We start from the raw sequence: 55949 nt of genomic DNA on the forward strand, positions 1-55949 counted from the left end.
CGCAAAACCCCTATCTGCGCGAGCAGGTAGGGGTTTTGTCTTTGTGCCCGGAAAATGCTGTGGAGCCGGCTTGCCGGCGATGCGCCGCGTCAGCGGCGCTCTCTATGGCAGATTGGCTTCATCGCAGACATCCCTGCGTTCACCGCAAATATCCTTTGCTAGTCGGCTACCTCACACCGCCTCGTCACAGGTGCGACAATATTGCCGTCACATTAAGTGACTTCCCCGCACCTACCCTGCGTCAAGGCTTAGGTTCGGGGCAATCCTGGCACCCGGACCGAGCGATGCCAGCGTACCGTGCTGCGCATTTCTGGACTTTCACCGTCCTATTACTTGAGGTTAGAAGCAAGATGGCCAAGGCCGCCGATGTCGTTGTGCAATGCCTGGAAAACGAAGGTGTCGAGTATGTGTTCGGCATTCCTGGTGAGGAAAACCTCGACCTGCTCGAGTCCCTGCGCAAGTCGAAGATCAAGCTGGTACTGACCCGCCACGAACAATCCGCGGGCTTCATGGCCGCCACCTATGGCCGCCTGACCGGCAAGACCGGCGTCAGCCTGTCGACCCTCGGCCCTGGCGCGACCAACCTGGTGACCGCCAGCGCCTACGCCTACCTGGGCGGCATGCCGATGATGATGATCACCGGCCAGAAGCCGATCAAGAAGTCCAAGCAAGGCCGCTTCCAGATCATCGACGTGTGCGGCATGATGGACCCCATCACCAAGTACACCCACCAGTTCGCTTCGGCCGACAACATCCCTGCGCGCATGCGTGAAGCCTTCCGCCTGGCTGAAGAAGAGAAGCCGGGCGCCGTGCACCTGGAACTGCCGGAAGACATCGCCGCCGAGCAGACCGACGCCCTGCCGATCCCGCGCAGCCTGCACCGTCGCCCGCTGGCCGAGCACGTGGCCATCGAAGCCGCCGTGCAGAAACTGCAGAACGCCCGTAACCCGATCCTGGTGATCGGCGCCGGCGCCAACCGCAAGATGACCGCAAAGGTCCTCAAGCAACTGATCGACAAGACCGGCATCCCGTTCATCACCACCCAGATGGGCAAAGGTGTGGTCGACGAGCGCCACCCGCGCTTCCTGGGCAACGCCGCGCTGTCCTCCGGCGATTTTGTACATCGTGCGGTTGAAGCCGCCGACCTGATCGTCAACATCGGCCACGACGTGATCGAGAAGCCACCGTTCTTCATGGTCCGTGGCGGTACCGAAGTGATCCACGTGAGCTTCCGTTCGGCCGAGGTGGATGCCGTGTACTTCCCGCAGGTGGAAGTGATCGGCGACATCGCCAACGCCGTGTGGCAGATCAGCGAAGCGCTGACCGACACCAGCCACTGGGACTTCACCCGCCTGATGGCCATCCGCGAAGCCAACGAAGCGCAGATCGCCGAAGGCGCCGACGACAACCGCTTCCCGGTCTACCCGCAGCGCATGGTTGCTGACATCCGTCGCGCCCTGCCGTCCGAAGGCATCGTCGCCCTGGACAACGGCATCTACAAGATCTGGTTCGCCCGCAACTACAAGGCGCACAAGCCCAACACCGTGCTGCTGGACAACGCCCTGGCGACCATGGGCGCCGGCCTGCCATCGGCCATGGCCTCGCACCTGGTCTACCCGGACCGCCCGGTGATCTCGGTCTGCGGCGACGGCGGCTTCATGATGAACAGCCAGGAGCTGGAAACGGCAGTTCGCTTAGGCATGCACATCACCGTGGTGATCCTGCGTGACGACGGCTACGGCATGATCCGCTGGAAGCAGGCCAACATGGGCTTCACCGATTTCGGCCTGGACTACGGCAACCCGGACTTCGTCAAATACGCCGAAGCCTACGGTGCCAATGGCCACCGCGTGGAGAGCGCCGAAGGCTTCCTGCCGCTGCTCGAACACTGCATCAAGACCCCTGGCGTGCACGTGATCGACTGCCCGGTCGACTACAGCGAGAACGACCGCATCCTCAACAGCGAGCTGCGTGAGCGCGCGCTGGCGGTCTAAACCGTAGCACCCTCATCGCGGGGCAAGCCCGCTCCCACGTTGTGCAAGAACAACGTGGGAGCGGGCTTGCCCCGCGATCGTTTTATTGGCGCGGTGAATGCCTGCGCCGCTTTTCCCATGTGTTAGGGTGCACCCATATTTTGTTTCCTCAGGACTCCTACCCCATGCTCCCCGCGCTCAGCGAAAAAGAACTCGACCGCCTCGAAGACCTGCTGATCACCTACGGCAACGATTATTCGGTACTCAACCTCGCCGAGCTCAACGGTTTCTTCACTGCTCTGGCCAGCTCCCCCAGCAAGGTCAACCCTGAGCAGTGGCTGCCTTCTGTCGCCGGTGGCAAGGTGCCCAAGTTCAAGAAGCCTGCCCATGAAGAAGCGTATACCGCGCTGATGCTGCGTTATGCCAGCCAGGTGGCCGAAGAGTTGGCCACCGACCTCGAGGGCTTCGAACCGATGTTCGAAGAGGGCGAGAGTGAAGACGGCCCGGCGATCATTCTTGAGGAGTGGTGCTTCGGCTACATGCGCGGCACGCAAGTGGCCGAGTGGAGCGAGCTGCCGCCAGAGCAGGATCGTCTGCTCAAGGCCATTTCGTTGCATGGTTTGGAAGACAACTTCGAGCTGCTTGACTCGATGAGCTTCGATGAGCGCCAGGCCTGTGTACCGCTGGTGGTCGAGGCGGCGCGGGGGTTGTACCAGTACCAGAAACAGCACCAGCATTGAGATCGTAACCGCGGGTGCGTGGGAGCGGCGATGCGGCGACCCGACCTGCTCCCCGATCGTGATTATTCCACTTGCCGAAATACTGGATTGCTCCCAGCACTGATTCTGCTGCCGGTCGATCCAGTGCAGCATGTCCTCCAGCAGCGCCACTCCCGGCGCTGACCTGGAGCCCCGCACATGCCAAGCCCGATCAAGCTCTACAACTTCCCCAAGTCCGGCCACGCCCACCGTATCGAGCTGATGTTGTCACTGCTCGAACTGCCTACCGAGCTGGTGTTCGTCGACCTGGCCAAGGGTGAACACAAGCAGCCCGAGTTCCTGGCCATCAACCCCTTCGGCCAGGTGCCGGTGATCGATGACAACGGCATCGTCATCGCTGACTCCAACGCCATCCTCGTTTATCTGGCCAAGGCTTATGGCGGCGAGCGCTGGTTGCCCGAAGATCCGCTCGGCGCCGCCCGTGTGCAGCGCTGGTTGTCGGTGGCCGCAGGCCCGCTGGCCTTCGGCCCGGCCGCCGCACGCCTGGTGACTGTATTCGGCGCCTCGTTCAACACCGACGAAGTGATTGGCCGCGCCCATACCCTGCTCAAGGTGATCGACGCCGAACTGGCCAAGGGCCCGTTCCTGGTCGGTGACCAGGCGACCATCGCCGATATCGCCAACTACTCGTACATCGCCCACGCCCCCGAGGGCAATGTATCGCTGGAGCCGTACGCCAATGTGCGCGCCTGGTTGGCCCGGATCGAGGCGCTGCCGGGCTTCGTGCCGATGCCACGCACCGTCATCGGTTTGCAGACCACGCTCTGAACCCAGAGGAATGCCGCCATGCGATCGCCCTGGCATGCAGGTGAAAAACGGCTGCAGGAGCAAGTCGGTGTTGCAGAGCGCATGGAGGTGTTCGGCCAGAAGGTCATCCGCGACTTCATGCCCGACCAGCATCGCGCGTTCTACCAGCAGTTGCCGTTCCTGGTGGCCGCTGCCGTGGATGCCGCTGGCACCCCTTGGGCGACGCTGCTCGAAGGCGCGGAAGGGTTCGTCAGCTCGCCCGATCCCCGGCAACTGCTGATCGGCACCGCGCCTGCCGCTGATGACCCGGCCACGCCGGGCCTGGTGGATGGCGGTGCCATTGGCTTGCTGGGGATCGAGCTGCATACCCGGCGACGCAACCGGCTCAATGGCCTGATCCGTCGGGCAGGCGCCGGTCAGTTGGAGGTGGTGGTCGAGCAGTCGTTCGGCAACTGCCCCCAGTACATCCAGCTGCGCGAATACACCCGCGTCGATGAACCGCCGCAGGCGCGTCGGGATTCATCGGCACTCGATGCCGCGTCCCGCGCCATGATCGAAAACGCCGACACCTTCTTTGTTGCCAGTTACGTCGAGCAGGAAAACGGCCAACGTGCCGTGGACGTATCCCACCGGGGTGGCCGGCCCGGTTTCGTCAGGGTCGAAGGCAATCGCCTGACCATCCCCGACTATGCCGGCAACCTGCATTTCAACACCCTCGGCAACCTGCTGGTCAACCCGGTTGCCGGTCTGTTGTTCGTCGACTTCACCACGGGCGATGTGCTGCAGGTTTCAGGGCGAACCGAGGTGATTCTCGACAGCCCGCTGATCAGCGCTTTCGAGGGGGCCGAGCGGATCTGGACCCTCGACATTGAGCAGGTGGTGGTCCGCCCGGCTGCGGTGTCGTTGCGCTGGGCCTTCCAGGAGTACGCCCCCACCAGCCTGATGACCGGCACCTGGAGTGAAGCGCAAGAGCGCCTGCAACAGCGTGAGCGCCAGCGCCAATGGCTGACCTGGCGCGTGCTGCGTATCGAGCAGGAAAGCCGTGATATCCGTTCGTTCTACCTGCAACCCGAGGAGGGTACGGCGGTGGCCTTCGCGCCCGGCCAGCATATTCCCGTGCGCTTGCAGGTTGATGGAGAGGCACCGCTGATCCGCACCTACAGCCTGTCCAGCGCACCGTCCGATGGCCACCTGCGCATCAGCGTCAAGGCGCAGGGGCCTGCCTCACACTACCTGCACCAACAACTGAAGGTGGGCGACCCTTTGCAGGTGCGCCTGCCCATGGGCAGCTTCACCCTCGATCACACCAGCGACCGGCCTCTTGTGCTGGTCGGGGCGGGCGTCGGCATCACGCCGTTGATCGCCATGCTGCGCGAACAATTGGCCTTGGGGCTGGGGCGACGCATCTACCTGTTCCACGGTGGCCGCACGCTGGCCGACCTGCCGTTCCAGCACGAGCTTGCCGAACTCCAGCAACACGCCGGTGGCCTGCTGAGCATTCACCGCGCCCTGAGCCTGCCCGAACCCCAAGCCGTGCAGGGCCGCGACTATGCGTTCGCCAGCCGCCTGGGCATCGAGCAGATCAAGGCCACGCTGCCATTGGACGACTACGACTTCTACCTGTGTGGCCCGGCCAGCTTCACCCAGGATCTCTACGAGGGGCTGCGCACGGTGCATGTCCCCGATGCCCGCATCCATGCCGAAGCCTTCGGCCCTTCGACCCTGCGCCGCCATACCGACGACAACCAGCCCACGCTGCAACAACCGCCGCCCGCCAGCGAGCCGGTGCCGGTGTACTTCGCCAGCTCCGCCAAGGAGGCACGCTGGGCGCCCGGTGGCGGCACCTTACTGGAACTGGCGGAGAGCCGTGGCCTGTCGCCGGACTTCAGTTGCCGCGGTGGCTCCTGCGGCACCTGCAAGACCAAGCTGGTCAGCGGCCAGGTCCACTACCCGAACCCGCCCGCCGAACTGCCCGAAGCCGGTAGCGTGCTGATCTGTTGCGCGATTCCGGCCCAGGCCGAGGACGGCGCGCAAGCTGTGGTGCTGGAGCTCTAGCGTGCGCACAGGGATAATCGCCCCACGACAACGTGTGGGGCGCGGCATGGACCAGATTCACCTGATGAAAGTGTTCGTGGCCGTCGGCGAGCTGGAAAGCTTCGCCGCCGCCGCCCGCCGTCTGGCCATCTCGCCAGCGGCGGTGACTCGCGCCGTCAGCGCCCTGGAGGAGCAGCTCGGGGTCAAGCTGCTGCTGCGCACTACCCGCAGCGTGCGCCTGACCGAGGCCGGCGGGCGCTATCTGGAAGACACCCGGCATATCCTCGCCAGCATTATCGAAGCCAACGAAGCCGCCGCCGGCATCAATGCCGCGCCCAAGGGCGACCTGGCGGTGACCGCGCCGATCCTGTTCGGCAAGAAGTTCGTCATGCCCTGCATCGTGCGCTACCTGCAGCAGTACCCCGAGGTGGACGTCTCGGCGTTCTTCCTCGACCGTGTGGTGAACCTGGTGGAGGAGGGCATGGACGTGGCCGTGCGCATCGGCCAGTTGCCCGACTCGGGCCTGAAGGCGCTACGGGTGGGCAAGATGCGCCGGCTGCTGTGCGCCTCGCCCGAATACCTGGAGCGTCATGGCACGCCGCGGCATCCCTCGGAGTTGCAGAAGCACGAGGTCATTGCCGCCGGGACGCTGTCACCTCGCACGGACTGGCGTTTCGGCGCCATCGACGACCCGACGCTGATCCGCATGAAGCCGCGCCTGACCGTGACCAGCAACGACGCCGCCATCGCCGCGGCCAGTGCCGGGCTCGGGATCGCCCGGCTGCTGTCGTACCAGGTGGCGGATGAGGTCGCGGCCGGGCGCTTGCAGGTGATCCTGGCCGAGTACGAGGAAGCGCCCTGGCCGATCCATATCCTGCATCGCGAGAGCAAGTACGGGTCGACCAAGGTGCGTACCTTCATCGACATGCTGGCCGAGCATCTGCGCAGCCATGCGCACCTGAGCTGAGCGAGTGGCCTGTCGGCTCAGCTCAGGCAAGGCACCTGCGCCTGTCGCGCACACGCCGCCAGTACCTTCAAGCCGCCCATCACTTCCGGCGTAATCACCCGCCCAAGGCATACCCGCAGCCCCGTGCCACAATCGCCATCGGCAAAGAACATCCCGCTGTCGCCGACCTTGCATCCGCGCTCGGCGGCCAGCCCTCGCAACACCGCCATATCCGTCCCTTCCGGCAATTCGAGCCAGTGGATGAATCCTCCAGCAGGCGCCACATACCGCGTCCCCGGCGCAAACTCCGAACGCACCAGCGCCTCCATCACCTCGGCCTGCGCCGCCAGCCGCCCACGCAGCTTCGTGCAATGTGCCTCCATGTACCCGCGCCCGATGAACTCGTCCAGCACGCGCTGGGCCAGGCTCGACACCGCCAGGTTGCGCGAGAACAGCTGGGCCAGGATCGCGTCCCGATAACGCCCGGCCACGCACCAGCCCAACCGGTAGCCCGGCGCCACTGTCTTGGAGAACGACGAGCAGTAGATCGTCTGCCCGGTCGCGTCGTAGTGCTTGATCGCCTTCGGGCGCTGCGCCTCGTCCACCAGGTCGAAGAAGATGTCGTCCTCGATGATCGATACATCCGCCGCCTGCGCCAGGCGCGAAAGCTCGGCCCGCGCGGCGTCGGGCATGATGAAGCCGCGAGGGTTCTGCAGCGTCGGGTTGAGGAAGACCACATCGACCTTCTTGCGTTTCAGCGCCCATGCCAGGTGGTCGAGGTCCATGCCGCTACCTGCGTGGGTGCGCATGGGCAGGGCGCGCATCCCCAGGCGTTCGATGGTCTGCAGGATGCCGTAGTAGGTGGGGGTCTCGATGGCCACCGTGGCGCCCGGCCGGGCCACGGCCTCGAGGGCAAGCTCCAAGGCCACGGTGTCGCCCGAGGTCACCAGGATTTCATCCGGGCCGCAGGCCACGCCGCGCTGCAGCATCAGCCCGGCGATACGTCGGCGCAGCGAGGGCAGGCCAGGCGGGGCGATCAAGCCGGCCAGCGGCTGATCGGCCTTGCTGGCCAGGGTCGTCAGGCATTTGTTCAGCAGCACCTGGGGCGTGAGTTCGTCGTGCAGTACCGCCGAGCTCAACGACAACCCACCGTTGCTGGCAGCCTGGGCGAGCATGGCGACCACCGCGTGATTGACGTTGACGCTGACACTGGCCAGGTCAAAGCCCTGCACCTGGGCCGCGCCCTTGGCGACGAAGTACCCTACCCGGGGCGTGGCCTGCACATAGGCATTGGCCTCCAACTCCGCCAAGGCCCGTTGCACCGTGGCCAGGCTGCTGTCGAACAGCCGCGCCAGCTCGCGCACCGAGGGCAGTTGCGTGCCGGTGGGCCATTCGCCGCTGTCGATCTGGCGCAGCAGCCAGGTGTTGACGGTGTGCCAGCGTTTGTCGGGCTTGGGGGTGCTGTCCATGGGGGCCTTGTGTCGTGTCAGGCGGGGGCTCCGGAAAGGTAGAGCAAAACCACGCCGGTTGCAGCCACGATGACGATGTTCAGCAGCACCAGGGCAAAGCCGAAGCGGATCAGCCCGTGCTCTTCCTCGCGGTTGGCCCCGGCCAGCCCGATGATCAGCGACAGGATCGACAGCGAACCCAGCGCGCCATGCCCGGCGGCGCTGTTGACCATCGCCGCCAGCCACGGGCCGTGGACCGTGGACAGCACCGCGATGGAGGGCATCACCAAGGTGTTGCCGCCGACATTGGAGCCGGTGACATAGCCGGCCAACCCCGCCAGCAGCGACACAGTCGAGGCCAGCGACACCCCGGACAGCGCCTGCAACGCCCGTTGCGCCTCGACCAGGAAGCCGGCCTTGACCATCACCTGGGACAGCAACAGGAACAGGAAGATCGTCGCCACCGGGAACCGCGCCCGAGTGGCCAGCGCCTGCCACGGGAAGCCCGTGCCCTGGCGGCCAACCATCATCAGCACCACCAGCAGCAAGGCCAGCCCCGGCGAAGCCAGCGGCTTCCACGACACGTTGGCGCCGTGTACCACCCACAGCCCGTCCCAGCCCGACAACAGGAACAACGCCCGCGACGCGATGATCACTGCCAACAGGGCCAGGTAAGGCCACGCAGCCTGCGGCCAGCGCACCAGTGCCCCGCGCCGCGCCCAAGAGATACCCAGGCCGACCGCGGCCACTGCCAGCCCGGCCAGCACACCCGAGGCTTCCGGCCCGATCCAGCGGTTGACTGCATACAGCACCGCGCTGAACAGCAGCGAGATCAATCCCAGCCCGAGCCATGCCCGTACACTGCGAACACCCGCCAGGCCCAATGCCACGGCGGCCAGGCAGAGGAACACCGGAGCGCTCACCAACGCCGAATGGCTGCCCAGCTCCTGCGCCGACACATGCGCGAGCAACGCGCCGATCACCGTCGCCAGCCCGAGCGTGCCCCAAGGCATCACCACCATGCCGGCCAGCGCCATCTTCATGCCCACCTGGCGCGAGAACAGCCCCATCAGCAGCGGCACGGTAGCAATCAGCGATACGCCGAACCCGGTCATCGCCTCCAGCAGCGGCGCCAGGCCCAGCACGATGAAGATCACCTGCATCGGCGGCGTCCAGCCCAGCTCGCGCACCCAGGCGCCAATTGCCTGCGGTGCGTTGGCGCGTTCGACCAGGATGACGAAGGCCAGGCCCGGGACGATCACGCAGGCGGTACTGAGAAACAGGATCAGCGTGTCTTGCAGGATCGCCCCGGACACCGCCGTCGACAGCGGCTGCGCGGCGCCCAGGCCCCACAGCAGCAAGACACCGGCCACGCCGGCCAGCGCGGCCTGTACGGGCGGGCGGCGCAGCAGCAGGATCAGGGCGATCACCAGGCCTATGGGGGACATTTGCAGCAGCAGGGCAGCCATGATGCGGGTTCCTTTAGCCATCCGGGGAGTGTGGGAGGGATGGTGGAGGGAAGGGAAAGATGGCAATAGATACAGGGGGTGGGGGGTTTTCAATACAGCCTCGGGTCTTGTGGCGTTGAAGCCACCTGTTTGCACCTCCCTCACGCCAATGCCTGGATTTCTAGGCACTGACTGCGATATTGGCCGTTAATGCCTGCAATCCGAGGCGTTATCTGGCCAAACCTGCCAGCACCTTCTCCAGTTTCACCACCGCCTCCCTCATCTCAGCGGGCGTCAGTGGCGCAAACCCCATCAGCAAGCCGGCATCGTTCCTCGGCACCGCGTACAAGCTGCCCAGCCCCAACAGATCGATTCCCGCTCCGCGTGCCGCCCTGACCACTGCGTCTTCCGCCAAGTTTTGAACGAAGTGGCAGGGCATCTGCAGCCCACCTACCGGCACTTGCGGGCGCAGGAACGCCCCCAGGTGCCGCTGCACCAGATCCGCCAGCACGTCGCGCCGCTCGGCATAGAGGCTGCGCATGGCCCGTACATGGGCGTTGAAGTGCCCGTCTTCCATGAACCGGGCCAGGGTCAGCTGGGCGATGGATGCGTTGTGGCCATCCTGCAGCGTTCGTGCGGCGGTCATCGGTGCGACAAGCTGGGGTGGCAGCAGCAGGTAGCCGATGCGCAGCCCGGCGCCCAGCGACTTGGTGAAGGTGCCGATGTACAGCGTGCGCGAGTGCGAATCCAGGCCCTGCACGCAGGCGGTGGGGCGGCCGGCGTAGTGGAACTCGCTGTCGTAGTCGTCCTCGATGATCCACGCTTGCTGCTGGCGCGCCCATTCGATGGCACTCAGGCGCCGGTCCAGCGAAAGGGTGGCACCGGTCGGGTATTGGTGCGAAGGCGTGAGGAACAGCGCCCGGGCATCCGGCGCTAGCTGGGCCATGCCGTCCACCTGCAGGCCGTGCGCGTCCACCGGCACCGGCACGCCTTGCAGCCCGGCGGCGCTGATGGCCTTGCGGGTGCCCTGGTACAGCGGGTCCTCGACCAGCACCCGGTCGCCTGCGTCCATGAGTACCTGGGCGCACAGGCCCAGGGCCTGCTGCGAGCTGGTGAGGATCAGGATGCGGTCGGCGGATGCCTGCGCGCCGCGTTCGAGGTTGAGGTAGTCGGCGATTGCACTGCGCAAGGCGAGCATGCCCTGTGGCTCGCTGTGTTCCAGGGCACGGGTGCCGTATTCCTTGTACACCTGCCGCTCCAGCTTCTCCCAGATGGCCAACGGAAAGTGGCGGGTTTCGGCGACGCCCGGGGCGAAGGGGCGGGGTGATTGGAAGTTGTGGACGCCACCGCTGTGCAATAGCGCTTCACCTCGGCGGCTCAACTGCACCGGGGCCTCGCTGTGTGACGGCCGCTGGCGCTTGCGCGACGGCAGGCAGCGGGCCCGTTGTGACACGAAGCTGCCGCTGCCCACGCGCCGCTCGATAAAGCCTTCGGCGTGCAACTGGCTGTAGGCCGACTCCACGGTGTCCCGCGAGACGCCCAGCGAACTGGCCAGCGACCGCGACGCCGGCAGTGGCTTGCCGACCGGCAGGGCACCCTCAAGGATCAATTGGCGGATGGCCCGCTGGATGCGCACATGCCGCGCCAGTGCGCCATGGGTGGGATCCGTTAGCCAGGCTTTTACCGATTCCAGCTGGGCGTGTTTGAACATTGGCCTGGTCCTTGGCGCGTGGATTTGAAAGGTGCCTGCCTATCATGGGACGGATCGCGCCCGTGAAAATGGTCTGGTAACTACAGAATAATTGGCAGGTAAAAACCAGCCATTTATCCGCTATAAAACCCAGGTCCGCAAGCAATCACCAAGGAAGGCAAGCGCTACGGGCAGGCCGGCCCCCTCACTCATTCAGCTGTGTTGTCCAAAAGGGGTTTGAACAATGACCACCACCCAACTGCCCGTTTTCGTACGCGAAGTGAAGCAAGCCGACCTGCAGCCATGGTCCGACTACTGGGCGCAATACCAGGCCTTCTACCAAGTGGACCTGGGCCAAACCATCACCGAGCGCACCTGGGCGCGCTTCTTCGACCCGGCCGAGCCCATGCACTGCGCCGTGGCCACGGACGGCGAGCAAGTCTTCGGCTTCGTTCACTATGTGTTCCACCGCTCGACCTGGGGGCGTAATGATTTCTGTTATCTGGAAGACCTGTACGTTTGCCCGAATGCGCGGGGGAGGATGATCGGCAAGCGGCTGATCGAGTTCGTCCAGGACCAGGCCGGTCAGCAGCGGTGCGACCGGTTGTACTGGCATACCCAGGAGACCAACAAGACTGCGCAGCGGTTGTATGACTGGATTGCCGAGAAGCCGGGGGTGATCGAGTACCGGATGCCGTTGGAGGTTGCTCACTAGGTCCATAGTGAGCAGATGAGGGCGTGGGAGCGGGCTGGTCCCGAGAAGGGTGGCACCGGCTTCGCGGTGTAGGTCCCTGTGGCACACAGCCGCCCCCATGCCCCAATCATCAGAAATTCCCATTCGAAATCTGCCCGAGTCTTACGGTGCTGTCAGACCATTCAGAAAGATGAATCCCTCCCTGGCTGAGCAATACTTAATCCAATATTTTGTGCCTTAACTACTATTTATTGAGATAACACACATGAATTTGGATTTAAGTCTTACCAAACCCAGTGAACTCATGAGGGCGCTGTGCGAGCGCTTGCGCACCGAGCGGCTCGCTCAACAGATGTCGCAAGCGGAAGTGGCTGCTCGGGCTGGCATCGGCACCAATACTGTGTCCAACCTTGAAACGGGACGTAATGTCGGTTTTGAGAACCTGATTCGAGTGGTGATGGTTCTAGGCCGAAGAAAGGAGCTTGAGGCGCTGTTTTTGCCGAGGGTGGAGTGCATAGCCGACATTGCTCGCTACGAGCTCGGTGCCAAGCGCCAGCGCATCCGGAAGAAGTCAGGGCAGGGTTGAACAGGGCTGCATGGCAGCCCTTTCACTGGATCGCAGGGTTCAATCGCCAACCCCATGTAACCGCAACGCCCGCTGCGCACATTCCTTCCAGCTCAGCTTGCGCCGCTCGGGCACCACCACGGGCAACTCCGCCGCCATCACCAACGGCATATCCCGCATTCGTACCCAAGGCTCACTCTGCCAATACAACAGACTCGCCGTATGCCCACCCGGCCAGCACATCCTGCCCAGGCGCGGCAGGTCTTCCAGCGCCGAGTCCTGCCCATCGCGCAGCACCGCCACCACCTCATGGGTCAGCCAGTGGCGCAGGTGGCGGTTTTCCGGAATGTGATGATGGGCCAGCAGGGTATAGGCCCCGGACTCGCTGACCATGGTGGTTTCGCCGTACTGGCCGTAGCGCAGCAGCTGCAGGGTGCGGTGCTGGTCCGGGTCGAGCTTGCGAATGCAGTGTTCGTCGAAGAAGCGCCCGGTCATCCGGCCGAGTTCGTGGGCGCAGAACCAAGCTTGGGATTCGAGCCAGAGGGTGTGGAGGGGGCGGTTGTGGCGGGTGAAGAGGGTGGAGTCGTGGAGGTCAGTCATGGCTGGCCTCCCTGGTCCTGAGGGAGTGGAACAGGCGGGACGCATGTGCGAAAGGCCTGCGAATGCTAGTCTCGATAGGCATTTCCGTTACCTTTGTCTGTAATCAGCTTTCTTAGGGCTGGGTGTCGGGAGCTAAGAAACCTCACACAGCAGGCCGGACGTATTCCCCTTTCGGGTCTTGTATTAGCCCACTCCCGACATTACAGAGTGTTTCAGACGCGCAGTAGTAAACCACAGGCATGAAAATGCCGCATCTGTCGGGAGCGGGTGGACCGCTGTGTGGAGGCGTTTCTTAGGCGCGACGTTGAAACTATTACAGACAGGCTCTTCAGTCAACGAAATGGGGTGTAGGAAACTTCTCTAATTCATGAGATGGTTTAGGTTTTTAATATGGATCTATAGGATTATTTATGAGTGTAAATGTATCTGAGGAACGCTTGGCAAAAATGGCTAAGAAGACTTTTCTCTCTATGTGGGCTTATGAAAACCCTTATTATTCACAGGGGAAGGAGTTGTGCGATGTTTTAGTTGTGTTCGGCAATGATGTTGTCGTGATTTCGGATAAATTCATAAAATTTAGCGATTCTTCAGGTGCAGAGGTGGGCTGGCGCCGATGGTATAAGCGAGCTGTTGAATCAAGCATTTCTCAATTGCAAGGCGCGGCTAATCAGTTAAGGAATTTTCCTGAAAGAATTTACAGTGACGCGAATACTTCTTCGTTGTTTCCTTTGGATATACCTTCAAAAAAAGATATAAGAATTCATTTGGTAGCGGTCGCTCATGGCTGTGAGGATGGCTGTCTGAAGTATGTGGGGGCCTCTAAGCTAATAGTCGATGGGCGACATAAAGGAGGAGAAACTCCTTTTGCACTAGGGGTTAATAGAACAAAGTCTGGGGATTTAGTCCACGTTTTCAATTCTCAGGCGATAGCTGCTGTATTTGAGTGCTTTGATACCGCCACGGACTTTGTCGATTACTTGCGAAGAAAGGAGTCAGCTTTAACGAGTGTAGATGATGAGCTGATTTGGAGTGAGGATGATTTAATTGCCTCCTACGTTATGAGTCAGCCAGGAAACAAAGATTTTTTCTTGCCGATAGAGAGCTATCCAGTAGTCGAGGGCAGGAAATTGGTTCCCTTCGACTACTGGGAGTACTATATGGAGAGCGATCTCAGGAAGGAGCGGGACAAGGAGAGGCAGAGCTCTTATGTTGTTGATGGATTTATTGAGCAAATAGCCCGTGAGTATAAAGCTGGAGAGTTACTGGCGGGCCAAAACCAACCTTTTCCTTATCATGAGCAGCACCTCAGGCTTATGGCGTCGGAGTCGCGCTTGGGTAGACAAGTAATTAGTGCCGCGTTGCAAAGTGTTGTAAATGAGGAGCCTAAAACTTTTTGGTATTGCTCTGTGCAATCGAGATGCGTGCAAGGGTTGATGTATTTGTGGCTGGTTTATCCGCTGGTGCCAGACAATGTTACGGATGAAGAACTAGAGAAAAATATTTTTGTACATCTTCAAGACTATATTCTTGTCACGCAGCGGCAGTTTCCTGAAGCAAAGATGGTATTCGGTATTTGCTTGCCCAATGCGGCATCAACCAGAAAATCGATGGTGTTTTGCCTAGCTGGAGATATTGATTGGACCGATGATATGGTTGATCTGGCTAAGCGCACTAAAGAAAAGTATAGTTTGCTCAAGGATGTCGAGAGTTTTACTATAGCAAGTAGAAGGCTTTGAAGTAATGAAATGCAAAAAAGGCTGCCTTGGGCAGCCTTTTTTAGCTTTTTAGGAAGTCAATCCCAGCTCAACGCCCCACCAGTCTGATACTCAATAACCCGAGTCTCAAAGAAGTTCTTCTCCTTCTTCAAGTCCATGATCTCGCTCATCCATGGGAACGGGTTGGTAGTCCCCGGATACTCTTCCTTCAGACCAATCTGGGTCAGACGACGGTTAGCAATGAATTTGAGGTAATCCTCCATCATCGCCGCGTTCATGCCCAGCACGCCGCGTGGCATGGTGTCACGGGCGTATTCGATCTCAAGCTGGGTACCCTGCAGAATCATCTGGGTAGCCTCTTCCTTCATCGCGGCATCCCACAGGTGCGGGTTCTCGATCTTGATCTGGTTGATCACGTCGATGCCGAAGTTCAGGTGCATGGACTCGTCACGCAGGATGTACTGGAACTGCTCGGCGACGCCGGTCATCTTGTTGCGGCGGCCCATGGACAGGATCTGGGTGAAGCCGCAGTAGAAGAAGATGCCTTCCAGCACGCAGTAGTAGGCGATCAGGTTGCGCAGCAGCTCTTTGTCGGTTTCGACGGTGCCGGTGTTGAACTCCGGGTCCGAGATGGCGCGGGTGTACTTCAGGCCCCAGGCGGCTTTTTTCGCGACCGATGGGATCTCGTGGTACATGTTGAAGATCTCGCCTTCATCCATGCCCAGCGACTCGATGCAGTACTGGTAGGCGTGGGTGTGGATCGCCTCTTCGAAGGCCTGGCGCAGGATGTACTGGCGGCACTCCGGGTTGGTGATCAGGCGATACACGGCCAGGGCCAGGTTGTTGGCAACCAGGGAGTCGGCGGTGGAGAAGAAGCCGAGGTTGCGCATCACGATGCGGCGCTCGTCTTCGGTCAGGCCGTCCATGCTCTTCCACAGGGCGATGTCGGCGGTCATGTTGACCTCTTGCGGCATCCAGTGGTTGGCGCAGCCGTCGAGGTACTTCTGCCAGGCCCAGTCGTACTTGAACGGGACCAGTTGGTTTAGGTCGGCGCGGCAGTTGATCATGCGCTTTTCGTCAACGGCGACGCGGGCCGAGGAGCCTTCCAGCTCGGCCAGGCCTTCGGCGATGTCCAGGGCGTCCAGCGCAGCCTTGGCGCGCTTGACGGCGTCGGAGTCGGCGGCGGTGGCGGCGCGGGCTTCCAGGGCGGCGGCACCGCCGGCGCTGTCGAGCTTGTCGAGGGTGGTGGTGGCAGCGGCCTGTGCGGCGGTGTTGCCTTTGGCGGCGACTTCGCCGTCTTCTTTATCGAATTCGTCCCAGCTCAGCATCGTATTAAGCTCCTGCGTGAGGGTTACCTACGGCAACCGTTGGATTTAGAAAGAGGTTTTGCGATACCGCATATGCCACTCGGCTTGGGTGGGGGAGGCCGACCTCCCATCGCATCGATAATCTATTCGGGCTAGTAACCACTTGTTCACGATCTGTCGGAATGTCGGAACAAGTAGGAAATGCATGGCCACAGATACAGGCGTTTCGCCTGCATTGGGCAGCTTTTTCGACCTTTCAAAGGGCGCGCATTATACCGGAATCACTACCCGCAGGGGTACGGCGGGAGCCGGTCTGATGTACATTTCGACCGGCGTTAAGGACGGTCGTTCGTTCGCTTAGCAAGTGGTAGCGGGAAAGGAGTTTAGCTCAGGGCAACAATATATGGTGTCTTTTTTTGTCAAAAGGCACCATATGTTGATTTTGAGCAAGACCTGCGGGGGGAGCCCCAGTGAGGGCGCGCGTTGCGGAAGGGGGAGGGAGGGGCCATCCGTGGCCAACGTCACCAGCATTATTACGGGTGAGTACTTTTCCAGCCTATACGTCTAACGTGTGAGTCCATTTAGAAACGCCGGCTTTGGACAGATAGTCGACCAACGGACGCGAGCCAAAGAATTGAAGCCTGCTTCCCAAGCGGTACGCAAGGGCTGACTGGTCGATCCTGAATCCCAGGGCTCGTGCCGCGCTTGTCAGATGGAGGAGAAGACCGTCGTTATCTCCATTGGTGGCTTTGGCATCGAAAACGGCGAAATCAATCCAGCCGCCGTTCTGTCCCCGTTCTCTGAGATGGGCCATTCGAATTTTCATAATGCAGCCCCCTAGCGGTCTTTGTTCGATTGAGAGACGAGCGAAGCAGCAAGTGACTTGCTGTTTGCACTGTATTTCTCGCTCTGCAGGACCTTGGAAGCAGTGGCCTCCATAGCAGCACCAGTTTGTTTACTGGTATGAGCCTGGGCCAATGCCGACGCGGCAAGGCTTTTTGCGATGGCTGATGCGCTGGGATCTCGAAGCGTCTCAGATGCCAGATGGGCGATGTTGTCGGAGGTGTTTTTTCTATTTGTTGCCATGGTGGTACCTACCTATAGACATGATTAAGGATCATGCTTCGAGGGACCACTGAGCAGTGAGCCATTGACGTGTTCGTCTGAATAAGGCTCAATTGCACACCCTCGAAGGCTACTCGTAACTGTTTGGCTTTGGACGGAGCGGGTGATTGCGTTAGGTCGCCAAACTCAGACGCAATCGCTCGCTAGCTTTCCAATTCCGTGTCCAGCCCTGGACACCAGTAGGTCATCGCATAAGCGATCAACCATTCTTTCAGCACAATCCCTTTGTGCCATCGCTGCCAACCTTTCCCAGCGTCCTTCTTGCTGACCACCAATCATTTAGTGTGGCTGACATTCGTATCTGTAAATTTTCAATCTTGTGTTGGTTAGTCGGGGCCGGTTAGAGCCCCGACTTTCTCAGACACTTATTGGCAGGCTTCGCAATCCGGCTCGTCGATGGCGCAGGCCTTCGGTACCGGGGCTGGGCCCGCGGCCTGGACCGGGGCGCTGTCGCCGCCGCTCGACACGGCGTTGAGCTTGCCGGTGTTGATGGTCGACTTCTCGGTGCTGGTCGCGGCCAGGGCACGGAGGTAGTAGGTGGTCTTCAGACCACGGTACCAGGCCATGCGGTAGGTCACGTCCAGCTTCTTGCCCGAAGCGCCGGCGATGTACAGGTTCAGCGACTGGGCCTGGTCGATCCACTTCTGGCGACGCGAGGCGGCATCGACGATCCACTTGGTCTCGACTTCGAACGCGGTGGCGTACAGGTCTTTCAGCTCTTGCGGGATACGCTCGATCTGCTGCACGGAACCATCGTAGTACTTCAGGTCGTTGATCATCACCGAGTCCCACAGGCCGCGGGCCTTCAGGTCGCGGACCAGGTACGGGTTGATCACGGTGAATTCGCCCGACAGGTTCGATTTCACGTACAGGTTCTGGTAGGTCGGCTCGATGGACTGCGACACGCCGGTGATGTTGGCGATGGTCGCGGTCGGCGCGATGGCCATGATGTTCGAGTTACGAATACCTTTTTGTACACGCTCGCGCACTGGTGCCCAGTCCAGGCTCTCGGTCAGGTCGACGTCGATGTACTTCTGGCCACGGGCCTCGATCAGGATCTGTTGCGAGTCCAGCGGCAGGATGCCCTTGGACCACAGCGAACCCTGGAAGGTCTCGTAAGCGCCGCGCTCGTCGGCCAGGTCGCAGGAAGCCTGGATCGCGTAGTAGCTGACCGCTTCCATCGACTTGTCGGCGAACTCGACGGCAGCGTCCGAACCGTACGGGATGTGCTGCAGGTACAGCGCGTCCTGGAAGCCCATGATCCCTAAGCCGACCGGGCGGTGCTTGAAGTTCGAGTTACGCGCTTGCGGCACCGAGTAGTAGTTGATGTCGATCACGTTGTCGAGCATGCGCACGGCGGTGTTCACGGTGCGTTGCAGCTTGGCGGTGTCCAGCTTGCCGTCGACGATGTGGTTCGGCAGGTTGATCGAGCCCAGGTTGCAGACCGCGATCTCGTCCTTGTTGGTGTTCAGGGTGATCTCGGTGCACAGGTTCGAGCTGTGGACCACGCCCACGTGCTGCTGCGGGCTGCGCAGGTTGCACGGGTCCTTGAAGGTCAGCCATGGGTGGCCGGTCTCGAACAGCATCGACAGCATCTTGCGCCACAGGTCTTTGGCCTGGATGGTCTTGAACACCTTGATCTTGTTGTACTCGGTCAGGGCTTCGTAGTACTCGTAGCGCTCTTCGAAGGCCTTGCCGGTCAGGTCGTGCAGATCAGGCACTTCCGATGGCGAGAACAGGGTCCACTTGCCGTCATCGAAGACGCGCTTCATGAACAGGTCAGGGATCCAGTTGGCGGTGTTCATGTCGTGGGTACGACGACGGTCATCACCGGTGTTCTTGCGCAGCTCGATGAATTCTTCGATGTCGAGGTGCCAGGTTTCCAGGTAGGCACACACGGCGCCCTTGCGCTTGCCACCCTGGTTCACGGCGACGGCGGTGTCGTTGACCACTTTCAGGAACGGCACGACGCCTTGCGACTTGCCGTTGGTGCCCTTGATGTACGAGCCCAGGGCGCGCACCGGAGTCCAGTCGTTGCCCAGGCCACCGGCGAATTTCGACAGCATGGCGTTGTCGTGGATCGCGTGGTAGATACCCGACAGGTCGTCCGGCACGGTGGTCAGGTAGCAGCTCGACAGCTGCGGACGCAGGGTGCCGGCGTTGAACAGGGTCGGGGTCGAGGCCATGTAGTCGAAGGACGACAACAGGTTGTAGAACTCGATCGCACGGGCTTCTTTGTCTTTCTCTTCCAGCGCCAGGCCCATGGCCACACGCATGAAGAACACCTGCGGCAGCTCGAAGCGCACGCCATCCTTGTGGATGAAGTAGCGGTCGTACAGGGTCTGCAGGCCCAGGTAGGTGAACTGCTGGTCGCGCTCGTGGTTGATCGCCTTGCCCATGCGCTCCAGGTCGTAGCCTTTCAGCGCCGGGTCGAGCAGTTCGAACTCGACGCCTTTCTCGACGTAGGCCGGCAGGGCCTTGGCGTACAGGTCGGCCATCTCGTGGTGGGTGGCGCTGTCGGCGACGTTCAGGAAGCCCAGGCCTTCGGCGCGCAGGGTGTCCATCAGCAGGCGGGCGGTGACGAACGAGTAGTTCGGCTCGCGCTCGACCAGGGTACGGGCGGTCATCACCAGGGCGGTGTTGACGTCCTTCAGGGCGACGCCGTCGTACAGGTTCTTCAGGGTTTCGCGCTGGATCAGCTCGCCATCGACTTCGGCCAGGCCTTCGCAGGCTTCGCTGATGATGGTGTTCAGGCGCGCCATGTCCAGCGGCGCCAGGCTGCCGTCGGCCAGGGTGATGCGGATGCTTGGGTGCGGCTCGACCACGCTGTCGGCGTTGGAGCGGGTAGCACGCTCCTTGGCACGCTGGTCGCGGTAGATGACGTAGTCACGGGCGACTTTCTGCTCGCCGGCGCGCATCAGGGCCAGTTCGACCTGGTCCTGGATTTCTTCGATGTGGATGGTGCCACCCGATGGCATGCGACGCTTGAACGTGGCGGTGACCTGCTCGGTCAGGCGCGCGACGGTGTCGTGGATGCGCGACGAGGCGGCGGCGGTGCCGCCTTCAACTGCGAGGAACGCCTTGGTGATGGCAACGGTGATCTTGTCGTCGGTGTAGGGGACGACAGTGCCGTTACGCTTGATCACGCGCAGTTGGCCAGGGGCGGTGGCGGCCAGATCCTGGTTCGAATCGGCGGCCTGAGGCGCCTTGGCCTGCGGGTTCTCGCGAGTTGTGTCGGTTTGCATGGGTGGGTGTCTCCACAGTTTCTAGTTTGTTCAGGCGCCGTTGTCGGGCGCCACCGTTCCGTCCACTTGCTCGATGGCCCGGGCGGGGATGCGCGTGAAGCACACGCATCCGCCCGCTCGGGCTTACCGACTTCGGGACAGACTCAGGAATTAGGGGCAGTAACCTGCCGCTCCCTGGCCGAAGTCAAAGGTTCTGGGCGTACCCAAAATCTGTTGCTGATGAGTGCGGGCCTTGCCTGCAACACTCATACCCGAACAAGGCCGTCTGCGGCTTGCCTCGGTCGCCCTCCGCAGGAGCGGTTTGGCTGTTGAAATCACCTTAAGTTCAGTCAGTAAATTCGCTTGAATTTGCCTGTTGACTTGTGTTTGTGATTTTGCGCAAAACCCAATATCTAGTGGTTCGCTGCGATAGGGATACAAGATAATGCGGTCCAGGGGGCTTTGCAAGGTCGGCGCCTGTGGATAACTTGTGGGTACTTTGTGAGTCATCCGTGGGTATTCGCTGTAGGCCTTGTCCCAAGAGGTTTGCACTATTTTTTGCCTGTGCTACGCCGCCGCGAAGATTTTTTAGGGCGCGCACCCTATCACAAAAAACGGTTCAGTCGAGGGCTGTTTGCGGTGGTTGGCAGGGGTGGGGGCGGGACGTAGTATCCGGGGCTGATATTGCGCTTTGGTGAAGGCGGATTCGCGCTGCAATCAAAGGGTTGTGCTGGCCCCGCGATAAGGCCGGCACGGACACAAGGCCAGACAATAACCAGAAGAAGGGGAGGCCATGGACCAGCCAATCAATCGCATCCTGATCGTCGAGGACGACCAGCGCCTGGCCGAACTGACTGCCGAATACCTCCAGGCCAACGGCTTCGAAGTGGCGGTGGAGGGCGACGGTGGCCGCGCCGCGCGGCGTATCATCGACAGCCAGCCGGACCTGGTGATCCTCGACCTCATGCTGCCCGGCGAAGACGGCCTGAGCATCTGCCGCCGCGTGCGCGGCCAGTACGCCGGCCCCATCCTCATGCTCACCGCCCGCAGCGACGAGCTCGACCAGATCCAGGGCCTGGACCTGGGCGCCGACGACTACGTATGCAAACCGGTGCGTCCGCGCGTGCTGCTGGCGCGTATCAACGCCCTGCTGCGCCGCAGCGACGCCCCGGAGCGCCGCCAGGACCTGAGCTTCGGCCCCCTGCATATAGACAGCCGCCAGCGTGAGGCACGCCTGCACGGCCAGTTGGTCGACCTGACCGGCGCCGAATTCGACCTGCTCTGGCTGCTGGCCAGCAACGCCGGGCGCGTGCTGTCGCGCGAGGAGATCTTTACCTCGCTGCGCGGCGTCGGCTACGACGGCCAGGACCGCTCCATCGATGTGCGCATCTCCAAGATTCGCCCCAAGATCGGCGACGACCCGATCACCCCGCGGCTGATCAAGACCCTGCGCAGCAAGGGCTACCTGTTCGTCGGCGAGGCGCCATGAACTCGATCTTCCTGCGCATCTATGGCGGCATGCTCGCAGTGCTGGTGCTGGTGGCCGTACTCGGTGTGCTGAGCCTGCACCTGCTCAACGAGATCCGCGCCGGCCAGCACCGCGAGCGCCTGGCCCAGGGCACCTTCAGCCTGATGGCCGACAACCTGGCGCAGCAGAACGCGGTGGAGCGCACCCGTTCGCTGGTGATCTGGGAGCGCCTGCTCGGCGTGCCGCTGGACCTGCAACCGCTGTCGGCGTTTACCCTCGACGGCGGGCAGCGGGCACGGCTGTACCGTGACCTGGTGGTGGTGGAGAAGACCGGCCCGCATGCCGCCCGGGTGCTGCGTCGGGTTGGCCACGAGGACCTGCTGCTGGTGGCCGAGGTCAAGCAGATCAGCGAGCAGCTGGCCCGCGCCACCCTTTACCTGTTGGCCGACGAGCTGGTGCGCTATCCGGTGACCGAGCAGCAGGCGCGCCTGGCGCAGCTGCGGCAGAGCAAGGGCTTCGGTTTCGACATCGCCTTGCAGCGCATCGAGCGCGCCGCCCTGGACGACGACCAGCGTCGCCGTGTGGAGGAGGGCGACACGGTGATGGCCCTCGGCAGGGACGGCGATTCGATCCGCGTGTTCTCGGGGCTGTCTGGTTCGCCCTGGGTGCTGGAGATCGGCCCCTTGTATCAGCTCAATCCTTATCCGCCGCAGTTGCTGATCCTGATCGCCTTTCTCGGCCTGTGCCTGATCGGCCTGGTGGTCTACCTGCTGGTGCGCCAGCTGGAGCGGCGGGTGTCGGGCCTGGAGGTGGCGGCCACGCGCATCGCCCAGGGCAGCCTCGACACCCGGGTGCCGGCCGGCGATGCCGACTCGGTGGGGCGCCTGGCCGAGGCCTTCAACGGCATGGCCGAGCACCTGCAGCGTTCATTGACCATGCAGCGCGAGCTGGTGCGGGCAGTGTCCCACGAGCTGCGCACCCCGGTGGCGCGGCTGCGCTTCGGCCTGGAGATGATCGAGAGCGCCGGCAGCGACGAGGCCCGGGCCAAGCACCTGGCGGGCATGGACGGCGATATCCAGGATCTGGACAAGCTGGTCGACGAGATGCTGACCTACGCCCGCCTGGAGCAGGGCGCGCCGGCCCTGCATTTCCAGGTGGTGGATCTGGACGAGCTGCTGGCGCGGGTGATCGAGGAGCTGGCGCCGCTGCGCGCCGAGGTGCGGGTGGTGCGCGGCGAATGCCACGGGCTCGACGGCGGCGACGCCCGGGTCGAGGCCGAGCCGCGCTACCTGCACCGGGCCCTGCAGAACCTGGTGCGCAATGCCATGCGCCATGCCGAATCCGAAGTGCGCGTGAGCTATCACCTGGGGCAGCAACGTTGCCGCATCGATGTGGAGGACGACGGCCCCGGCATTCCCGAGGGCGTATGGCACCGTATCTTCACCCCCTTCACCCGCCTCGACGACAGTCGCACCCGGGCCTCGGGCGGGCATGGCCTGGGGCTGTCGATCGTGCGGCGGATCATCTACTGGCACGGCGGCCGCGCCCTGGTCGGGCACAGCGAGCAGTTGGGCGGGGCGTGTTTCAGCCTGAGCTGGCCGCGGGAGCAGCCGCGCGATTAAACGCTGATCAGGCTGAGCAGGTGGCCGTCCTGCAGGCAGAACTGGCCATCCAGCTCGACGCCGTGGTGCCACTCGGCCGACAGGTCGGTGAGCAGGCGCAGGCGGGCGTGGCCGTCGGCGGACCATTCCAGCAGTTCGGCGTGCTCGAAATAGAAGCGCTTTTTCGTCAGCGGGTAGAGCGTCTTGAACAGGCTTTCCTTGAGCGAGAAGGTCAGGGTCACGGCCAGGGCCTGTTGGCTGCGGTCCAGGCGTTCCAGTTCCGCGGGGGTGAGGATCTCCCCGGCGAGGCGTTCGGCGCGGTCTTCGCCGAGCAGGGTTTCCTGGTCCAGCCCTAGGCCGCGGCATTGGCCGTCGGTAGCCACCACGGCGGCGGCCCAGCCCTGGCCGTGGGTGATCGAGCCGTGGATGCCGGCGGGCCAGATCGGCGAGCGGTCCTCATGGGCAGCGGGCGCGTAGTCGCGGCCATCCAGGTGTTGCAAGGCTGCACGGGCGCAGACTCGGCCTGCCAGGTACTCGGCCTGGCGCTTGGCCACCGAGCGTTGCAGGCTGGCGGTCTGTTCGATGCCGGCGCGCTGGAAATCGTCCGGCGCGAGCTTGGTCGGGTCGAAGGCGCAGCTGACCAGCACCGCGCCAGGGACCGGGCGCGGCAGGGGCCAATGGTGCTGGAGCGGGGCGCAGCAGGTGGGAAGTCTGTTCATGGCGGGTATTGTGCCAGCCTGGTGGCCGGTGGTGGAGCACAGATTTTGGGGCTGCTGCGCAGCCCTTTCGCCGGCGAGCCGGCTCCCACAGGGGGCGTCGCCATCTTTTGTGGGAGCCGGCTTGCCGGCGAAAGGGCCGCAAAGCGGCCCCGGCGATCATCAGTCGAGCGCATCCTTCAGGAACGCCTGCATATCCTTCCATGAGCTCTCGTCAGCCGCCTTGTCATAGCCGATATCCGGCCCGCCATGCTCGCCATGGCTCAACCGGTCGGCATCCGAGTTGGTGAAGCCATGCTTGGCCCCCGGAATACCGACAAACTTGTAGTCGGCCTTCGCCGCATCCATCTCCGCCTTGAACGCCGCCACCTGCTCCGGGGTGACCATGCTGTCGGCCTCGCCATGCTCCACCAAGATCTTGGCCCGGATCACCCCCGGCTTGGCCGGCGTCTGGGTCACCAGCGCGCCATGGAAGCTCACCACGCCGTCGAGCTTCTCACCGCGGCGTGCCGCGTCCAGCACCACCTTGCCGCCAAAGCAGTAGCCGATGGCCGCCAGCTGGTGCTTGTTGGTGTTGGGCTGGATCTTCAGCAGCTCCAGCCCGGCATCGAAGCGCCGGGCGGCGGCCGCTGGGTCCTTCATTGCCGCGGCCATGAACGCCTGGGCATCCTGCGGGTGCTCGGTGTTCTTGCCGTCGCCGTACATGTCGATGGCCAGGGCGTTGTAGCCCAGCGCCGCGAGGTCGCGGGCGCGGCGCTTGGCGTAGTCGTTCAGCCCCCACCATTCATGCACCACCACCACGCCCGGGCGCTTGCCCTCGACGGCGTCGTCGTAGGCGTAGTAGCCGATCAGGCGGTTGCCGTCGGCATCCTGGTAGGGGATCTCGCGGGTCTGCACCGCCGCCTGGGCGAGGGTGGCGCCGCACAACAGGGCCAGTGCAAGCAGGGTACGCATGGTCGAGCTCCTTGTTCGGTTCGTTCAGCCCAGGTTCAGGCCGGGTTCAGCAGGGGTTCAGGGCGCCCTCCCTACTCTAGTCCCCAGACAGAAACAACGCATCCAACCCGGAGTACCTGAACCATGAAAACGCTCAATACCCTGATCGCCGCCATGGCGGTTTGCGCCGCCGGCCTTACCACCGCCGCCCAGGCCGATGACAACTTCGCCAGCCTGACCTACGGCCAGACCAGCGACAAAGTGCGCAAGTCCGGCCTGTTGCAACGCAACACCGACGGCCTGAACGCCGACGGCATCATCGGCAAGGACAGCACCTGGGGCGTGCGCCTGGGCAAGATCAACGACCAGGGCCGCTACTACATGACCTACGACAACGTCTCGGGCGACCACAGCGGCGTCAAGCTGCGCCAGGAAAACCTGCTCGGCAGCTACGACCTGTTCCTGCCGGTGGGTGATACCACCAAGCTGTTCGGTGGCGGCACCCTGGGCATGACCAAGCTGACCCAGGACTCGCCGGGCGCCAGCCGCGACACCGACTACGGCTATGCCGTGGGCCTGCAGGCCGGCGTGATCCAGGAAATCACCGACAAGGCCTCGGTGGAGATGGGCTACCGTTACCTGCGCAGCAACGCCGCCACCGAGATCGGCGCCCACGGCGGGCCGAAGGACGGCACCCTGCGCCTGACCAGCAGCGCGCAGACCTACCTGGCGGCGAGCTACAAGTTCTGACGTCGCTGTTATCCTGTACCGGTCTCAGCGCGGGGCAAGCCCGCTCCCATGCGCCTGCGTGGGAGTGGGTTTGCCCCGCGAGCGCAATCGAACCGGCGAACCCGAGTAAGGAGAACTGCATGAAATTGCTGGTGGTCGAGGACGAGGCGCTGCTGCGTCATCACCTGTTCACCCGCCTCGGCGAGGGCGGCCATGTGGTGCAGGCGGTGGCCAACGCCGAGGAAGCCTTGTACCAGGCCGAGCAGTACAACCATGACCTGGCGGTGATCGACCTGGGCCTGCCGGGCATGAGCGGGCTGGACCTGATCCGTCAGTTGCGCAACCTTGGCCAGACCTTCCCGATCCTGATCCTTACTGCCCGCGGCAACTGGCAGGACAAGGTCGAGGGCCTGGCCGCCGGTGCTGACGATTACGTGGTCAAGCCGTTCCAGTTCGAAGAGCTGGAGGCGCGCCTGAACGCCTTGCTGCGCCGCTCCAGCGGCTTCACCCAGTCGACCATCGCCGCCGGCCCGCTGGTGCTCGACCTCAACCGCAAGCAGGCCACCCTGGACGAGCAACCGCTGGCGCTGACCGCCTACGAATACCGCATCCTCGAGTACCTCATGCGTCATCACCAGCAGGTGGTGGCCAAGGACCGGCTGATGGAACAGCTGTACCCGGACGACGAGGAGCGCGACCCGAATGTCATCGAGGTGCTGGTCGGCCGCCTGCGTCGCAAGCTCGAGGGCGACAACGGCTTCAAGCCGATCGACACCGTGCGTGGCCTGGGCTACCTGTTCACCGAGCGCTGCCGATGATCCGCTCGCTGCGGGTGCGCCTGATGCTGGCGGCGGCGTTGCTGGCGCTGCTGTTCATGCTGGCGCTGCTGCCGGCGCTGCAGAAGGCCTTCAGCCTGGCGTTGCAGGAGTCCATCGAGCAGCGCCTGGCCTCGGACGTGACCACGCTGATTTCCGCTGCGCGCATAGAGCGTGGCCAGTTGCAGATGCCGGCGCTGCTGCCGGACGAACGCTTCAACCTGCCGTATACAGGCTTGCTCGGCTACATCTTCGACCGCCAGGGCAAGCTGGTCTGGCAGTCGCGGGCCACGCGCAACCGCAACATCAACTACCACCCGCGCTATGACGGGCGTGGCAACGAATTCGCCCGTATTCACCAGGACGACGGCGAGGAGTTCTTCGTCTATGACGTCGAGGTCAAGCTTCTTGGCGGCAAGAGCGCGGCGTTCAGCATCGTCGCCCTGCAACCGGTCCGCGAATACCAGGACACCCTCAATGGCCTGCGCGAGAAACTCTACTTCGGCTTCGGCGCGGCGCTGCTGGCGCTGATGGTGCTGCTGTGGGCCGGCCTGACCTGGGGCCTGCGCTCGCTGCGCCGGCTCAGCTCCGAGCTGGATGACGTGGAGAGCGGCGCGCGGGATGGGCTCAGCCGTGAACATCCACGCGAGCTGCTGCGCCTGACCGGCTCGCTCAACCGTCTGCTGCGCAGCGAGCGCGAACAGCGCCAGCGCTACCGTGACTCGCTCGACGACCTGGCCCATAGCCTCAAGACCCCGCTGGCGGTGCTGCAGGGCGTGGGCGAGAGTATGGAGCAGGGCGACCGCGAGCAGGCGCGGGTGCTGCAGAGCCAGATCGAGCGCATGAGCCAGCAGATCGACTACCAATTGCAACGCGCCAGCCTGCGCAAGAGTGGCCTGGTAAAGCACCAGGTCGAGCTCAAGCCGTTGCTCGACAGCCTGTGCAGCACCTTGGCCAAGGTCTATCGCGACAAACGCGTCGAGGTCGGTTTCGATCTGCCGGCCGATGCGCGGGTGCCTATGGAGCAGGGGGCTTTGCTCGAGCTGCTCGGCAACCTGCTGGAGAACGCCTACCGGTTGTGCCTGGGGCAGGTGCGGGTCAGCCTGCGCGAAGCGCTGGGGCAACTGGAGCTGTGGATCGAGGACGACGGCCCGGGCGTGCCGCCCGACCAGCGTGAGCGCATTCTCGAGCGCGGCGAGCGGCTGGACCGCCAGCACCCCGGGCAGGGGATCGGCCTGGCGGTGGTCAAGGACATCATCGACAGCTATGACGCCGAGTTGAGCCTGGGCGACTCCGAATTGGGCGGGGCTGCGTTCCGCATCGCTTTCCGGCTCGATTGAAGTCGCGCAAGACTTGTAGGAGCGGCTTTAGCCGCGATCACCGGCCCAGCCGGTGCCATGCACCGCGTCGCTGGCTTCGCGGCTAAAGCCGCTCCTACAGGAAGCGCGCTGGGCGGAAATCCGCCAACCCGCCCTGTACGATTTCCGCCATCGGGCGGAAATCCGCCATTTCCTACCGGCTTTTGCGCCCCGTCCCGGGGCATTCACACCCTGTAATCATTGGCTGTGCACCTCGAGCGGGCACTTTGGCATCGCCCTTGCTATTCACCTGGCAGAGGCCTGCCCAGGCGCTCGAACACAACGACAAATCCCTCCGGGTACAGGAGGGTTCGCGATTCAGGTGCCCCGACATCCTGGGAAGGATGCGCCGGCCCACTTGAGGAAAAACTAGCCATGACGACTCGTCAGCCGCTGTACAAATCGCTGTATGTCCAGGTGATCGTCGCGATCACCATCGGTATCCTGCTCGGCCACTACTACCCGGAAACCGGCGTAGCCCTCAAACCCCTGGGTGACGGCTTCGTCAAGCTGATCAAGATGGTCATCGCGCCGATCATCTTCTGCACCGTGGTCAGCGGCATCGCGGGCATGCAAAGCATGAAGTCGGTCGGCAAGACCGGCGGTTACGCGCTGCTGTACTTCGAGATCGTCTCCACCATCGCCCTGATCATCGGCCTGGTGGTAGTCAACGTGGTGCAGCCGGGCGCCGGCATGCACGTCGACGTCAGCACCCTCAACGCCAGCAGCGTGGCTGCCTATGCCGCCGCCGGCGCGCAGCAGACCACCGTCGGCTTCCTGCTCAATGTCATCCCCAACACCGTGGTCGGCGCCTTCGCCAACGGCGACATCCTGCAAGTGCTGATGTTCTCGGTGCTGTTCGGCTTCGCCTTGCACCGCCTGGGCAGCTACGGCAAGCCGGTGCTGGACCTGATCGACCGCTTCGCCCATGTCATGTTCAACATCATCAACATGATCATGAAGCTGGCCCCGATCGGCGCCTTCGGTGCCATGGCCTTCACCATCGGCCAGTACGGCGTGGGTTCGCTGGTGCAGCTGGGCTACCTGATGGCCTGCTTCTACATCACTTGCCTGCTGTTCGTCCTGGTGGTGCTGGGCGGTATCTGCCGCGCCCACGGCTTCAGCGTGATCAAGCTGATCCGCTACATCCGTGAAGAGCTGCTGATCGTGCTGGGCACCTCGTCCTCCGAGTCGGCCCTGCCGCGCATGCTGGCCAAGATGGAGCGCCTGGGCGCGAAGAAATCGGTGGTTGGCCTGGTGATCCCGACTGGCTACTCGTTCAACCTGGACGGTACCTCGATCTACCTGACCATGGCCGCGGTGTTCATCGCCCAGGCCACCGACACCACCATGGACATCACCCACCAGATCACCCTGCTGCTGGTGCTGCTGGTGGCCTCCAAGGGTGCCGCGGGCGTCACAGGTTCCGGCTTCATCGTCCTGGCCGCCACCCTGTCGGCCGTCGGCCACCTGCCGGTTGCCGGCCTGGCGCTGATCCTGGGTATCGACCGCTTCATGTCCGAAGCCCGCGCCCTGACCAACCTGATCGGCAACGCCGTGGCCACCGTGGTCGTGGCCAAGTGGGTCAAGGAGCTGGACACCGACACCCTGCAGGCCGAACTGGCGTCTGGCGGCTCGCCGCTGATCGACACCCGTCCGACCGACGACCTGGGCGTGGCTGAAGGCCCGGCGCGTTGAGCGTGAGTTGAAATGCGAAAAGGCGACCCTCGGGTCGCCTTTTTCATGCGTTGACGATTATTCGACCCGTGTTTCGCCGCTGTACACCAGGATCTCCCGGCAGCGCCGGCACAGGTAGCGCCGCCCCTGGCGTACCAGCTTGTGGCGCTGGGCGGTGAACGGGAAATCGCTTTCCGGGCACGGGCAACGGTAGATGTAGCGTGTCGCCACGCGCCGCTGTACCTCGTAGTTGTGGCAGCGGTTCGGCGGCAGCTCGTACACCCCGCGCATGATCAGCTGCCACTCCTCGCCATGGGCCTGGATGCGCTCGCCGAACAGCTGGTGGGCGATCAGGTGGGCGACCTCGTGGGCCACGGTCTGGCGCAGGAAGTCTTCGGCGTTCTCGCGGTACAGCTGCAGGTTGAAGCGCAGCAGGTTCTCGTGCAGGTGGGCGACGCCGGCCTTCTGTCCGCGCAGCTTGAAGCTGACCTGCGGGCGCGGGAAGGGGCGTTTGAAGAAGGTTTCGGCTTGCTGGTAACAGGTTTCGACGCGTTGTCTGAGCAGCTCGGGCATGGCGGGGTAGTTCTCCTGACCGGGCATTATGCCGCAGGCAACGGGCGGCTGCCGAGCCGCCGGTCAGGCACACGAAGCGAGGCCGCCTTGCGGCGGCCTCGGTGATGCCCCAGTGTTGGTTGGATCTGGTTGGTATGCGTTCAGTTGGTATAGACGGGCCCCACGCCCAGTCCCCAGATGATCACGGTCGCGGCCATGATCGCCACCAGAACCACGAGGCCCACCGCCAGCACCGAGCTGGAGAACAGGAAGCCTTCATCCGACGGTATGTTCATGAAGGTCGGCAAGCCGACATACAGCAGGTACACGGTGTAGCAGATCGCCGCCGTGCCGATCAGCATGCCCAGCCACAGGTGCGGGTACAGCGCCGCAAGGCCGCCGATGAACAGCGGCGTGGCGGTGTAGGTGGCAAAGGCGATGCACTGCGCCATGCTCGGGTTGGCGTCGTAGGTGCGCGCCATCCAGTGGATGAAGGCACCCATCACCGCCACGCCTGCGAGCATCGCCAGGTAGGACATGATGCTCATCCACAATGCGCTTTCCATGGTCAGCATCACGGCTGGCCGCTCGCCGATCACCCAGCCGACCTGGGTGGTGCCGATGAACGCCGACACGGCGGGAATCGCCGCCAGGATCAGCGTGTGTGTCAGGTACATGTGGCTGATGCTTTCATCCTCGCCACGAATCTCCCGCCACTCCTGGTCGGGGTGGGTGAACAGCCCAACAACGTGATGAATCATACGGGTCACTCCTATCGTCGTTGCCAAACGCCCCCCGGATGGAGCGCCTATGGCCCGAGGCCAGGACACCAGGTGCTGCGCCAATGTGGCCTTATGTCGCAGTATAGGAAGCGGATTCCTGCACAAAACCGGCTTTTTAGAGCAAATCGCGCTGTCAGGACGGTTGTTGATTCCCTTGAAGTCTTTATCGGATTCACCTACTGCGCCGCCCGGTTTGTGCGTAAAATAGTCGGCTTTTGTCACACCTCGCGGATCCAAGCGCTATGGGCACCCTCTCGGTCAACCAGAACAAACTGCAAAAACGCCTGCGTCGCCTCGCCGGCGAAGCCATCACCGACTTCAACATGATCGAGGATGGCGACAAGGTCATGGTCTGCCTGTCCGGCGGCAAGGACAGCTACACCATGCTCGACGTTCTGTTGCACCTGCAGAAGGTGGCGCCGATCAAGTTCGAGATCGTCGCGGTGAACATGGACCAGAAGCAGCCGGGCTTCCCCGAGCACGTGCTGCCGGCCTACCTCAAGGAGCTGGGCGTCGAGTACCACATCGTCGAGAAGGACACCTACTCGGTGGTCAAGGAGCTGGTGCCCGAGGGCAAGACTACCTGCTCGCTGTGCTCGCGCCTGCGCCGCGGCACCCTGTACACCTTCGCCGACGAGATCGGCGCGACCAAGATGGCCCTGGGGCACCACCGCGACGACATCGTCGAGACCTTCTTCCTCAACATGTTCTTCAACGGCGCGCTCAAGGGCATGCCGCCGAAGCTGCGCGCCGATGACGGGCGCAACGTGGTGATCCGCCCGCTGGCCTACTGCAGCGAGAAGGACATCCAGGCCTACTCGGACATGAAGGAATTCCCGATCATCCCGTGCAACCTGTGCGGCTCGCAGGAAAACCTGCAGCGCCAGGTGGTCAAGGACATGCTGGTGGAGTGGGAGCGCAAGCACCCTGGCCGTACCGAGAGTATCTTCCGCGCCCTGCAGAACGTCGCGCCGTCGCAGCTGGCCGACCGCAACCTGTTCGACTTCACCAGCCTGAAGATCGACGAGAGCGCCACCCCGCGCTTTCTCGACGTGCTGAACATCTGACCTTATGCGCGACTACCAGTGGTTGCATGAGTACTGCCTGAACCGCTTCGGTTCGGCCCAGGCGCTGGAAGCCTTCCTGCCGCAGCCGCGCACACCCGCGCAGCTGCGTGACATCACCGACGACCGCTACCTGTCGACCCTGGCCCTGCGCGTGTTCCGCGCCGGGCTCAAGCACAGCCTGGTGGATGCCAAGTGGCCGGCGTTCGAGCAGGTGTTCTTTGGCTTCGACCCGGAGAAAGTGGTGCTGATGGGCGCCGAGCACCTGGAGCGGCTGATGCAGGACGAGCGCATCATCCGCCATCTGGGCAAGCTCAAGAGCGTGCCGCGCAATGCGCAGATGATCCTCGACGTGGCGAAGGAGAAGGGCAGTTTCGGTGCGTTCATCGCCGACTGGCCCGAGACCGATATCGTCGGGCTGTGGAAGTACCTGGCCAAGCATGGCAACCAGCTGGGCGGACTATCGGCTCCGCGTTTCCTGCGCATGGTCGGCAAGGACACCTTCATCCCCACCGACGACACGGCCGCCGCGTTGATCGCCCAGAAGATCATCGACAAGCCGCCGACCAGCCTGCGTGACCTCGCACTGGTGCAGCAGGCGTTCAATCAGTGGCATGCCGAAAGCGGGCGGCCGCTGTGCCAGTTGTCGGTGATGCTGGCGCATACCGTCAACCATTGAGATCGCGGGGGCCGCAACGCGCCCCCGATACGTTCAGGCACCTTCGCCGGCCAGGCGTCGATCCTGCTGGAACTTCCAGCGCACGAACAGCAAGCCGCTGACGAACAGCCCCAGGCTCACCAGCACTTCGACCCAGCCGAACACCGCTCGGGCGGGGTCGAAGGCGGCCAGCACGCCCTTGATGAAGTAGATATTGACCACGAAGCAGGTCCAGGCATGCGCCCGGGCGCTGCCCATCAGCATGCCCGGCAGCAGCAGCAGCAGGGGGATCAGCTCGATGGCCAGGATCACCTCGACCCGCGCCCCGTGCAGGTTGGCGAACCACAGGTTGTTCACCACCAGCAGGGCGATCAGGCCGAAGAAGCAGGCCAGGCTCAGGGCGCGGGTCAGCCGTACGCGTGGGGCGAGCCACTCCAGTGGCGGCAGCACCTTGGGTTTTCTAGCCACGCTGGCCACCCAGGGCCTTGGCGGTGTTGGCCAGGCGTTGGCCGAGGGCGCGGCACAGGGTGATCTCGTGCTGGTCCAGCTCGCGCTTGCCGTCGGCACCGGCATGGTGGCTGGCGCCGTACGGGGTGCCGCCGCCGCGGGTATCGAGCAGCGCCGACTCGCTGTAGGGCAGGCCGGTGACCAGCATGCCGTGGTGCATCAGCGGCAGCAGCATCGACAGCAGGGTGGTTTCCTGGCCGCCGTGCAGGCTGGCGGTGGAAGTGAACACCGCCGCTGGTTTGCCCACCAGCTCGCCGCCCAGCCACAGGCTGCTGGTGCCGTCGAGGAAGTACTTGAGCGGCGCGGCCATGTTGCCGAAGCGGGTCGGGCTGCCCATGGCCAGGCCTGCGCAGTGGCGCAGGTCGTCGAGGGTGGCGTACAGCGCGCCGCTGGCCGGGATGTCCGGGGCCACGGCTTCGCACTCGGTGGAGATCGCCGGCACCGTGCGCAGGCGCGCCTCCAGGCCGGCCATCTCGACGCCGCGGGCAATGTGCCGGGCCATCTCGCTGGTCGAGCCGTGGCGGCTGTAATACAGCACCAGGATGTAGGGTTCGCTCACGGCAGGATCTCCAGGACCTTCTCGGGTGGGCGACCGATCACGGCCTTGTTGCCTGCGACCAGGATCGGGCGCTCGATCAGCTTGGGATGCTCGACCATCGCCTTGATCAGCTGAGCGTCGCTCAGGGCCGAGTTGGCCAGGTCGAGTGCCTTGTATTCGTCTTCGCCGGTGCGCAGCAGTTGGCGCGCGCCGATGCCCAGCTTGGCAAGCAGCTGTTCGAGAGTGGCGGCGTCCGGCGGGGTCTCGAGATAGCGCACGATGGTCGGCGCCAGGCCGCGTGCCTCGAGCAGTTCCAGGGCGCCGCGGGATTTCGAGCAGCGCGGGTTATGATAGAGGGTCAGATCGGTCATGACGGGTCGCATCCAGCTGGGTGTGGCGGCTATTCTAACCGCAGCGACCGACTTCAATGCTTGAAAACTTCGAGAAGGATTGACCCATGGCAAGGCGTTTGGCAGCTGCACTGGCCATCACCGCGAGCCTGCTGCTCGGCGGCTGCGGTGCGGACTACGGCGTGGACCAGCACGGCAATACGGTGAAGGCCGAACAGGTCGAGGGGCACTGGCTGGTGCTCAATTACTGGGCCGAATGGTGCGGCCCGTGCCGTACCGAAATCCCCGAGCTCAATGCTGCGGCGAAGCAGTGGGATGCCCAGGGCATCAAGGTGCTGGGGGTGAACTTCGATGGCTTGCAGGGCGCCGACCTCAAGGCCGCCGCCGAGACCCTCGGCATCGGCTTCACCGTGCTCGCGCAAGACCCGGCCGAGCGCTATGAGCTGCCGCGCAGCGAGGCGCTGCCGGTGACCTATATCATCGATGACAAGGGCAAGGTGCGTGAGCAATTGCTGGGCGAACAGACCCTCGAGGGCTTGCAGGCCAAGATCAAGGCGTTGAAAGGCGGCGCCTGAACCCTGCATCGCGGGGCAAGTCGCATCGGCGCACCGTCGCTCCCACGTAGGAGCCGGCTTGCCCCGCGATGGTTTCAGCCTTCCTCAGGCCAGAACCGCAGCGGCTTGCCCTCGGCCGGCCAGAAGCGGATCTGCTCGATTGGCGACACGTCCCAGCGCTGCACCGTCTCCAGCGCCTGCAGGAAACGTTTCTCCTGGTCCATCAGCGCTGGCGCGCACAGCTTGCGGGTCTTGCCGACCTTGCCGAAGCTTAAGTGCTCGCCGTCCAGCGTATAGGGCGCGAACCAGTGGTTGCAGCCGGCATTGCCATAGGCACGGCCATCGCTGGCCAGGGTCAGGGTCAGGTGGCTGTAGTCGATCAGCGGGCGTTCACCGATCCACTCCAGCAGGTAGCTTTGCTCCTGCTGCAGCTTCGAAGGTTGCGACGCGCAGCCCATCAGGCCGGTGGCGATCAGCACGCAGGTCAGCAGCTGTTTCACTCAGGCGCGCTCCTGGCACTGCGGGCACAGGTGCTTGTCGCCCTGGCTGGCCCAGCCCAGCTCCTGGACACGGGCGGTGGCTGCCGGGGCGTGGCCCTTCTTGCCGAGCTTGGCTTCGACGGCGAACTCGAAGTCCAGTACTGCGTCGCAGCCGTCGCACTTGACCTGCCACTCGTGGATTTCCAGTTCGTTGAATACTGGCCCTTGGGCCACGGCCACCCACTGCCCGGTGGGGTTGATCAGGTGGCGCACGCTGTCCACGGTCAGGCGCATGGACAGGGTTTTGCTGCCTTTGAGCGAAACCAGCAGTGCGTCGCCTTTCTGGATCGAGCCGCCGTTGCCGGTGACCTGGTAACGGCCCGGTACCAGCGCGCGGCACTCGATCAGGGTGTGTTGCGGGTTGAAAAGGGTGTAGCGGAAATCGTGTTCGACCATGGGTCCTCCAGAAATGCCGCGTATCTTAGTGTGGTGCTTCACAAATAACGACCCTAATTCGCGGCGCTTTTTGCGCTCATGCTGCGTTGTCGCTCCTCGCCGTAGCTGGGCTACGACTCGTCGCGACGCCTTGCTTGAGCACAAAAATCACGCGCGACTTATGGGTCGTATTTGCAAAGCACCACACTAGCATCAACCGTTTACAAGATTCTGCGGATTGCCTGCCGCCCAGCGGGAGATGTTGTCCAGGGTGGTGGCCGCGATGGCATCCAGGGCCTCGCGGGTAAGGAACGCCTGGTGCGCGGTGACGATCACGTTGGGGAAGGTCAGCAGCCGTGCCAGCACGTCGTCCTGCAGCGGCAAGTCGGAGCGGTCCTCGAAAAACAGCTGCGCCTCCTCTTCATAGACATCCAGCCCCAGGTAGCCGAGCTGGCCGCTCTTGAGCGCGTCGATCAGTGCCGGGGTGTCGACCAGCGCGCCGCGGCCGGTGTTGATCAGCATGGCGCCGGGCTGCAGCTGGGCCAGGCTCTGGGCGTTGATCAGGTGGCGGGTGTGCTCGGTGAGCGGGCAGTGCAGGCTGATGATGCGTGCCTGGCGCAGCAGCTCGGGCAGCTCCAGGTAGCGGGCGCCGAGGGCGACCAGCTCAGGGTTGGGGTAGGGATCGTAGGCCAGCAGCTGGCAGCCGAAACCGGCCATGATGCGGGCGAAGGCCGCGCCGATCTGGCCGGTGCCGACCACGCCGACGGTCTTGCCGTGCAGGTCGAAGCCGGTCAGGCCGTGCAGGGTGAAATCACCTTCGCGGGTGCGGTTGTAGGCCCGGTGCAGGCGGCGGTTGAGGGCCAGGATCAGGGCCACGGCATGTTCGGCGACGGCGTGCGGCGAGTAGGCCGGGACGCGCACCACGCTGAGCCCGAGGCGCTGCGCGGCAGCCAGGTCGACGTGGTTGTAGCCGGCCGAGCGCAGGGCGATCAGGCGCGTGCCGCCAGCGGCCAGGCGCTGCAGGACCTGTGCGTTGAGCTCGTCGTTGATGAAGGCGCAGACCACCTCGAAGCCCTGGGCGAGGGCGGCGGTGTCCAGGGTCAGGCGGGCGGACTGGTAGTGCAGCTCCAGGGCGCTCGCGCTGGCGGCGCGGGTGAAGCTTTCCTGGTCGTAGTGCTGGCTGCTGAACAACAGGGCGCGCATGGGGGCTTCCTTCTGTGAGTCGGCAACAGTCTAGGCCGTCAGGGAGATCGGGTATTGATCTGTGACGGCCCTGTCGCGGGGCAAGTCGCACCCCCGCTCCCACGACGCTTGCAAAGCCTGTGGGGGATTCAGGCGCTTTCGCGTGCCTGCTCGGCCAGTCGGCTGATGGCCTGGTCCAGTTCGTCCAGGGCCTGCAACGCCTGGGGGCTGTCCTGCTTGAGCAAGGTCTCGCTGCGCTGGCAGGCCGCGCGCAACTGCGGTACGCCGCAATAACGCGAGGCGCCGTTGAGCCGGTGCACCCGCTCGATCATGGCGTTGCGGTCGGCAGCGTCGCGGGCGGCCTGGATGGCCTCGCGGTCGGACTCCAGCGAGGCCAGGAGCATGGCCAGCATATCCGCCGCCAGGTCCGGCTTGCCGGCGGCCAGGCGCAGCCCTTCCTCCGGGTCGAGCACCTTCAGCTCGCTGCTGTCGGGCAGGCGCTCACTGGGGCGTTCCTGTGGCGGTGAGCCCAGGCTCAGGCCGGTCCATTTCATCACCACCTGGGCCAACTGGCGCTCGCTGATCGGCTTGGTCAGGTAGTCGTCCATGCCGCTGTGCAGCAGGGCGCGCTTTTCGTTGGCCATGGCGTGGGCGGTGAGGGCCACGATGGGTAGGGGCGGGCCGCTCTGGCTGGCTTCCCACTGGCGGATCTGTTCGGTGCAGGCACGGCCATCCATGCCGGGCATCTGCACATCCATCAGCACCAGGTCGAAGGGCTCGTCCTGCACGGCCTGCACCGCGGCATAGCCACTGTTCACCGCCAGTACCTCGGCGCCCATCCCTTCGAGCAGGGTCTGCACCAGCAGCAGGTTGGCCGGGTTGTCGTCGACGCACAGGAGCTTGGGCATGCGTTGGCCGCCGTTGCTGCGCTGCTCGCACACCGGCCGGCGCGGCTGCACCAGCTCCAGCAGCAGGCGACGCAGCTTGCGTGTGCAGGTGGGCTTGGCCAGCAACTGGCCGTGGGCGTTGGGCAGGTAAGGGTGGTAGAGCGGCTGCTCGGTGGTGGGGCACAGCACCACGCACTGGCAACCCAGGCGCTCGAGCTGTTGGTGGTACTGCCCCAGTTGTTCCGGCGCCAGGCTGCCGAGGTTGACCCCGAGCACGGCGAATTCGAACGGCTGCCCGGCCTGGCTTGCCGCCTGCACGCCGTGCAGCAGTTGGTCGCAGGAAGCGAACACGGTGACCGCCAGGCCGCAGTCCTCGAGCTGGTGTTCCAATGCCTGGCGGGCCAGGTCGTGCCCGTCGACGATGGCCACGCTACGGCCGACCAGGGCCTGGGCGGGTTGCTCCTCGGTGTCGTCGTGGGCCTTGGGCAGGTTGAGGCTGATCCAGAACTGCGAGCCTTCGCCCGGCGTGCTGTCGACGCCGATTTCGCCACCCATCTGTTCGATCAGGCGCTTGGAGATCACCAGGCCCAGGCCGGTACCGCCGGGCTGGCGTGACAGCGAGTTGTCGGCCTGGCTGAAGGCCTGGAACAGGGTGCGCACATCCTGTGGCGACAGGCCGATGCCGGTGTCCTGGACGCTGATGCGCAGTTGCACGCTGTCTTCCTGCTCGTCCTCGAGCATGGCGCGCACGACGATGGTGCCTTCGCGGGTGAACTTGATGGCATTGCTCACCAGGTTGGTGAGGATCTGCTTGAGCCGCAACGGGTCGCCCACCAGCGACAGCGGGGTGTCGCGGTAGACCAGGCTGAGCAGCTCCAGCTGCTTGGCGTGGGCGGCCGGGGCAAGGATGGTCAGGGTGTCCTGGATCAGGTCGCGCAGGTTGAGCGGGATGCTGTCGAGCACCAGCTTGCCGGCCTCGATCTTGGAGAAGTCGAGGATCTCGTTGATGATCCCCAGCAGGTTGTCGGCGGATTTCTCGATGGTGCCGAGGTAGTCGAGCTGACGCGGGCTGAGCTCGCTCTTTTGTAACAGGTGGGTGAAGCCGAGGATGCCGTTGAGCGGGGTGCGGATCTCGTGGCTCATGTTGGCGAGGAACTCGGACTTGATGCGGCTGGCCTCCAGGGCCTCCTTGCGTGCCATATCCAGCTCGATGTTCTGGATCTCGATGGTTTCCAGGTTCTGGCGCACGTCCTCGGTGGCCTGGTCGATGCTGTGCTGCAGCTCTTCGTGGGCGCTGTGCAGGGTCTCGGCCATGCGGTTGATGCCGGCGGCCAGTTCGTCGAGCTCGTGGCTGCCCATGGCCGGCAGGCGCTCGTCGAGGTGGCCGTCCTTGAGCTGGTTGACCGCGTGCTTGATGTGGTTGATCGGGTCGTTGATGGTGCGGCTCATGCGCAGGGCGAGCAGCGCGGTCAGGCTCAGGCAGGCGAGGATCAGCAGCAGGCTGGTGAACAGGTTGCGATAGCCGCGCAGTAGGGTGCCGTCGTGGGACAGCTCGATCTCCACCCAGCCGAGCAGGCGCTCGGCCTCGGCGGGTACGGCGTCGGTGGCCAGGTCGCGGTGATGGCCGAACACCGGCATCAGGTAGCGGGTGGCATCATTGCCGGTGCGCTGCAGCAGTTGCGTGCCGGTGCCGCCGCTGGGCGGCTGGTTGAGCATGCTGGGGCCGGCGTGGGCCAGGCGCGTGCGGTCGGCGGTGAGGAACGCCACGGCGCGCACGTCGACCTGCTCCAGGGCCTGGGCCGCGATGCGCTCCAGTTGCGCCGGGGACTGGCGGGCCAGGGCCGGCGCCGCCAGGGGCGCCAACTGCTCGGCGATCATCTTGCCGCGTTGCAGCAGCTGCGTGCGCAGGTCGCTCTGCTGCAACCAGGTGAAGTAACTGCCCAGCACCAGGGCCATCAGGCTGGCGGGGAGCAAGGCCAGCAGCAGGACGCGGCTGCGGATTCCCAAACGGTCGAGCACACCTGTCTCCTGTCATGTGCCTTGAAAAGCGCTGTTCGCGCATCAGCGGGAACGTTACTCCGCGCCGCAGGCATTTGTAAGGCTTTTGTTTGCCAAGTGAGGCCGGCTGTTTAGATGGCGCGTCAGTCGGGCGACGGTTGCCTTGCCGGGAGTGCTTGCCCAATAATCACGCAACTGAGAATCGATGGCAGTTGCCAATGCATCCCGAAGCTATTCACGCCACCAACATCCTGGCCATCGAGGACGACCCCGTGCTCGGTGCCTACCTGCACGAAGAGCTGCGCCGTGGCGGCTTCCAGGTGACCTGGTGCCGCAGTGGCCTGGAGGGGCTCGAGGCGGCGGGGCGACAAGTCTTCGACCTGGTCCTGCTGGACATCCTGCTGCCCGGCCTCAATGGTCTGGACGCCCTGGCCAGCCTGCGCCGACGCAGCGCCACGCCGGTCATCCTGATGTCCGCGCTGGGGGCCGAGGCTGACCGTATCAGCGGCTTCGAACGCGGCGCGGACGATTACCTGCCAAAGCCTTTCAGTTTCGCCGAGCTGCGGGTGCGCATCGAGGCGATCCTGCGCCGGGTGGCCTTCGAGCGCCGGGCGCAGGCACCGCGCGAGGTGGCGGCGGGGCAGTTGCGCTTCGATGAGCAGGCGGCCGATGTCTGCCTCGCCGGCCAGTGGGCCGGGCTGACGCCCAGCGAGTACCGCCTGCTCGACACCCTGCATCGCAGCCAGGACGAGGTGCTGAGCAAGCCGTTCCTTTACCAGCAGGTGTTGCAGCGGGGCTACTCGCGGCATGACCGCAGCCTGGACATGCACGTCAGCCAGATCCGCCGCAAGCTCAAGGCCATCGGCTATCACGAGCGGCAGGTCCGCACCGTCTGGGGCAAGGGCTATGTGTTCGGCGTGGGCGAGGCCGACTGAACCGTGCTTGATCGCCATTCGCTGTTCTGGAAACTGACCGTCCTGCTGGTGGGCTTCTGCCTGCTGATGATCGGCCTCAGCTACAGCTGGGGTCGCCATATGGAGACCCAGGACGCCTTCCTTTCCGAACCTGCGCGTCAAGTGCTGCGTGGTTATGCGGCCGAGGCGGAGCAGGCCTGGCGCAGCGGCGGCGCTGATGGGGTCGACGCCTGGCTGGCCGAGATGCGTGGGCGCGAGCAAGGCTGGGTGGGGGTGCTCGATGGCGACCTGCAGCCGTTGGGCAGCGCCGACCTCACCGCCGGGCAGGCCCAGCGCCTGACCCGCCTGCGCGGCGTCGACTGGCCGATGAGCCGGCGCAGTATCGGCCAGCCCTGGTTGCGCCTGCCGTTCCCCGGCGCGCCGGAGCAGGGCATGCTGGTGATCGAGCTGCCGGAGCGTTTCAACCCGGGCCAGTACCGGTTGTTCTGGCGCATCGTCACCAACGGCATCATCCCCGGGCTGTTCACCTTGCTGTTGTGCGTCGGCCTGTACCGCATGCTGATCGTGCCGCTCAATCAATTGCGTGAACAGGCCAACGCCTGGCGCGCCGATCAGCTGGCGGCGCGCCTGGATTCGCGCACCACACGGCGCAAGGACGAGCTGGGCGAACTGGCCAGGGCCTTCGACCAGATGGCCGAGCGCCTGCAGGGCACCGTGGCCTTGCAGCAGCAGTTGCTGCGCGACCTGTCCCACGAGATGCGCACACCGCTCAGCCGCCTGCGCGTGGCCTGCGACGGCGAGACCGACCTGCAGCGCCTGCGCGAACGCCTGCACCGCGAGGTGGATGGCATGCAGCAGCTGGTCGAGGACACTTTGCAACTGGCCTGGCAGGACGCCGAGCGCGCCCCGGTGAACCTGGAGCCGATCCAGGTGCCGGCGCTGTGGGACCTGCTCAGCGAAAATGCCTGTTACGAAAGCGGCTGGGCACCTGGGCGGTTGCACTGTGCGTTGCCGGCGGACTGCTGGGTGCGGGGCAGCCTCAACGACCTTGCCCAGGCGCTGGAGAACATGCTGCGCAACGCCATCCGTCACTCGCCCGAGGCGGGTGTGGTGCGCCTGGGCGGCTGGCGTGAAGGTGGGTATTGGCGTATCGACCTGGAGGATGACGGCGGTGGCGTGGCCGAGGAAGACCTCGAGCGGATCTTCGCGCCGTTTTCCCGGTTGGACGGGGCGCGGCCCGGGGACGGTGGCTTCGGCTTGGGCTTGAGCATTGCCCGCAATGCGATCCGCCGCCAGGGTGGGCTGGTGTGGGCGGTCAATGGCGAGCGTGGCCTGCGCCTGTGCATGCGCCTGCCTGCCCATGAAGCGGGGCCGTCGGTTGGTCCGGCGCGGGCAGGCCCGCTGCCAGGGAGCAACTGCTTATAGCTACCCGCTATAACCACCGACAATTGCGTGATATGGCCGCGCCGGGTTTGCCGGTATGATAGGCGCCCCTGCCGTCCGGATTGCGAAAACGCCCATGACCCTGCAGTACCCAACCATCGCCGACTGCGTCGGCCATACGCCGCTGGTTCGCCTGCAGCGCATCGCCGGGAACACCAGCAATACCTTGCTGCTCAAGCTCGAAGGCAACAACCCGGCAGGTTCGGTCAAGGACCGCCCGGCGTTGTCGATGATCACCCGTGCCGAACTGCGTGGCCAGATCAAGCCCGGCGACACCCTCATCGAAGCCACCTCCGGCAATACCGGCATCGCCCTGGCCATGGCCGCGGCGATCAAAGGCTACAAGATGATCCTGATCATGCCGGACAACTCCACCGCCGAACGCAAGGCGGCCATGACCGCCTATGGCGCCGAGTTGATCCTGGTGACCAAGGAAGAGGGCATGGAAGGGGCCCGCGATCTCGCGGAAAAACTGCAGGCCGAAGGCCGTGGGCTGGTGCTTGACCAGTTCGCCAACGGCGACAACCCGATCGCGCACTACAACAGCACGGGCCCGGAGATCTGGCAGCAGACCCAGGGCACGATCACCCACTTCGTCAGCTCCATGGGCACGACCGGCACCATCATGGGCTGTTCGCAATACCTCAAGGAGCAGAACCCGGCGGTGCAGATCATTGGCCTGCAGCCGATGGAAGGCTCGGCCATTCCGGGCATTCGCCGTTGGCCCCACGAGTACCTGCCGAAGATCTTCGACGCCACCCGGGTCGACCGCGTGGTCGACATGTCCCAGCAGGAGGCCGAGGAAACCACCCGTCGCCTGGCCCGCGAAGAGGGCATTTTCTGTGGCGTATCCTCCGGCGGGGCGGTGGCGGCGATGCTGCGTCTGTCCCGTGAAGTCGAGAACGCGGTGATGGTCGCCATCATCTGCGACCGCGGCGACCGTTACCTTTCCACCGGCCTGTTCGATCCGACCTGATGTCCAGAAAGAAAAGCAATACCGGCCTGCGTTTCCAGCCGGCCGGCGGCAACCGTGCCGCACAAGTGCCGGTGGGCAAGAAGCAGCGCCTGCTGATCGAGCGCGTGGCCGGTGACGGCCGTGGCATCGCCTTCAGCGAGGGCCGCACCTGGTTCGTCAGCGGCGCGCTGGGCGGCGAAGACGTCGAGGCGCGGGTGCTTGCCGCACGCGGCAAAGTGGTCGAGGCGCGCCTGGAGCGGGTGTTCCAGGCCAGCGCCGAGCGCCGCGAGGCGCCCTGCCGGCATTACGCCCGCTGTGGCGGTTGCAACCTCCAGCACCTGCCCCATGACGGCCAACTGGCGCTCAAGCAGCGCCTGCTCGCCGAGCAGTTGCAGCGGGTGGCCGGCGTGCAGCCCGAAGAGTGGGCTGTTCCCTTGTGCGGACCGGAATTCGGCTACCGCCGCCGGGCGCGGGTAGCGGTACGCTGGGACACCAAGGCGCGTCAGCTGGAGGTCGGTTTCCGCGCCGAGGCCAGCCAGGACATCGTTGCCATCGACGACTGCGCGGTGCTGGTACAGCCCTTGCAGGCGATCATGCGCCACCTGCCGACTGTGTTGCGCAGCTTGAGCAAGCCGCAGGCGCTGGGGCATGTGGAACTGTTCAGCGGTACCGCCGAGGCGGTGTTGGTACGGCATGTGGCGCCATTGCCAAGTGAAGACCTGGCGCGGCTCGAGGCATTCTGCCGCGAAGCCGGCGCCCAGTTGTGGCTGCAAGGCGAGGGCGAGCCGGCACCGGTGGAGGCCACGGCGCAACTGGGCTTTGCCCTGGAGCCCTGGGGCTTGGAGCTGGCCTGGCGACCGGGCGACTTCGTCCAGGTCAATGCCCAGGTCAATACCTTGATGATCCAGCAGGCTTTGGCCTGGCTGGCGCCCCAGGCGCATGAGCGGGTCCTGGACCTGTTCTGCGGCCTGGGCAATTTTGCCTTGCCCCTGGCGCGTCAGGCGCGCGAGGTGGTGGCGGTGGAAGGCGTGCAGGCCATGGTCAGCCGTGCCGAGGCCAATGCCCACGCCAACAATGTGCATAACGCACGGTTTTTTCAGGCCGATTTATCGCAGCCTTTGGCGGGCGCCGGATGGGCTGCCGAGGGCTTTTCTGCGGTACTCTTGGATCCACCGCGCGACGGGGCTTTCGAGGTGGTGCAGGGCATCGCCCGGCTGGGTGCGAAACGGCTGGTCTACGTATCGTGCAACCCGGCCACGCTGGCGCGTGACGCGCAAGTGCTGGTCGGGCAGGGGTACCGGTTAAAAAGGGCCGGGATTCTCGACATGTTTCCTCAGACGGCGCATGTCGAGGCCATGGCGTTATTCGAAGCGGGCTAGCCGGGCTGGCCCTCTTGGTGCGGCCTTCAGGGAGTGAGGGGCGCACAGGTGATAGCCAGTGCACCCGCGTGGTGCGCTGTATGGAAAGGTAAAGCAAAGATGGTACAGGTGAGAGTGCACCAGCCGGTCAACAACGACGGCAGTATCAATCTCGAAGCATGGCTCGATCATGTGGTGAGCGTCGATTCGCAACTCGATCGCCCGGGGTTGAAAGAGGCCTGCGAGTTTGCCCATGAGGTCGAGAAGAAAGGCAACCCGGCCAAGCATTCCTGGGCCGATGGCACGTCCAGTTTCCAGGCGGGGCTCGAGATCGCCGAAATCCTCGCCGACCTCAAGCTCGACCAGGATTCCCTGGTGGCGGCGGTCATCTACCGTTCGGTGCGCGAAGGCAAGGTGACCTTGGCCGAGGTCGGCCAGCGCTTCGGGCCGGTGGTGTCCAAGCTGATCGACGGCGTGCTGCGCATGGCGGCCATCAGTGCCAGCCTCAGCCCGCGCCAGTCGCTGGTGCTCGGCTCCCAGGCGCAGGTCGAGAACCTGCGCAAGATGCTCGTGGCGATGGTCGACGACGTGCGCGTGGCGCTGATCAAGCTGGCCGAGCGCACCTGCGCCATCCGGGCGGTGAAGTCCGCCGATGACGAGAAACGCCTGCGCGTGGCCCGCGAGGTGTTCGACATCTATGCGCCGCTGGCGCACCGCCTGGGTATCGGCCATATCAAGTGGGAGCTCGAGGACCTGTCGTTCCGCTACCTCGAGCCCGACCAGTACAAGCAGATCGCCAAGTTGCTGCACGAACGCCGGCTGGACCGCGAGCGGTTCATCAGCGATGTGATGAACCAGTTGCAGAACGAGCTGCTGGCCACCGGCGTCAACGCCGATATCAGTGGCCGGGCGAAACACATCTATTCGATCTGGCGCAAGATGCAGCGCAAGGGCCTGGAGTTCAGCCAGATCTACGACGTGCGCGCGGTGCGCGTGCTGGTGCCGGAAGTGCGTGACTGCTACACCGCGCTGGGCATCGTGCACACCCTGTGGCGGCACATTCCGAAAGAGTTCGACGATTACATCGCCAACCCCAAGGAAAACGGCTATCGCTCCCTGCACACCGCGGTGATCGGCCCCGAGGGCAAGGTGCTCGAGGTGCAGATCCGCACCCATGGCATGCACGAGGAAGCCGAGCTGGGCGTCTGTGCCCACTGGCGCTACAAGGGCACCGACGTCAAGCCCAGCTCGAACCACTACGAAGAGAAGATCTCCTGGTTGCGCCAGGTGCTGGAGTGGCACGAGGAACTGGGCGATATCGGCGGCCTGGCCGAACAGCTGCGCGTCGATATCGAGCCGGATCGCGTCTACGTGTTCACCCCCGACGGCCACGCCATCGACCTGCCCAAGGGCTCGACGCCGCTGGACTTCGCCTACCGGGTGCACACCGAGATCGGCCATAACTGCCGGGGCGCCAAGATCAACGGGCGCATCGTACCGCTGAACTACAGCCTGCAGACCGGCGAGCAGGTGGAGATCATCACCAGCAAGCACGGCAGCCCGAGCCGCGACTGGTTGAACTCCAACCTGGGCTACGTGACCACCTCGCGGGCCCGGGCCAAGATTGTCCATTGGTTCAAGCTGCAGGCCCGCGACCAGAACGTCGCCGCCGGCAAGACCCTGCTCGAACGCGAACTGTCGCGCTTGGGCCTGCCACAGGTGGACTTCGAGCGCCTGGCCGAGAAGGCCAACGTCAAGACCGCCGAGGACATGTTCGCCGCCCTCGGTGCCGGCGACCTGCGCCTGGCGCATATGGTCAACGCCGCCCAGCAGTTGCTCGAACCCGAGCGCCTGGAGCCGGTCGAGCTGATCCCGCGCCAGGCGCGGGGCATCCGTTCCGGCAAGCGCAACGACATCCAGATCCAGGGCGTCGGCAACCTGCTCACTCAGATGGCCGGCTGCTGCCAGCCGCTGCCGGGCGATGCCATCGTCGGCTACATCACCCAGGGCCGTGGCGTGAGCATTCACCGCCAGGACTGCGCCTCGGTGCTGCAGTTGGCGGGCAAGGAGCCGGAGCGCATGATCCAGGTCAGTTGGGGGCCGATCCCGGTGCAGACCTACCCGGTCGACATCATCATCCGTGCCTACGACCGCCCGGGTTTGCTGCGCGACGTTTCGCAGGTGCTGCTCAACGAGAAGATCAACGTGCTGGCGGTCAACACCCGCTCGAACAAGGAAGACAACACCGCCTTGATGTCGCTGACCATCGAGATTCCCGGCCTGGACGCCTTGGGGCGCTTGCTCGGCAGGATCTCGCAGTTGCCCAACATCATCGAGACGCGGCGTAACCGTACCCCTTGAGACTGCCATCGCGGGGCAAGCCCGCTCCCACGCTACAACAGCGTGGGAGCGGGCTTGCCCCGCGATGAGGCCGGTAAGGACAATCCATGACCTACACCCTCGACGACCTGCTGCACCTGATGGCCCGCCTGCGCGACCCGCAATACGGTTGCCCCTGGGATCTCAAGCAGGACTACGCCAGCATCGTCCCGCACACGATCGAAGAGGCCTATGAAGTGGCCGACACCATCGAGCGCGGCGACTTCGAGCACCTGCAGGGCGAGCTGGGCGACCTGCTGTTCCAGGTGGTCTACTACAGCCAGCTGGCACGGGAAGAAGGGCGTTTCGAGTTCGACGGTGTGGTCGATGCGATCACCCGCAAGCTCATCCGCCGCCACCCCCATGTATTCCCCACCGGCGAGCTCTATGCGCCGCTGGACACCCCCATGCTGGACGAGGCCCAGGTCAAGTCGCGCTGGGAAGAGATCAAGGCCGAGGAGCGCGCCGAGAAGAGCGAGCCTGAACAGCTCTCGCTGCTCGACGATGTGCCGGCGGCCTTGCCTGCGCTGTCACGGGCGGCCAAGCTGCAGAAGCGCGCCGCCACGGTCGGCTTTGACTGGCCGGACGCGCTGCCGGTGCTGGACAAGGTCCGTGAAGAGCTCGACGAAGTGCTGCAGGCCATGGCCGATGGCGACAGCGATGCGCTTGAAGATGAGCTGGGCGACCTGCTGTTCGCCACCGTCAACCTGGCCCGCCACCTGCGCCACGACCCGGAAAACGCCCTGCGCCGCGCCAATCGCAAGTTCGAGCGGCGCTTCCGATTCATCGAACAGGCATTGCGCGAGCAGGGCCTGAACATCCAAGATCGTACCCTCGACGAGCTGGACGCCCTGTGGGGCGAGGCCAAGCGTCAGGAAAAGAACCTGCCCAGCTGCGGCTGAGCTGATGCATAAGTGAGTGAACTTCCATGAGCCTTTCCCTTCGCGACCAATTGCTCAAAGCCGGTCTGGTCAACCAGAAACAGGTTTCTCAGACCAACAAGGCCGAGAAAAAACAGAAACGCCTGGAGCACAAAGGCCAGGTCGAGGTGGACGACAGCCAGCAGCGCCTGGCCAAGGAAGCCCAGGCCGAGAAGGCCCGAAAAGACCAGGAACTGAACCGCCAGGTCCAGGAAAAGGCCGAGCAGAAGGCCCGTGTCGCGCAGATCAAGCAGTTGATCGAGGCGACCCGCCTGCCCAAGCTGAATACCGAGGACTACTACAACTTCGTCGATGACAAGAAGGTCAAGCGCATCGCCGTCAACGCCCTGATGCGCAGCAAGCTGAGCAACGGCGCGCTGGCGGTCGTCGCCCATGGCGGTGGCTATGAAGTGATTCCACGCGAGGCGGCGGTGAAGATCCAGGAACGCGACCCCAATCGCATCCTGCTGCTCAACACCCATGTCGAGGAGGCGGACGAGGACGACCCGTACGCAGCCTACAAGATCCCTGACGATCTGATGTGGTAAGCATGAAAAACCCCGCCTAGGCGGGGTTTTTCGTTTGAAGAGGGTGTTATTGCGACGGTCGCTGGTTCTCTAGGTATTCCAGCTCCATGCGGTACTGCTGGGCCTGGTGCTCATCATGGAACATCCCGACCAGTTGGCCCTGTTGATGCACATCCCAGATCCGCACACCAGCGGCCAGGCCTTCGTGGGACATTTTCGATTCGTCGCGTTCGGTTACTTGGACTGTCATCGTTAAACTCCACTGCTTCAGTTGGCTGCGACAGCGTGTCGCACACCCTCTTTATAGAGTTTGTTAGCAGGCTAAGTAAATAAAACAGCGATGAAACAAGTTTCATAAAGGGGCCGATCGTGGGGCAATACAGGCACTCATCAAAAAAGAAGCCCCGCACAAGGCGGGGCTTCGGGTATTGCAGGCAGTGCTATCAGTTGCCTTTGACCGCCTTGCCGTCCACCGTGCCATCCTGCAGCACGATCACGTATTCCTTGCCATCGGTCTCGACCTGGCGCAGTTGCACCAGCAGGTAGTCCCAGTCCTTGGCGAACCACAGCTCGGTGATGCGCTTGCTCTGGCTAGGGTCGCGCACGCGCTCGACCTTGACCGCATCGACCTGGCCGGTCTTGGTGGCCACTTTCTCGGTGCCCAGCACGCGGAAGTCGTAGGTGTCGATCTCGTCACCGTCGACCACCTGGTAGGTCATGCTTTTCTTGCCAGCGGCCACGTCATGCTGCAGCGCCAGTTGATAGGACGACTTGTCCAGCACGCCGCGGTTGAGCGGCAGGCTGATCGCGTCGCCACGGTCGCTGCCGGTCACCTTCTTGCCGGTCCAGTCAAAGGTAAGGTCGACCTTCTTCGCCTTGCCCAGGCCGCCACGCTCGAAGTGGTACTTCTGCGGCAGCAAGGTGTCGTTGTCGAGCTTGACGGTGCTTTGCTCGGTCAGGCTGGCGATCATCATGGAGGCCTTGAAATTAAGGTCCCACGTACCGTTGGCGTTCTTCACCAGGCTGCGCTCGGCAGTGCCGCTCATGGGCAGCTGCTTCCAGTCGGCGGTGTAGCTGGCCGCGAAAGGCTTCAGATCAGCTGCCTGGAGGGGCAGGGCGAGCACGGCGAGAGCCAAGAGCAGGGCGCGACGCATAAATTCTCCTAGGATCGAATCAAGTGACCGCTGGCCGCCAGCGGCTGGCCATCCAGTAATGCACCGTGCTCGCCCAGACGCAAGCGTCCTTCGGCGAACCAGCGCACCGCCAGCGGGTAGATCTGGTGTTCCTGCAGGTGCACGCGCTGGGCGAGCGTCTGCTCGGTGTCGTCCGTTGCAACCGGCACCACAGCCTGTACGACCAAAGGCCCGCCATCGAGTTCCTCGGTGACGAAGTGCACGCTGCAGCCGTGCTCGGCATCGCCAGCCTCCAGCGCACGCTGGTGGGTGTGCAGCCCTTTATACTTGGGCAACAGTGACGGATGTATGTTGAGCAGGCGGCCTTGATAGTGGCGCACGAAGCCGCCACTCAAGATGCGCATGAAACCGGCCAGCACCACCAGGTCGGGTGCGAAGCCGTCGATCAGCGCCATCAGCGCCGCATCGAAGGCTTCGCGACCGTCGAAGCCGGTGTGCGCGAGCACCGCGGTGTCGATACCGGCTGCCTTGGCGCGTTCCAGGCCGTAGGCATCGGCGCGGTTGGAAATCACCGCGCGGATGCGTACTGGGCTGTCACTGGCGCTGTTGCTGTCGATCAGCGCTTGCAGGTTGCTGCCGGAGCCCGACAGCAGTACCACGACGTTGCAGGTCTTGCCCGGCATCAGTGTGCCTTGAGGTTCTTGAGCTCGACCTGGGCGGCGCCTTCGGCGGCCTCGGCGATCTGGCCGATGACCCACGGCTGCTCGCCAGCGGCACGCAGCACGTTCAGGGCGTTGTCGACCTGGTCCTGAGCCACGCAGATGACCATGCCCACGCCGCAGTTCAGCACGCGGTGCATTTCATGTTCGTCGACGTTGCCTTTTTCCTGCAGGAAGTCGAACACCACCGGGCGCTGCCAGCTGGCCACGTCGACCACGGCCTGGGCGCCTTTTGGCAGCACGCGCGGGATGTTGTCCAGCAGGCCGCCGCCGGTGATGTGGGCCATGGCCTTGACCGCGCCGGTTTGTTTGATCAGCTGCAGCAGGGGTTTGACGTAGATGCGGGTCGGCGCCATCAGCAGGTCGGCCAGCGGTTTGCCATCGAGCTGGGTGTTGTCGATGTCGGTGCCGGAGACTTCGAGGATCTTGCGGATCAGCGAGTAGCCGTTGGAGTGCGGGCCGGAGGACGGCAGGGCGAGCAGGGCATCGCCGGTGACCACTTTCGAGCCGTCGATGATTTCGGCCTTTTCCACCACGCCGACGCAGAAGCCGGCCAGGTCGTAGTCTTCGCCTTCGTACATGCCTGGCATCTCGGCGGTTTCACCGCCGACCAGCGAGCAGCCGGCCAGTTCGCAACCGGCGCCGATGCCGGTGACCACGGTGGCGGCCACGTCGACGTTGAGCTTGCCGGTGGCATAGTAGTCGAGGAAGAACAGCGGCTCGGCGCCGCACACCACTAGGTCGTTGACGCACATGGCGACCAGGTCCTGGCCGATGCTGTCGTGCTTGTTCAGGTTCAGCGCCAGGCGCAGCTTGGTGCCGACGCCGTCGGTGCCGGAGACCAGCACCGGCTGCTTGTAGCCGGCCGGGATCTCGCAGAGGGCGCCGAAGCCGCCCAGGCCACCCATGACTTCAGGGCGTGCGGTGCGCTTGGCGACGCCCTTGATGCGTTCGACCAGTGCTTCGCCGGCGTCGATGTCTACACCGGCGTCTTTGTAGCTCAGGGAGGGTTGCTTGCTCATTGATCCAGGCCTTTAGGAGGGAGGGATTCAGAAAAACGACCGGGACGGCCAAGGCCACTTTCAGAAACGGCGGCTGCCTGTACGTCACTGGTCTGCGAAGGCGCGCGATTTTATCAGGGTTGCCCCAAGGCGGCCATCCTCAGGCCGACGGGCAGGCGGGAAATCTGGGCAAAAAGCGCTGTTTCACCCCGTGCGACTGGTTGCCGCGTCGGCGCCTGTATAAGGTATAGGCATGGCGACGTGCGCAAAGGTGCGGCACGACGGAGCATTTTCCAGCGTGGCGCGGTCACAGCCCACAGGCAAGGGCGCGTCGCCCCAAGGTCATCTGGACAGGAATCCTCAATGCGTCTTCTCAATTTCCTTGCTGGCGCCTGCCTCGTTGTGGCCGGCACCCTCGCGCAGGCCGAAACCGTCTCGGGCCTGTATCAGGTTCGCGAGCCCGTCGAAGGGCAGGGCAGCGAGGCCCGCGCCCAGGCGACCGGCAAGGCGCTCGATACCCTGGTGCTGCGCCTGACCGGCGACCCGAAGGCCGCGCAGAACCCGGCACTGGCCGCGCTGCGCAAGGACCCGCAACAGATCATCAATCAGGTCGGTACCGAGGCAGGCCCACCGGAGTCGGTGCTGGTCGAGTTCGACCCCGGCAGCACCGAGCGCGCCCTGCGCCAGGCCGGGCTGGCATTGTGGGGCAGCAACCGGCCGTCGGTCCTGGGCTGGTGGTTGAACGACAGTGTCGAGGGCAGCAGCCTGGTCGGCGATGGCCAGAGCGCCGCCGAGCCATTGCGTCGGGCTGCCCAGCATCGCGGCCTGCCCCTGCGCCTGCCATTGGCCGATCTGCAGGAGCAATTGGTGGCCAATGCCAAGCTGCTCGAGGGCAACGACCCCGCGCCGCTGCGCGAGGCGTCCGAGCGCTATGGCGCCGACGCCTTGCTGGCGGTGCACGCCCATGAGGCCGACGGCAAGTGGCAGGGCAAGTGGCAGTTGTGGCTGGGCGACCAGCGCGAACAGGGCAACGCCGAGGGCAGCGACCAGGCGGCCCTGGCCGATGCGGTGCTGCTGGCGGTGAGCAACCGCCTGGCGCCGCGTTATGTCACGCGGCCCGGCGCCAGCAGCGACCTGCAGGTACAGGTGCAGGGGATGAACCTGCAGCGGTACGCCGAACTGAGCCGGGTACTGGAGCCTTATGGCGCCCGCTTGCAGATGGCAGAGGGCGGCACCTTGACTTACCGGGTCAGCGGCAATCGCGAGCAACTGCGCGCCCAGCTGGGCCTGGCCAAGCTGCAGGAGCTGCCTGCCGAGCCAGCCGCCGCCCCGCCTGCGCCGAGCGCGCAGGGCGATACCGGCACACCGCCGCCCACCACTGCCGCAACGCCGTTCGACGGCCTGCGCTTTCGCTGGTAAGGAGTGGCGCGAATGACTGACATGCGTCGTTGGATCTGGCTGGGCGCGGCCCTGGTAATCGCCGTGCTGCTGTACTTCCTGCACAACATCCTCTCACCGTTCCTGGTGGGCATCCTGCTGGCCTACCTCGCCGACCCGCTGGTCGATCGCCTGGAGCGGCTCGGGCTGTCGCGCACCTGGGGCGTGGTGGTGGTGTTCAGCCTGTTCACCCTGATCTTCCTGGCCCTGCTGCTGGTGCTGGTGCCGATGCTGGCCAAGCAGCTGCTGCGCCTGTACGAGCTGGCGCCGCAGATGCTCGACTGGCTGCAGCACGTGGCGCTGCCCTGGGTGCAGAGCCGCCTGGGCCTGGCGGATGGCTTCTGGAAGTTCGACAAGATCAAGGCCGCGATCGGCGAGCACATGGGCCAGACCACCGATATCGTCGGCGTGCTGCTGTCCCAGGCCACCGCCTCGAGCCTGGCGCTGATCGGCTGGCTGGCCAACCTGGTGCTGATCCCGGTGGTGGGCTTCTACCTGCTGCGCGATTGGGACTTGATGATGGCCAAGCTGCGCAGCCTGCTGCCGCGCCAGCGCGAGCCGCAAGTGGTGGGGCTGGCCGGCGAGTGCCACGAGGTGCTCGGGGCGTTCGTGCACGGGCAACTGCTGGTAATGCTGGCGTTGGGTGTCATCTATTCCTCGGGGCTGATGTTGGTGGGCCTGGAGCTGGGCCTGCTGATCGGCATGCTGGCGGGGCTGGCGGCGATCGTGCCGTACATGGGCTTCATCATCGGTATCGGCGCGGCGCTGGTCGCCGGGTTGTTCCAGTTCGGCGGCGACCTCTATCCCATGCTCGGTATCGTCGCGGTGTTCATGGTCGGGCAGGCGCTGGAGGGCATGGTGCTGACGCCGCTGCTGGTGGGCGATCGCATCGGCCTGCATCCGGTGGCGGTGATCTTCGCGATCCTGGCTGGCGGCGAGCTGTTCGGCTTTACCGGGGTGCTGCTGGCGCTGCCGGTGGCGGCGGTGATCATGGTGCTGTTGCGCCATGTCCACGACCTGTACAAGGAATCGGACATGTATGCCGGGGAAATAGACCCGGATCTGTGAACAATCGCGGGGCAAGCGCGCTCCCTTGCCCGGAGTCTTGAACACTCAGGGGCGTCGGAGCGGGCTTGACCAGCAACGCAACTGCTTGATTTTACTTGTGCTATTCCCCTGCCGGATTGTGCCGCCCGCGTTGCGGGTATAGACTTTGCACACTGTTCATCAAAGGCCCCCTGTGGTCCCCGCGACCGCCCGCGAGCATGAAACCGATCCAGTTGCCCCTGGGTGTGCGTCTGCGCGACGACGCCACCTTCATCAACTACTACCCCGGCGCCAATGCCGCGGCACTGGGCTATGTCGAGCGGCTCTGCGAAGCCGACGCCGGCTGGACCGAAAGCCTCATCTACCTGTGGGGCAAGCAGGGCGTGGGCCGTACCCACCTGTTGCAGGCCGCCACCCACCGCTTCCAGCAACTCGGCGAGCCCGCCGTCTACCTGCCCCTGGCGCAATTGCTCGAGCGTGGCGTCGAACTGCTCGACCATCTCGAGCAATACGAGCTGGTATGCATCGATGACCTGCACGTGATCGCGGGCAAGGCCGACTGGGAAGAGGCCATGTTCCACCTGTTCAATCGCCTGCGCGACAGTGGCCGGCGCCTGTTGCTGGCAGCCTCCAGCTCGCCGCGGGAGCTGCCGATCAAGCTGGCCGACCTCAAGTCGCGGCTGACCCTGGCGCTGATCTTCCAGATGCGCGGGATGTCCGACGAGGACAAGCTGCGCGCCCTGCAACTGCGCGCCTCGCGCCGCGGCCTGCACCTGACCGACGAAGTTGGCCACTTCATCCTCACCCGTGGCACGCGCAGCATGAGCGCGCTATTCGACCTGCTCGAGCGTCTCGACCAGGCTTCCTTGCAGGCCCAGCGCAAGCTGACCATTCCATTCCTCAAGGAAACCCTCGGCTGGTAGCGCTGAAAACACGGTGCCAGAGCGTCGAATCGGAAAAGTCACATGTTTTTCGATAAAATTTGCAAATGGGTCCGATAGAAGGCATAGTTTCCCCCTTCTAAAGGACTACAGACACGGTCGTGCCCATGCTGAAGCGCTTCGCACCCCTCGTGCCACTTGCACTTGTCACCCTTCTTTACGGCTGTGCCTCCACCGGCCCGGTCGCGCCTTCGCAGGATCAACGCATGGCCACCGAGCAATCGGTCAAGGCCAAGGCCAAGGCCTCTGCCTCTTCCGTATTCACCGAGGAAGAGCTCGCCAGCGAAGATGACCTCGAGGCATTTTCCAGCAACAGCAAGCCGTACCAGTTGCCCGTGCTGGCCGACAGCATTCTCGAACGCGGCATGGCGCTGATCGGTACCCGCTACCGCTTCGGTGGCACCTCCGAGAAGTCCGGCTTCGACTGCAGCGGTTTCATCGGCTACCTGTTCCGCGAAGAGGCCGGCATGAACCTGCCGCGCTCGACCCGCGAGATGATCAACGTCGACGCACCGAAAGTCGCCCGCAACAAGCTCAAGCCCGGCGACCTGCTGTTCTTCAGCACCAACGGTCGTGGTCGTGTCAGCCACGCCGGCATCTACCTGGGTGACAACCAGTTCATCCATTCCAGCAGCCGCCGCAGCGGTGGCGTGCGCATCGACAGCCTGGGCGATCGCTACTGGAGCAAGACCTTCATCGAGGCCAAACGCGCGCTCGCCATGGCGCCAACCACGATCTCGCGCAATTGAATTGATATCAAAATGCTGTACCCTGCCACGGCGGCGTAGCTGAAAAGCTCGCCGCCGTGCGCATTTACAGAAAGCAGCTAATCTAAATTCTCAACTCTTTTTACCTTCGGTCATGGCCGAGGGCTTCCCGACAGGACGTTTACATCATGGCGATGTTGGCGCGCTTCGCATTCCTCTCCCTCGTGGCCCTGCTCGCGGCCTGCTCCAGCCGTGCGCCCGCTCCGGCACCGATGGCCAAGGCCCCAATGGTATTCAACCCGTCGCCGTCGTCGCCCGCGGCGGACGATGTGCTGTTCCGCGCCATTGGCCTGGTGGGCACGCCCTATCGCTGGGGCGGCAACACGCCGGACGCCGGTTTCGATTGCAGCGGCCTGATTGGCTACGTGTACCGTGACGCCGCCGGCATCAACCTGCCGCGCACTACCCGCGACATGATCGTGATGCGTGCGCCGAACGTGGATATCAACGCCCTGCAGTCGGGCGACCTGGTGTTCTTCGCCACTGGCGGTGGCTCGCAGGTGAGCCATGCCGGGATCTACGTGGGCGAGGGGCGTTTCGTGCATGCACCGTCCGCTGGCGGTACCGTGCGCCTGGACTACCTGTCCAACAGCTATTGGGCCAAGGCCTACCTGCAGGCCAAGCGGGTGATCCCGGAGGGGCACCTGGCGCAGAACCCCTGATCACGCTTCGGAGCAATTCAGCCCTGGCGCGTTGAGTATCCCGGGCATAGGTATCTACCCCAACGTATCGCGCGCCTTTTTGGATCATGTTCGATTCCAGCCCAGCTTCAGGAATCGAACATGACATCTCTCGAACACACCCTCTGCCATAACCTTCAGGTGCTTGGC

General features: G+C 64.1%; 52 protein-coding genes (1 of these 52 running past the window's edge). 30 read left to right on the forward strand and 22 right to left on the reverse strand.

Annotation, left to right across the window (positions count from 1 at the left end; all coding sequences use genetic code 11):
• Nucleotides 1–350 precede the first annotated feature (350 nt).
• The 5 genes from ACODS9_RS16420 to ACODS9_RS16440 all read left to right on the forward strand — a co-directional run bounded on the left by ACODS9_RS16420 (nucleotide 351) and on the right by ACODS9_RS16440 (nucleotide 6500).
• Entirely contained in the window at nucleotides 351–1994 is a 1644-nt protein-coding gene (locus tag ACODS9_RS16420) for an acetolactate synthase large subunit (RefSeq protein WP_023629316.1), read from the forward strand.
• A 164-nt stretch (nucleotides 1995–2158) separates the two neighbouring features.
• Complete coding sequence (locus ACODS9_RS16425) at nucleotides 2159–2713, forward strand: UPF0149 family protein (RefSeq protein WP_489094299.1); 555 nt, start codon at nucleotides 2159–2161, stop codon at nucleotides 2711–2713.
• Between the two features lie 177 nt (nucleotides 2714–2890).
• Nucleotides 2891–3520: a glutathione S-transferase family protein gene (locus tag ACODS9_RS16430; protein WP_476260445.1), complete on the forward strand. Its 630-nt coding sequence runs from the start codon at nucleotides 2891–2893 to the stop codon at nucleotides 3518–3520.
• Between the two features lie 18 nt (nucleotides 3521–3538).
• On the forward strand, nucleotides 3539–5554 hold the full coding sequence (locus ACODS9_RS16435; RefSeq protein WP_489094300.1) for a 2Fe-2S iron-sulfur cluster-binding protein: 2016 nt from the start codon (nucleotides 3539–3541) through the stop codon (nucleotides 5552–5554).
• A gap of 46 nt (nucleotides 5555–5600) precedes the next feature.
• Nucleotides 5601–6500 (forward strand): LysR family transcriptional regulator, encoded by a 900-nt coding sequence (locus tag ACODS9_RS16440; protein ID WP_046854509.1) that lies wholly within the window; start codon nucleotides 5601–5603, stop codon nucleotides 6498–6500.
• 17 nt (nucleotides 6501–6517) lie between these two features.
• On the opposite strand, the gene ACODS9_RS16445 is transcribed toward ACODS9_RS16440, so the two are convergent.
• From ACODS9_RS16445 to pdxR, 3 genes are all read right to left on the reverse strand, one after another.
• Nucleotides 6518–7948, reverse strand: a complete 1431-nt coding sequence (locus ACODS9_RS16445) for an aminotransferase-like domain-containing protein (protein ID WP_489094301.1) — start codon at nucleotides 7946–7948, stop codon at nucleotides 6518–6520.
• Between the two features lie 17 nt (nucleotides 7949–7965).
• Nucleotides 7966–9396 (reverse strand): L-lactate permease, encoded by a 1431-nt coding sequence (locus ACODS9_RS16450; RefSeq protein WP_489094302.1) that lies wholly within the window; start codon nucleotides 9394–9396, stop codon nucleotides 7966–7968.
• A gap of 208 nt (nucleotides 9397–9604) precedes the next feature.
• Nucleotides 9605–11086, reverse strand: a complete 1482-nt coding sequence (pdxR, locus tag ACODS9_RS16455) for a MocR-like pyridoxine biosynthesis transcription factor PdxR (protein ID WP_489094303.1) — start codon at nucleotides 11084–11086, stop codon at nucleotides 9605–9607.
• A 223-nt stretch (nucleotides 11087–11309) separates the two neighbouring features.
• Here pdxR and ACODS9_RS16460 point away from each other — a divergent pair, with 223 nt between their 5' ends.
• Entirely contained in the window at nucleotides 11310–11780 is a 471-nt protein-coding gene (locus ACODS9_RS16460) for a GNAT family N-acetyltransferase (RefSeq protein ID WP_489094304.1), read from the forward strand.
• Nucleotides 11781–12024: 244 nt separating this feature from the next.
• A complete protein-coding gene (locus tag ACODS9_RS16465; protein WP_489094305.1) occupies nucleotides 12025–12345 on the forward strand; it encodes a helix-turn-helix domain-containing protein in 321 nt (106 codons plus the stop codon).
• 39 nt (nucleotides 12346–12384) lie between these two features.
• Here ACODS9_RS16465 and ACODS9_RS16470 read toward each other — a convergent pair whose 3' ends face one another.
• Nucleotides 12385–12924 carry a BRO-N domain-containing protein gene (locus ACODS9_RS16470; RefSeq protein WP_427595779.1) on the reverse strand — a complete coding sequence of 180 codons (540 nt, stop codon included), beginning with the start codon at nucleotides 12922–12924 and terminating at the stop codon, nucleotides 12385–12387.
• A 410-nt stretch (nucleotides 12925–13334) separates the two neighbouring features.
• Here ACODS9_RS16470 and ACODS9_RS16475 point away from each other — a divergent pair, with 410 nt between their 5' ends.
• Nucleotides 13335–14660, forward strand: coding sequence for a hypothetical protein (locus tag ACODS9_RS16475; RefSeq protein WP_489094306.1), 1326 nt, complete (start codon nucleotides 13335–13337; stop codon nucleotides 14658–14660).
• Between the two features lie 56 nt (nucleotides 14661–14716).
• Here ACODS9_RS16475 and ACODS9_RS16480 read toward each other — a convergent pair whose 3' ends face one another.
• From ACODS9_RS16480 to ACODS9_RS16490, 3 genes are all read right to left on the reverse strand, one after another.
• The gene (locus ACODS9_RS16480; protein ID WP_038706634.1) at nucleotides 14717–15967 is read right to left on the reverse strand and encodes a ribonucleotide-diphosphate reductase subunit beta; all 1251 of its coding nucleotides are present in this window, start codon (nucleotides 15965–15967) and stop codon (nucleotides 14717–14719) included.
• 816 nt (nucleotides 15968–16783) lie between these two features.
• Nucleotides 16784–17032: a hypothetical protein gene (locus ACODS9_RS16485; RefSeq protein ID WP_186655384.1), complete on the reverse strand. Its 249-nt coding sequence runs from the start codon at nucleotides 17030–17032 to the stop codon at nucleotides 16784–16786.
• Between the two features lie 404 nt (nucleotides 17033–17436).
• Complete coding sequence (locus tag ACODS9_RS16490) at nucleotides 17437–20316, reverse strand: ribonucleoside-diphosphate reductase subunit alpha (RefSeq protein ID WP_038706633.1); 2880 nt, start codon at nucleotides 20314–20316, stop codon at nucleotides 17437–17439.
• A gap of 772 nt (nucleotides 20317–21088) precedes the next feature.
• Here ACODS9_RS16490 and ACODS9_RS16495 point away from each other — a divergent pair.
• Nucleotides 21089–21784 (forward strand): response regulator, encoded by a 696-nt coding sequence (locus ACODS9_RS16495; RefSeq protein ID WP_476260436.1) that lies wholly within the window; start codon nucleotides 21089–21091, stop codon nucleotides 21782–21784.
• Nucleotides 21781–23385: an ATP-binding protein gene (locus ACODS9_RS16500; RefSeq protein ID WP_023632361.1), complete on the forward strand. Its 1605-nt coding sequence runs from the start codon at nucleotides 21781–21783 to the stop codon at nucleotides 23383–23385. The genes ACODS9_RS16495 and ACODS9_RS16500 overlap by 4 nt, the downstream gene beginning before the upstream one ends.
• On the opposite strand, the gene ACODS9_RS16505 is transcribed toward ACODS9_RS16500, so the two are convergent.
• Both ACODS9_RS16505 and ACODS9_RS16510 read right to left on the reverse strand, forming a co-directional pair.
• A complete protein-coding gene (locus ACODS9_RS16505; RefSeq protein ID WP_489094307.1) occupies nucleotides 23382–24083 on the reverse strand; it encodes a 4'-phosphopantetheinyl transferase family protein in 702 nt (233 codons plus the stop codon). The two genes, ACODS9_RS16500 and ACODS9_RS16505, sit on opposite strands and share 4 nt — an antisense overlap.
• 159 nt (nucleotides 24084–24242) lie before the next feature.
• Nucleotides 24243–25034, reverse strand: a complete 792-nt coding sequence (locus tag ACODS9_RS16510; RefSeq protein WP_489094308.1) for a dienelactone hydrolase family protein — start codon at nucleotides 25032–25034, stop codon at nucleotides 24243–24245.
• A gap of 123 nt (nucleotides 25035–25157) precedes the next feature.
• Here ACODS9_RS16510 and ACODS9_RS16515 point away from each other — a divergent pair, with 123 nt between their 5' ends.
• From ACODS9_RS16515 to ACODS9_RS16530, 4 genes are all read left to right on the forward strand, one after another.
• On the forward strand, nucleotides 25158–25763 hold the full coding sequence (locus tag ACODS9_RS16515; protein WP_023632176.1) for an outer membrane beta-barrel protein: 606 nt from the start codon (nucleotides 25158–25160) through the stop codon (nucleotides 25761–25763).
• Between the two features lie 119 nt (nucleotides 25764–25882).
• The gene (locus ACODS9_RS16520) at nucleotides 25883–26560 is read left to right on the forward strand and encodes a response regulator (RefSeq protein WP_023632177.1); all 678 of its coding nucleotides are present in this window, start codon (nucleotides 25883–25885) and stop codon (nucleotides 26558–26560) included.
• Nucleotides 26557–27897 (forward strand): ATP-binding protein, encoded by a 1341-nt coding sequence (locus tag ACODS9_RS16525; RefSeq protein ID WP_489094309.1) that lies wholly within the window; start codon nucleotides 26557–26559, stop codon nucleotides 27895–27897. The genes ACODS9_RS16520 and ACODS9_RS16525 overlap by 4 nt, the downstream gene beginning before the upstream one ends.
• Nucleotides 27898–28290: 393 nt before the next feature.
• On the forward strand, nucleotides 28291–29613 hold the full coding sequence (locus ACODS9_RS16530; RefSeq protein ID WP_023630780.1) for a dicarboxylate/amino acid:cation symporter: 1323 nt from the start codon (nucleotides 28291–28293) through the stop codon (nucleotides 29611–29613).
• Nucleotides 29614–29670: 57 nt separating this feature from the next.
• On the opposite strand, the gene ACODS9_RS16535 is transcribed toward ACODS9_RS16530, so the two are convergent.
• Both ACODS9_RS16535 and ACODS9_RS16540 read right to left on the reverse strand, forming a co-directional pair.
• Nucleotides 29671–30165 carry a SprT family zinc-dependent metalloprotease gene (locus ACODS9_RS16535; protein ID WP_046854519.1) on the reverse strand — a complete coding sequence of 165 codons (495 nt, stop codon included), beginning with the start codon at nucleotides 30163–30165 and terminating at the stop codon, nucleotides 29671–29673.
• 140 nt (nucleotides 30166–30305) lie between these two features.
• Nucleotides 30306–30905: a Yip1 family protein gene (locus ACODS9_RS16540; protein ID WP_023630778.1), complete on the reverse strand. Its 600-nt coding sequence runs from the start codon at nucleotides 30903–30905 to the stop codon at nucleotides 30306–30308.
• 263 nt (nucleotides 30906–31168) lie between these two features.
• On the opposite strand from ACODS9_RS16540, the gene ttcA reads away from it, so the two are divergent.
• A complete protein-coding gene (ttcA, locus tag ACODS9_RS16545) occupies nucleotides 31169–31993 on the forward strand; it encodes a tRNA 2-thiocytidine(32) synthetase TtcA (RefSeq protein ID WP_023630777.1) in 825 nt (274 codons plus the stop codon).
• A gap of 4 nt (nucleotides 31994–31997) precedes the next feature.
• Complete coding sequence (locus ACODS9_RS16550; RefSeq protein WP_489094310.1) at nucleotides 31998–32669, forward strand: DNA-3-methyladenine glycosylase I; 672 nt, start codon at nucleotides 31998–32000, stop codon at nucleotides 32667–32669.
• Between the two features lie 33 nt (nucleotides 32670–32702).
• Here ACODS9_RS16550 and ACODS9_RS16555 read toward each other — a convergent pair whose 3' ends face one another.
• The 3 genes from ACODS9_RS16555 to arsC are packed head-to-tail and all read right to left on the reverse strand — an operon-like array spanning nucleotide 32703 to nucleotide 34064.
• Complete coding sequence (locus ACODS9_RS16555; RefSeq protein ID WP_134691829.1) at nucleotides 32703–33116, reverse strand: DUF2069 domain-containing protein; 414 nt, start codon at nucleotides 33114–33116, stop codon at nucleotides 32703–32705.
• Entirely contained in the window at nucleotides 33109–33714 is a 606-nt protein-coding gene (gene wrbA / locus ACODS9_RS16560) for an NAD(P)H:quinone oxidoreductase (RefSeq protein WP_046854520.1), read from the reverse strand. The genes ACODS9_RS16555 and wrbA overlap by 8 nt, the downstream gene beginning before the upstream one ends.
• Entirely contained in the window at nucleotides 33711–34064 is a 354-nt protein-coding gene (gene arsC / locus ACODS9_RS16565) for an arsenate reductase (glutaredoxin) (RefSeq protein ID WP_489094311.1), read from the reverse strand. The genes wrbA and arsC overlap by 4 nt, the downstream gene beginning before the upstream one ends.
• A gap of 86 nt (nucleotides 34065–34150) precedes the next feature.
• Between arsC and ACODS9_RS16570 the strand changes: the two genes are divergently transcribed.
• Entirely contained in the window at nucleotides 34151–34618 is a 468-nt protein-coding gene (locus ACODS9_RS16570; RefSeq protein WP_046854522.1) for a peroxiredoxin family protein, read from the forward strand.
• Nucleotides 34619–34692: 74 nt separating this feature from the next.
• Here the strand turns inward: ACODS9_RS16570 and ACODS9_RS16575 are convergent, their stop codons facing one another.
• The 4 genes from ACODS9_RS16575 to ACODS9_RS16590 all read right to left on the reverse strand — a co-directional run bounded on the left by ACODS9_RS16575 (nucleotide 34693) and on the right by ACODS9_RS16590 (nucleotide 39599).
• A complete protein-coding gene (locus ACODS9_RS16575) occupies nucleotides 34693–35097 on the reverse strand; it encodes an META domain-containing protein (protein WP_489094312.1) in 405 nt (134 codons plus the stop codon).
• Nucleotides 35098–35532, reverse strand: coding sequence for a hypothetical protein (locus tag ACODS9_RS16580; protein WP_046854523.1), 435 nt, complete (start codon nucleotides 35530–35532; stop codon nucleotides 35098–35100). It abuts the gene before it with no gap.
• A 192-nt stretch (nucleotides 35533–35724) separates the two neighbouring features.
• Entirely contained in the window at nucleotides 35725–36714 is a 990-nt protein-coding gene (locus tag ACODS9_RS16585) for a 2-hydroxyacid dehydrogenase (protein ID WP_046854524.1), read from the reverse strand.
• Between the two features lie 128 nt (nucleotides 36715–36842).
• A complete protein-coding gene (locus tag ACODS9_RS16590; protein ID WP_401106390.1) occupies nucleotides 36843–39599 on the reverse strand; it encodes a response regulator in 2757 nt (918 codons plus the stop codon).
• 197 nt (nucleotides 39600–39796) lie between these two features.
• Between ACODS9_RS16590 and ACODS9_RS16595 the strand changes: the two genes are divergently transcribed.
• From ACODS9_RS16595 to ACODS9_RS16625, 7 genes are all read left to right on the forward strand, one after another.
• Nucleotides 39797–40513 (forward strand): response regulator transcription factor, encoded by a 717-nt coding sequence (locus ACODS9_RS16595; protein ID WP_489094313.1) that lies wholly within the window; start codon nucleotides 39797–39799, stop codon nucleotides 40511–40513.
• A gap of 3 nt (nucleotides 40514–40516) precedes the next feature.
• The gene (locus ACODS9_RS16600; RefSeq protein ID WP_489094314.1) at nucleotides 40517–41917 is read left to right on the forward strand and encodes a HAMP domain-containing sensor histidine kinase; all 1401 of its coding nucleotides are present in this window, start codon (nucleotides 40517–40519) and stop codon (nucleotides 41915–41917) included.
• 94 nt (nucleotides 41918–42011) lie between these two features.
• A complete protein-coding gene (gene cysM / locus ACODS9_RS16605; protein WP_046854528.1) occupies nucleotides 42012–42911 on the forward strand; it encodes a cysteine synthase CysM in 900 nt (299 codons plus the stop codon).
• Nucleotides 42911–44269, forward strand: a complete 1359-nt coding sequence (gene rlmD, locus ACODS9_RS16610; protein ID WP_489094315.1) for a 23S rRNA (uracil(1939)-C(5))-methyltransferase RlmD — start codon at nucleotides 42911–42913, stop codon at nucleotides 44267–44269. Before cysM ends, rlmD begins: the two co-directional genes overlap by 1 nt.
• 99 nt (nucleotides 44270–44368) lie before the next feature.
• Nucleotides 44369–46609: a GTP diphosphokinase gene (gene relA, locus ACODS9_RS16615; RefSeq protein ID WP_046854530.1), complete on the forward strand. Its 2241-nt coding sequence runs from the start codon at nucleotides 44369–44371 to the stop codon at nucleotides 46607–46609.
• An 86-nt stretch (nucleotides 46610–46695) separates the two neighbouring features.
• Complete coding sequence (gene mazG, locus ACODS9_RS16620; RefSeq protein WP_023630168.1) at nucleotides 46696–47529, forward strand: nucleoside triphosphate pyrophosphohydrolase; 834 nt, start codon at nucleotides 46696–46698, stop codon at nucleotides 47527–47529.
• 26 nt (nucleotides 47530–47555) lie between these two features.
• On the forward strand, nucleotides 47556–48095 hold the full coding sequence (locus ACODS9_RS16625; RefSeq protein WP_489094316.1) for a DUF2058 domain-containing protein: 540 nt from the start codon (nucleotides 47556–47558) through the stop codon (nucleotides 48093–48095).
• Nucleotides 48096–48141: 46 nt separating this feature from the next.
• On the opposite strand, the gene ACODS9_RS16630 is transcribed toward ACODS9_RS16625, so the two are convergent.
• From ACODS9_RS16630 to purM, 4 genes are all read right to left on the reverse strand, one after another.
• Nucleotides 48142–48324 (reverse strand): hypothetical protein, encoded by a 183-nt coding sequence (locus ACODS9_RS16630; RefSeq protein ID WP_023630170.1) that lies wholly within the window; start codon nucleotides 48322–48324, stop codon nucleotides 48142–48144.
• A 193-nt stretch (nucleotides 48325–48517) separates the two neighbouring features.
• Nucleotides 48518–49228, reverse strand: coding sequence for a DUF3108 domain-containing protein (locus ACODS9_RS16635; RefSeq protein WP_489094317.1), 711 nt, complete (start codon nucleotides 49226–49228; stop codon nucleotides 48518–48520).
• Between the two features lie 8 nt (nucleotides 49229–49236).
• Complete coding sequence (gene purN, locus ACODS9_RS16640) at nucleotides 49237–49890, reverse strand: phosphoribosylglycinamide formyltransferase (RefSeq protein ID WP_046854532.1); 654 nt, start codon at nucleotides 49888–49890, stop codon at nucleotides 49237–49239.
• A complete protein-coding gene (gene purM / locus ACODS9_RS16645; protein ID WP_046854533.1) occupies nucleotides 49890–50948 on the reverse strand; it encodes a phosphoribosylformylglycinamidine cyclo-ligase in 1059 nt (352 codons plus the stop codon). Before purM ends, purN begins: the two co-directional genes overlap by 1 nt.
• Before the next feature lie 342 nt (nucleotides 50949–51290).
• Between purM and ACODS9_RS16650 the strand changes: the two genes are divergently transcribed.
• The 6 genes from ACODS9_RS16650 to ACODS9_RS16675 form a co-directional block, all read left to right on the forward strand.
• On the forward strand, nucleotides 51291–52346 hold the full coding sequence (locus ACODS9_RS16650; RefSeq protein WP_367858170.1) for a DUF2066 domain-containing protein: 1056 nt from the start codon (nucleotides 51291–51293) through the stop codon (nucleotides 52344–52346).
• Between the two features lie 12 nt (nucleotides 52347–52358).
• Nucleotides 52359–53432, forward strand: coding sequence for an AI-2E family transporter (locus tag ACODS9_RS16655; protein ID WP_489094318.1), 1074 nt, complete (start codon nucleotides 52359–52361; stop codon nucleotides 53430–53432).
• 197 nt (nucleotides 53433–53629) lie between these two features.
• Nucleotides 53630–54334, forward strand: a complete 705-nt coding sequence (gene hda, locus ACODS9_RS16660; RefSeq protein ID WP_031314897.1) for a DnaA regulatory inactivator Hda — start codon at nucleotides 53630–53632, stop codon at nucleotides 54332–54334.
• 125 nt (nucleotides 54335–54459) lie between these two features.
• Nucleotides 54460–55101, forward strand: a complete 642-nt coding sequence (locus tag ACODS9_RS16665; RefSeq protein WP_489094319.1) for a C40 family peptidase — start codon at nucleotides 54460–54462, stop codon at nucleotides 55099–55101.
• A 146-nt stretch (nucleotides 55102–55247) separates the two neighbouring features.
• Nucleotides 55248–55781 (forward strand): C40 family peptidase, encoded by a 534-nt coding sequence (locus ACODS9_RS16670; protein ID WP_401106370.1) that lies wholly within the window; start codon nucleotides 55248–55250, stop codon nucleotides 55779–55781.
• A 120-nt stretch (nucleotides 55782–55901) separates the two neighbouring features.
• Nucleotides 55902–55949, forward strand: partial view of a dermonecrotic toxin domain-containing protein gene (locus ACODS9_RS16675; protein ID WP_489094320.1) — the start only. Its footprint extends 2502 nt past the window's final position; only the first 48 of its 2550 coding nucleotides appear in the window; the start codon lies at nucleotides 55902–55904; its stop codon lies beyond the right edge, outside the window.

Source organism: Pseudomonas sp. FG36 (assembly GCF_057809275.1).

Excerpts from the sequence above, each read along its gene's own strand:
- ACODS9_RS16420 (WP_023629316.1), top strand. The coding sequence starts at position 351 with ATGGCCAAGGCCGCCGATGTCGTTGTGCAATGCCTGGAAAACGAAGGT.
- ACODS9_RS16425 (WP_489094299.1), top strand. The coding sequence starts at position 2,159 with ATGCTCCCCGCGCTCAGCGAAAAAGAACTCGACCGCCTCGAAGACCTG.
- ACODS9_RS16430 (WP_476260445.1), top strand. The coding sequence starts at position 2,891 with ATGCCAAGCCCGATCAAGCTCTACAACTTCCCCAAGTCCGGCCACGCC.
- ACODS9_RS16435 (WP_489094300.1), top strand. The coding sequence starts at position 3,539 with ATGCGATCGCCCTGGCATGCAGGTGAAAAACGGCTGCAGGAGCAAGTC.
- ACODS9_RS16440 (WP_046854509.1), top strand. The coding sequence starts at position 5,601 with ATGGACCAGATTCACCTGATGAAAGTGTTCGTGGCCGTCGGCGAGCTG.
- ACODS9_RS16445 (WP_489094301.1), bottom strand. The coding sequence starts at position 7,948 with ATGGACAGCACCCCCAAGCCCGACAAACGCTGGCACACCGTCAACACC.
- ACODS9_RS16450 (WP_489094302.1), bottom strand. The coding sequence starts at position 9,396 with ATGGCTGCCCTGCTGCTGCAAATGTCCCCCATAGGCCTGGTGATCGCC.
- pdxR (WP_489094303.1), bottom strand. The coding sequence starts at position 11,086 with ATGTTCAAACACGCCCAGCTGGAATCGGTAAAAGCCTGGCTAACGGAT.
- ACODS9_RS16460 (WP_489094304.1), top strand. The coding sequence starts at position 11,310 with ATGACCACCACCCAACTGCCCGTTTTCGTACGCGAAGTGAAGCAAGCC.
- ACODS9_RS16465 (WP_489094305.1), top strand. The coding sequence starts at position 12,025 with ATGAATTTGGATTTAAGTCTTACCAAACCCAGTGAACTCATGAGGGCG.
- ACODS9_RS16470 (WP_427595779.1), bottom strand. The coding sequence starts at position 12,924 with ATGACTGACCTCCACGACTCCACCCTCTTCACCCGCCACAACCGCCCC.
- ACODS9_RS16475 (WP_489094306.1), top strand. The coding sequence starts at position 13,335 with ATGAGTGTAAATGTATCTGAGGAACGCTTGGCAAAAATGGCTAAGAAG.
- ACODS9_RS16480 (WP_038706634.1), bottom strand. The coding sequence starts at position 15,967 with ATGCTGAGCTGGGACGAATTCGATAAAGAAGACGGCGAAGTCGCCGCC.
- ACODS9_RS16485 (WP_186655384.1), bottom strand. The coding sequence starts at position 17,032 with ATGGCAACAAATAGAAAAAACACCTCCGACAACATCGCCCATCTGGCA.
- ACODS9_RS16490 (WP_038706633.1), bottom strand. The coding sequence starts at position 20,316 with ATGCAAACCGACACAACTCGCGAGAACCCGCAGGCCAAGGCGCCTCAG.
- ACODS9_RS16495 (WP_476260436.1), top strand. The coding sequence starts at position 21,089 with ATGGACCAGCCAATCAATCGCATCCTGATCGTCGAGGACGACCAGCGC.
- ACODS9_RS16500 (WP_023632361.1), top strand. The coding sequence starts at position 21,781 with ATGAACTCGATCTTCCTGCGCATCTATGGCGGCATGCTCGCAGTGCTG.
- ACODS9_RS16505 (WP_489094307.1), bottom strand. The coding sequence starts at position 24,083 with ATGAACAGACTTCCCACCTGCTGCGCCCCGCTCCAGCACCATTGGCCC.
- ACODS9_RS16510 (WP_489094308.1), bottom strand. The coding sequence starts at position 25,034 with ATGCGTACCCTGCTTGCACTGGCCCTGTTGTGCGGCGCCACCCTCGCC.
- ACODS9_RS16515 (WP_023632176.1), top strand. The coding sequence starts at position 25,158 with ATGAAAACGCTCAATACCCTGATCGCCGCCATGGCGGTTTGCGCCGCC.
- ACODS9_RS16520 (WP_023632177.1), top strand. The coding sequence starts at position 25,883 with ATGAAATTGCTGGTGGTCGAGGACGAGGCGCTGCTGCGTCATCACCTG.
- ACODS9_RS16525 (WP_489094309.1), top strand. The coding sequence starts at position 26,557 with ATGATCCGCTCGCTGCGGGTGCGCCTGATGCTGGCGGCGGCGTTGCTG.
- ACODS9_RS16530 (WP_023630780.1), top strand. The coding sequence starts at position 28,291 with ATGACGACTCGTCAGCCGCTGTACAAATCGCTGTATGTCCAGGTGATC.
- ACODS9_RS16535 (WP_046854519.1), bottom strand. The coding sequence starts at position 30,165 with ATGCCCGAGCTGCTCAGACAACGCGTCGAAACCTGTTACCAGCAAGCC.
- ACODS9_RS16540 (WP_023630778.1), bottom strand. The coding sequence starts at position 30,905 with ATGATTCATCACGTTGTTGGGCTGTTCACCCACCCCGACCAGGAGTGG.
- ttcA (WP_023630777.1), top strand. The coding sequence starts at position 31,169 with ATGGGCACCCTCTCGGTCAACCAGAACAAACTGCAAAAACGCCTGCGT.
- ACODS9_RS16550 (WP_489094310.1), top strand. The coding sequence starts at position 31,998 with ATGCGCGACTACCAGTGGTTGCATGAGTACTGCCTGAACCGCTTCGGT.
- arsC (WP_489094311.1), bottom strand. The coding sequence starts at position 34,064 with ATGACCGATCTGACCCTCTATCATAACCCGCGCTGCTCGAAATCCCGC.
- ACODS9_RS16570 (WP_046854522.1), top strand. The coding sequence starts at position 34,151 with ATGGCAAGGCGTTTGGCAGCTGCACTGGCCATCACCGCGAGCCTGCTG.
- ACODS9_RS16580 (WP_046854523.1), bottom strand. The coding sequence starts at position 35,532 with ATGGTCGAACACGATTTCCGCTACACCCTTTTCAACCCGCAACACACC.
- ACODS9_RS16585 (WP_046854524.1), bottom strand. The coding sequence starts at position 36,714 with ATGCGCGCCCTGTTGTTCAGCAGCCAGCACTACGACCAGGAAAGCTTC.
- ACODS9_RS16595 (WP_489094313.1), top strand. The coding sequence starts at position 39,797 with ATGCATCCCGAAGCTATTCACGCCACCAACATCCTGGCCATCGAGGAC.
- cysM (WP_046854528.1), top strand. The coding sequence starts at position 42,012 with ATGACCCTGCAGTACCCAACCATCGCCGACTGCGTCGGCCATACGCCG.
- rlmD (WP_489094315.1), top strand. The coding sequence starts at position 42,911 with ATGTCCAGAAAGAAAAGCAATACCGGCCTGCGTTTCCAGCCGGCCGGC.
- relA (WP_046854530.1), top strand. The coding sequence starts at position 44,369 with ATGGTACAGGTGAGAGTGCACCAGCCGGTCAACAACGACGGCAGTATC.
- mazG (WP_023630168.1), top strand. The coding sequence starts at position 46,696 with ATGACCTACACCCTCGACGACCTGCTGCACCTGATGGCCCGCCTGCGC.
- ACODS9_RS16625 (WP_489094316.1), top strand. The coding sequence starts at position 47,556 with ATGAGCCTTTCCCTTCGCGACCAATTGCTCAAAGCCGGTCTGGTCAAC.
- ACODS9_RS16630 (WP_023630170.1), bottom strand. The coding sequence starts at position 48,324 with ATGACAGTCCAAGTAACCGAACGCGACGAATCGAAAATGTCCCACGAA.
- ACODS9_RS16635 (WP_489094317.1), bottom strand. The coding sequence starts at position 49,228 with ATGCGTCGCGCCCTGCTCTTGGCTCTCGCCGTGCTCGCCCTGCCCCTC.
- purN (WP_046854532.1), bottom strand. The coding sequence starts at position 49,890 with ATGCCGGGCAAGACCTGCAACGTCGTGGTACTGCTGTCGGGCTCCGGC.
- purM (WP_046854533.1), bottom strand. The coding sequence starts at position 50,948 with ATGAGCAAGCAACCCTCCCTGAGCTACAAAGACGCCGGTGTAGACATC.
- ACODS9_RS16650 (WP_367858170.1), top strand. The coding sequence starts at position 51,291 with ATGCGTCTTCTCAATTTCCTTGCTGGCGCCTGCCTCGTTGTGGCCGGC.
- ACODS9_RS16655 (WP_489094318.1), top strand. The coding sequence starts at position 52,359 with ATGACTGACATGCGTCGTTGGATCTGGCTGGGCGCGGCCCTGGTAATC.
- hda (WP_031314897.1), top strand. The coding sequence starts at position 53,630 with ATGAAACCGATCCAGTTGCCCCTGGGTGTGCGTCTGCGCGACGACGCC.
- ACODS9_RS16665 (WP_489094319.1), top strand. The coding sequence starts at position 54,460 with ATGCTGAAGCGCTTCGCACCCCTCGTGCCACTTGCACTTGTCACCCTT.
- ACODS9_RS16670 (WP_401106370.1), top strand. The coding sequence starts at position 55,248 with ATGGCGATGTTGGCGCGCTTCGCATTCCTCTCCCTCGTGGCCCTGCTC.